The 57,671-nt window shown below is 41.1% G+C and carries 41 protein-coding genes (1 of these 41 running past the window's edge); 34 read left to right on the top strand and 7 right to left on the bottom strand.

Annotated elements, in window-relative coordinates; translation table 11 throughout:
• Nucleotides 1–3,479 carry the 3' portion of a VWA domain-containing protein gene (locus NFR51_RS05120; RefSeq protein WP_251712640.1) on the top strand. The gene continues 1,660 nt to the left of window position 1, outside the view, so only the last 3,479 of its 5,139 coding nucleotides appear in the window; the start codon falls outside the window, past its left edge; its stop codon occupies nt 3,477–3,479.
• Nucleotides 3,480–3,755: 276 nt separating this feature from the next.
• Here the strand turns inward: NFR51_RS05120 and NFR51_RS05115 are convergent, their stop codons facing one another.
• The 3 genes from NFR51_RS05115 to NFR51_RS05105 all read right to left on the bottom strand — a co-directional run bounded on the left by NFR51_RS05115 (nt 3,756) and on the right by NFR51_RS05105 (nt 8,640).
• A complete protein-coding gene (locus NFR51_RS05115; RefSeq protein ID WP_251712639.1) occupies nt 3,756–5,336 on the bottom strand; it encodes a M28 family metallopeptidase in 1,581 nt (526 codons plus the stop codon).
• A gap of 101 nt (nt 5,337–5,437) precedes the next feature.
• On the bottom strand, nt 5,438–5,998 hold the full coding sequence (locus NFR51_RS05110; RefSeq protein WP_251712638.1) for an SHOCT domain-containing protein: 561 nt from the start codon (nt 5,996–5,998) through the stop codon (nt 5,438–5,440).
• Between the two features lie 344 nt (nt 5,999–6,342).
• Nucleotides 6,343–8,640, bottom strand: a complete 2,298-nt coding sequence (locus tag NFR51_RS05105) for a Xaa-Pro dipeptidyl-peptidase (protein ID WP_251712636.1) — start codon at nt 8,638–8,640, stop codon at nt 6,343–6,345.
• Nucleotides 8,641–9,184: 544 nt separating this feature from the next.
• Here NFR51_RS05105 and NFR51_RS05100 point away from each other — a divergent pair.
• From NFR51_RS05100 to NFR51_RS05075, 6 genes are all read left to right on the top strand, one after another.
• Complete coding sequence (locus tag NFR51_RS05100; protein ID WP_251712635.1) at nt 9,185–10,951, top strand: hypothetical protein; 1,767 nt, start codon at nt 9,185–9,187, stop codon at nt 10,949–10,951.
• Between the two features lie 305 nt (nt 10,952–11,256).
• Complete coding sequence (locus NFR51_RS05095; protein ID WP_202229806.1) at nt 11,257–11,460, top strand: hypothetical protein; 204 nt, start codon at nt 11,257–11,259, stop codon at nt 11,458–11,460.
• 340 nt (nt 11,461–11,800) lie between these two features.
• Nucleotides 11,801–12,670, top strand: coding sequence for an aquaglyceroporin Gla (gene gla / locus NFR51_RS05090; protein ID WP_251712634.1), 870 nt, complete (start codon nt 11,801–11,803; stop codon nt 12,668–12,670).
• A 459-nt stretch (nt 12,671–13,129) separates the two neighbouring features.
• Nucleotides 13,130–13,981 (top strand): MetQ/NlpA family ABC transporter substrate-binding protein, encoded by an 852-nt coding sequence (locus tag NFR51_RS05085; RefSeq protein WP_251712633.1) that lies wholly within the window; start codon nt 13,130–13,132, stop codon nt 13,979–13,981.
• Between the two features lie 20 nt (nt 13,982–14,001).
• Nucleotides 14,002–15,078 carry a methionine ABC transporter ATP-binding protein gene (locus tag NFR51_RS05080; protein WP_251712632.1) on the top strand — a complete coding sequence of 359 codons (1,077 nt, stop codon included), beginning with the start codon at nt 14,002–14,004 and terminating at the stop codon, nt 15,076–15,078.
• The gene (locus NFR51_RS05075; RefSeq protein WP_251712631.1) at nt 15,079–15,774 is read left to right on the top strand and encodes a methionine ABC transporter permease; all 696 of its coding nucleotides are present in this window, start codon (nt 15,079–15,081) and stop codon (nt 15,772–15,774) included.
• 207 nt (nt 15,775–15,981) lie between these two features.
• On the opposite strand, the gene NFR51_RS05070 is transcribed toward NFR51_RS05075, so the two are convergent.
• Nucleotides 15,982–17,364, bottom strand: coding sequence for an MFS transporter (locus NFR51_RS05070; protein ID WP_251712630.1), 1,383 nt, complete (start codon nt 17,362–17,364; stop codon nt 15,982–15,984).
• A gap of 503 nt (nt 17,365–17,867) precedes the next feature.
• On the opposite strand from NFR51_RS05070, the gene NFR51_RS05065 reads away from it, so the two are divergent.
• The 4 genes from NFR51_RS05065 (at nt 17,868) to NFR51_RS05050 (ending at nt 22,400) form a co-directional block, all read left to right on the top strand.
• Nucleotides 17,868–18,155 (top strand): helix-turn-helix transcriptional regulator, encoded by a 288-nt coding sequence (locus tag NFR51_RS05065; protein ID WP_202229818.1) that lies wholly within the window; start codon nt 17,868–17,870, stop codon nt 18,153–18,155.
• A gap of 258 nt (nt 18,156–18,413) precedes the next feature.
• Nucleotides 18,414–19,319 carry a LysR family transcriptional regulator gene (locus tag NFR51_RS05060; protein ID WP_251712629.1) on the top strand — a complete coding sequence of 302 codons (906 nt, stop codon included), beginning with the start codon at nt 18,414–18,416 and terminating at the stop codon, nt 19,317–19,319.
• A gap of 97 nt (nt 19,320–19,416) precedes the next feature.
• Nucleotides 19,417–20,118 carry a phosphoglycerate mutase gene (locus tag NFR51_RS05055; protein ID WP_251712628.1) on the top strand — a complete coding sequence of 234 codons (702 nt, stop codon included), beginning with the start codon at nt 19,417–19,419 and terminating at the stop codon, nt 20,116–20,118.
• Nucleotides 20,119–20,243: 125 nt separating this feature from the next.
• Nucleotides 20,244–22,400, top strand: coding sequence for a penicillin-binding transpeptidase domain-containing protein (locus tag NFR51_RS05050; RefSeq protein ID WP_251712627.1), 2,157 nt, complete (start codon nt 20,244–20,246; stop codon nt 22,398–22,400).
• Between the two features lie 47 nt (nt 22,401–22,447).
• Here NFR51_RS05050 and NFR51_RS05045 read toward each other — a convergent pair whose 3' ends face one another.
• Nucleotides 22,448–23,380, bottom strand: a complete 933-nt coding sequence (locus tag NFR51_RS05045) for a TDT family transporter (RefSeq protein WP_251712626.1) — start codon at nt 23,378–23,380, stop codon at nt 22,448–22,450.
• Between the two features lie 160 nt (nt 23,381–23,540).
• Between NFR51_RS05045 and NFR51_RS05040 the strand changes: the two genes are divergently transcribed.
• Nucleotides 23,541–24,359, top strand: a complete 819-nt coding sequence (locus NFR51_RS05040) for a LysR substrate-binding domain-containing protein (RefSeq protein WP_251712625.1) — start codon at nt 23,541–23,543, stop codon at nt 24,357–24,359.
• Here NFR51_RS05040 and NFR51_RS05035 read toward each other — a convergent pair.
• Nucleotides 24,346–25,266, bottom strand: a complete 921-nt coding sequence (locus NFR51_RS05035; RefSeq protein WP_251712624.1) for an alpha/beta fold hydrolase — start codon at nt 25,264–25,266, stop codon at nt 24,346–24,348. The genes NFR51_RS05040 and NFR51_RS05035 overlap by 14 nt on opposite strands.
• A gap of 285 nt (nt 25,267–25,551) precedes the next feature.
• Between NFR51_RS05035 and recR the strand changes: the two genes are divergently transcribed.
• The 12 genes from recR (at nt 25,552) to cshA (ending at nt 40,049) form a co-directional block, all read left to right on the top strand.
• Complete coding sequence (gene recR / locus NFR51_RS05030) at nt 25,552–26,154, top strand: recombination mediator RecR (protein ID WP_251712623.1); 603 nt, start codon at nt 25,552–25,554, stop codon at nt 26,152–26,154.
• A 12-nt stretch (nt 26,155–26,166) separates the two neighbouring features.
• Entirely contained in the window at nt 26,167–27,216 is a 1,050-nt protein-coding gene (locus tag NFR51_RS05025; protein WP_251712622.1) for a D-alanine--D-alanine ligase, read from the top strand.
• A gap of 132 nt (nt 27,217–27,348) precedes the next feature.
• Entirely contained in the window at nt 27,349–27,615 is a 267-nt protein-coding gene (locus tag NFR51_RS05020; protein ID WP_251712621.1) for a metal-sensitive transcriptional regulator, read from the top strand.
• A gap of 237 nt (nt 27,616–27,852) precedes the next feature.
• On the top strand, nt 27,853–29,184 hold the full coding sequence (locus NFR51_RS05015; protein ID WP_251712620.1) for a UDP-N-acetylmuramoyl-tripeptide--D-alanyl-D-alanine ligase: 1,332 nt from the start codon (nt 27,853–27,855) through the stop codon (nt 29,182–29,184).
• A gap of 211 nt (nt 29,185–29,395) precedes the next feature.
• A complete protein-coding gene (locus NFR51_RS05010; protein ID WP_251712618.1) occupies nt 29,396–31,069 on the top strand; it encodes a peptide ABC transporter substrate-binding protein in 1,674 nt (557 codons plus the stop codon).
• A gap of 73 nt (nt 31,070–31,142) precedes the next feature.
• Nucleotides 31,143–32,060: an ABC transporter permease gene (locus NFR51_RS05005; protein WP_202229843.1), complete on the top strand. Its 918-nt coding sequence runs from the start codon at nt 31,143–31,145 to the stop codon at nt 32,058–32,060.
• A gap of 15 nt (nt 32,061–32,075) precedes the next feature.
• Nucleotides 32,076–33,110, top strand: a complete 1,035-nt coding sequence (locus NFR51_RS05000; RefSeq protein WP_251712617.1) for an ABC transporter permease — start codon at nt 32,076–32,078, stop codon at nt 33,108–33,110.
• 16 nt (nt 33,111–33,126) lie between these two features.
• Nucleotides 33,127–34,188 carry an ABC transporter ATP-binding protein gene (locus tag NFR51_RS04995; protein WP_251712615.1) on the top strand — a complete coding sequence of 354 codons (1,062 nt, stop codon included), beginning with the start codon at nt 33,127–33,129 and terminating at the stop codon, nt 34,186–34,188.
• A complete protein-coding gene (locus NFR51_RS04990) occupies nt 34,188–35,123 on the top strand; it encodes an ABC transporter ATP-binding protein (protein ID WP_202229849.1) in 936 nt (311 codons plus the stop codon). The genes NFR51_RS04995 and NFR51_RS04990 overlap by 1 nt, the downstream gene beginning before the upstream one ends.
• Before the next feature lie 158 nt (nt 35,124–35,281).
• Nucleotides 35,282–35,725: a divergent PAP2 family protein gene (locus tag NFR51_RS04985; protein ID WP_251712614.1), complete on the top strand. Its 444-nt coding sequence runs from the start codon at nt 35,282–35,284 to the stop codon at nt 35,723–35,725.
• Between the two features lie 947 nt (nt 35,726–36,672).
• Nucleotides 36,673–38,244, top strand: coding sequence for a peptide chain release factor 3 (locus NFR51_RS04980; protein WP_251712613.1), 1,572 nt, complete (start codon nt 36,673–36,675; stop codon nt 38,242–38,244).
• Between the two features lie 236 nt (nt 38,245–38,480).
• Nucleotides 38,481–40,049, top strand: coding sequence for a degradosome RNA helicase CshA (gene cshA, locus NFR51_RS04975; RefSeq protein ID WP_251712612.1), 1,569 nt, complete (start codon nt 38,481–38,483; stop codon nt 40,047–40,049).
• A gap of 190 nt (nt 40,050–40,239) precedes the next feature.
• Here the strand turns inward: cshA and NFR51_RS04970 are convergent, their stop codons facing one another.
• Nucleotides 40,240–42,447 carry an alpha-galactosidase gene (locus tag NFR51_RS04970; protein ID WP_251712611.1) on the bottom strand — a complete coding sequence of 736 codons (2,208 nt, stop codon included), beginning with the start codon at nt 42,445–42,447 and terminating at the stop codon, nt 40,240–40,242.
• Between the two features lie 601 nt (nt 42,448–43,048).
• Between NFR51_RS04970 and NFR51_RS04965 the strand changes: the two genes are divergently transcribed.
• The 10 genes from NFR51_RS04965 to era all read left to right on the top strand — a co-directional run bounded on the left by NFR51_RS04965 (nt 43,049) and on the right by era (nt 57,399).
• Nucleotides 43,049–43,528, top strand: a complete 480-nt coding sequence (locus NFR51_RS04965) for a PepSY domain-containing protein (protein ID WP_251712610.1) — start codon at nt 43,049–43,051, stop codon at nt 43,526–43,528.
• 232 nt (nt 43,529–43,760) lie between these two features.
• Nucleotides 43,761–44,828, top strand: a complete 1,068-nt coding sequence (locus tag NFR51_RS04960; protein ID WP_251712609.1) for a signal peptidase I — start codon at nt 43,761–43,763, stop codon at nt 44,826–44,828.
• A gap of 39 nt (nt 44,829–44,867) precedes the next feature.
• Nucleotides 44,868–45,878 carry a hypothetical protein gene (locus NFR51_RS04955; RefSeq protein ID WP_251712608.1) on the top strand — a complete coding sequence of 337 codons (1,011 nt, stop codon included), beginning with the start codon at nt 44,868–44,870 and terminating at the stop codon, nt 45,876–45,878.
• 149 nt (nt 45,879–46,027) lie between these two features.
• Entirely contained in the window at nt 46,028–47,107 is a 1,080-nt protein-coding gene (locus NFR51_RS04950) for a SepM family pheromone-processing serine protease (RefSeq protein ID WP_251712607.1), read from the top strand.
• Nucleotides 47,108–47,853: 746 nt separating this feature from the next.
• Nucleotides 47,854–48,705 carry a GNAT family N-acetyltransferase gene (locus tag NFR51_RS04945; RefSeq protein WP_251712606.1) on the top strand — a complete coding sequence of 284 codons (852 nt, stop codon included), beginning with the start codon at nt 47,854–47,856 and terminating at the stop codon, nt 48,703–48,705.
• A gap of 595 nt (nt 48,706–49,300) precedes the next feature.
• Nucleotides 49,301–50,569: a signal peptidase I gene (locus tag NFR51_RS04940; protein WP_251712605.1), complete on the top strand. Its 1,269-nt coding sequence runs from the start codon at nt 49,301–49,303 to the stop codon at nt 50,567–50,569.
• Nucleotides 50,556–51,572: a hypothetical protein gene (locus NFR51_RS04935; protein ID WP_251712604.1), complete on the top strand. Its 1,017-nt coding sequence runs from the start codon at nt 50,556–50,558 to the stop codon at nt 51,570–51,572. Before NFR51_RS04940 ends, NFR51_RS04935 begins: the two co-directional genes overlap by 14 nt.
• Nucleotides 51,573–51,685: 113 nt before the next feature.
• Entirely contained in the window at nt 51,686–52,675 is a 990-nt protein-coding gene (locus tag NFR51_RS04930; protein WP_251712603.1) for a hypothetical protein, read from the top strand.
• Nucleotides 52,676–52,722: 47 nt separating this feature from the next.
• Nucleotides 52,723–55,680 (top strand): DUF7601 domain-containing protein, encoded by a 2,958-nt coding sequence (locus NFR51_RS04925; RefSeq protein WP_251712602.1) that lies wholly within the window; start codon nt 52,723–52,725, stop codon nt 55,678–55,680.
• 807 nt (nt 55,681–56,487) lie between these two features.
• Nucleotides 56,488–57,399, top strand: a complete 912-nt coding sequence (era, locus tag NFR51_RS04920; protein WP_251712601.1) for a GTPase Era — start codon at nt 56,488–56,490, stop codon at nt 57,397–57,399.
• Nucleotides 57,400–57,671 lie beyond the last annotated feature (272 nt).

The raw sequence follows: 57,671 nt of genomic DNA, 5'->3' as shown, positions 1-57,671 counted from the left end.
CTTCATACCTTCCAGGCCCGACTGTAACAGCGCCGTCAATGACAACCCTACTGAATAACTTTACTAACGGAGCTACGGGTAACTTCTTAGCGCAGTATCGCGCTAGCTTTGGCAATTATCAATGGAATGTTGCTGCAAGTACGGTAAATATTGCGAATACAACTGCAAGTCTAGCAGCGCCTGCTGACATAGCCTATGCTGATAACTTTTTTGAAGCGACCAATATTGAAGAGCTGCGAGCAGCCTTTCAACAAATCACGAGCAGCATTCAAGAATCAAGTAATAAACCTATCGTTGATATAGGCAACGAGGGAGATTTAGGTTCTGGCTCTCTTGACTTCTCCGATGTTCTTGGAGATTACATGAGCTTCACTGCCTTGAAGAGTATCAGATTTGCAGATAAAGGAAGCTTTACGCCTTCACAAAGTATACCAAGCGACTTCAGCCAAACATTAGCCAACTATGTCCGTGGGCAGGGTGGCTCTACCGGAGTAGCTCTGCTTCCTACGGGACCCGAAGTTGCTGCTATCCTTGGCAGTTTTGGAAATGGTCGTTTCACTTACTATGCAGACAACTATGGACACTATGTAGGGGCGACAAATCCTGGAGCTGCTGCCTTAAAGGTGGAAGTATATCCTTTCCAGCAGTCAATGATAAATAGTGAAGTAACTGGTAGTCAAGAGAGTATCAGCCGTCTCTTCTTCAGCGTAAGTACAGCTCTGAGAGATGTAAACGTTGAGACAGACTATGGTATTGGAGAGACAGGAACACGAAAACTTCTGAAAGCTGATCAGTTTGTACATTGGGGGATTCCAAGCGAGCTCTTACCTATGCGTACAGTTACCGCAAACAGTGGGAATGTCAGCATATCAGGAGACGAAGCGCCGATACAAGTCAAATTTGATGTAGCTTTAGATGAGCCCCGTCTTCTAGAAGCTTTTACTCAATCTCCAGAAAGTGTTCCAACACAGTTTTGGTCTAATGATTGGTCAACACCCACAGTTGAAAATGATTCTTTTGCGACTTTTGAACCAAGTGCTGATAATCCTTTCTATCAAAACATTGACGGTAACCGTGTCGTGAACAAAACAAAAAATGAAACAGGTTCTGATGCTTGGGTAAGCACACAGAGTATCACTCCAGACCCGACCAGAGCTGCAGGCGATAACATCGTTGTAAACACTCTTGGAAATAACGGAACTTTTGAACTTCAATATAACGGTCAAATTCAGATTCAGAAGGAATTTGTCTTCCAAGATGTAGATGGAACGAACCTCAACCTTTCTGAACTCCAAGAAGTTCTTGAGCAAAACGAACTTGATATTGCACCGCTTCAGTTTATCGTTCGAAGCACCGGTCTGTTGCCAGAAGAGGTTGGAACTGCCACGCTTGATTTGAATGACCCCACTGTACTCGCCCAAGCTCTAACGGACAATGGCAGGATCACTCTTAATATTGTGGCTGAAAATGGTCAGCCCTTGAACTTACAACCGGGCACCTACACAGTTACAGAGTCAGGGGGTGATGTGCTAAGCAACCCTTCAGATTTTGATTATATTCATGTTCCTGGAGCAGCGATGCAGCGCGTTACGGTTCCATCTGGCGGTACAGGGGTTGTGAGCTTTGTCAATATCTATGCGCGTGCAGCTGAAACTGAACTGCTCCGTGTTCAGAAAGTTTTCCATGACTTGGATGCGGCAGCTTTGGCACTTGCAGCAAATACCTTTAAACTTACAATAACAGCGGAGCAAGCTTTTACTGGTAATGACGCGGCGACACTCACTGGCCTTGGATTTACTGAAAATGCTGCTGGTCGTTTTGAAAGAACTCTTAATTATGATGAGGCTGTAGCCGGTATGAACTTCTCTGGAATACCAGAGGGGAATTATAAGATTACTGAAACAGGAACGGATGTTGCAGGCTATCGTCATCGACTTGCCCACTGGCGCTATGTCGATCTTCTTAACCCAGCGAATGCTGGTGATTCTGGTGAAACAAGCAGTACTTCACAAACAGTGACTGTAGGTCAAAACAGTCAGATTGTCTTCCGTTTCGACAACTACTATGAACCTTTAGGCTCCATTGACTTGACTAAGAATTTTGAAGGAGTGACTCTGGATCAGGTTCCAGAAAACTTCTATATCGAGATTACCAAAGCTGATGACCCTAACTTTGAAGCGATTAAGATTGACCGTGAAGACTTGACAGGTTTGAGCACGAATCAGAAAATTTCAGATCTTCTTCCTGGTGAATACACAATCACAGAGTACAACTATGAGATTGGTAACCGAGACTTTGAAGGAAATGCTCAGATAGAAAGAGACTTGCAAACGACGCCGCAAGGTCAACAACCGATTTACAAGGTAACTATTCCGGGTCTTATCGGAAATAACGATGTAACAGTCAATATCTACAATCGTTATCTCCAAGGTGCAGAAATCTTGCCACCAACTCCAGTTTATCCTGTTCAACTGAAAAAAGTAGACCAACATAACCAAGGTGTTGCTGGAGCAATCTTTAGGCTTGAAAAACGCAACCCTCAGACCAATCAATGGCAAACCTATGTTAACAATTTAACTTCTAACAATGAAGGCATAGTTAATACAGCTGTGGGAGAACCAGGAGACTATCGTTTCGTCGAAACTCAGGCACCTCCAGGTTTTGAAATGGCTGAAAATCCTATAAGCGAAGTCAAAACGATTGTTGACGGAGGTGTAGGAACAAATGACAATCCCGTTTATTTTGGTGAGATCGAAAACCATATGAGAACAATCATTCAGCTGAAAAAAGTGGATGAGAGTGGAAATCCACTAGCAGGTGCAGTATTCAAGGTAGAATTCCTCAACAATGGGACTTGGGAAACGCTTGCTACAGGTTTGACTTCTACTGCAGATGGTTTCGTAAGGCTTGATGTAGAAAAGGATGGACGTTACCGCTTTATTGAAACGCAAGCTCCCGCTAACTACGTCCTTGATACAACACCAAAAGAAGTGACAGTAACTGCGGGTGAGCGCCCAATCTTCGAAGCCGGCACTTTGGAGAATAAGCGTGTAGAGGGCCCACATGTGCAGAATAGTGCACTCCAACTTCTGAAAGTTGATGGGCAGGACAAGCCACTTGCGGGTGCGATATTTAGGGTAGAAATCTACAATACAGAAAGCCAAGCTTGGGATATATTGGCTGACCATCTGCAGTCTAATGCTGATGGTCGCGTAACCGTAAGTGTGCCTGGCCCAGGACGTTATCGTTTTATTGAAACCCAGGCTCCAGACAGTTATATTCTAGATGAAACACCAAGGGAGATAACCGTAGGAGAGGACGTATCCGGAGTGATTGATGCAGGAAAACTGGTCAATAAACCAAGACCTCATCTTCCGATTGTCGGAGAAAACCTAGGACTGTGGCTTCTTGGTTTGGGATTGGTCTTTCTTCTAGGTACGAGTCTCCTCCTCCTCAGGAAGAAAAAGAGTAACCACTAAAAAATGTCGATCTTTATAGAAGACAATAACACAGTACACTTTAGAGAAAAACTCTAGAGAAACAGCTCCGAACGTCGGAGCTGTTTTCTTTATCAGATAAGGAAGGGGGACTTGGAGAGGGAACTTTCTTTGCCTTCTCTTAGATGATATAACATTATTTCCAAGATGAGAGTTCATATCAGTAAAACTATCTATTTTCTATGAAAAAAACTCCGATGTTTCATTTAAGAATCGGAGTTTTAATGATGGGCTTCTCTTACCTAAAGCTATACAGGTTCATGAGGGTGTACTTTTAGGATAATTTTTAGCCAACACGTAAAATAGGATGATAAACAAGACATAGTACAAAGCTGGTATTGGTAGAGCCATACCTAAGACGAAAGTCATGATAAACAGTAGCGGAAGATACAGTAGCCCGAGTAAGACGCCAGAAACATAGTACAATATCTTATTTTGTGGAAGTAAAAGTCTTGCAGCTATTAATAGTACAGGTAGGAGTGAGAAGTACTCTGTACCTGGCATTAATACTGCTTGGGCAAGCCCCAAAGCGAGAAAAACTCCAGCTATGCTAACGGCAAATGTTTCATACTGTATAAAACGAGCCAGTCTTTTGAGATAAAAATAGGAGGCAAGAGGGAGAAGAACTGCCAGCAAAAGACCACTAATGATTAAATAGGGGTGATGATCCACTGTCCTAAAGAAGAGCATAAAAGCACCCACGGAAATTCCAGCATAGAGTATCAACAGCAGCACGACCCCAGCAATGGAAGTGAAAATTCCTTTTAGACTGATTTGCAGTTCTTGACGTTTGAGTAGGATTAAGCCGATAAGAGAAACTATCGCGAGGAGAGAAATTAGACTTCTTACAACTCCGCCATATTGGATGAAAACATGGTAAGCCAGCATAAAGTGAGTGGTAGGTGCTTCAGCTTCAAAATCCTCTGCCCACTCTGTTTGCGAAACTTGTTCCATGAGTCTAGACATGACATCTATAGAGTGTGTAACAGTTCCAGGAGAGAGGTTTTCAATAACATCGCTGGGAACGTGGTAGTGCCATGGTCTAGTAAAGTTGACAAGCGACATGGCAGGTATGTCAGCTTTTGCAAAAAATCTTTCATCTAGAGGGTGCGCATCAGCTAGGACAGAAAAACCTGTAGGGTTAGAGACTGCCTTGAAAAATTGATTGGAAAACTCATTGGCACCGCCTATAGGAAGGATTGGCCCATTACCTACGACATCAAAATTTAAAGCAAAAATAGTATTTTCTAACAAATCAGGATGTTCTTTGACAAACTGTCCTGCACCAAAGCCGAACTCATGACCATCAGAGAAAAGGACTTGTATCCCGACTTCAGGTTTTTCTCCCCGCTGATGAAAATCAATAAATGATTCCAAAAGAGCTGCCACAGAGGTAGCGTTGTCAGCCGCTCCTGGACTATCTGGGAAACTGTCATAATGTGCGTTAAAAATCACAAATTTGTCGGAAGTGCCCGGAATGTAAGAATAGATATTCCGCGTAGAGGTTGATTCGATCACGTCAGGGGAAAAACCTAGATTCTCCACCCAAAGTTTTAACCTGTCTGCACCTAAGATACTATCTTCTGGAACCAAGTCATGTTCGGTCACCATTACAGGTAACCCTGCATCTTCCAAGCGCTGAACAATATGATTTTCTGTACGCCTTAGATGTTCTGGCGAAAAAATCATCCGTGGTTCAGTTGACATAAACTCCACAGTGTCCCATGCAGCTGAGGTCAGAGGCGAATCTGGCGCTCTTGGTGTAATAAAAGCTGTGAGAGAAAGCGCTGCAAGAAGCAGCATGAGGGCAGGGCGCAGTATATGTTTTAGTTTTTTCATTTTTACAGTCCTACTTTCGGTTATTTTTTTCTAAAAATGGTGTTTTATGTGTGTACAGTAAAGAGAGGAACAGCTGGTCAAGTTTTAACTAGATAAAAAGTTCAGGTTTCATTTTCGATTTTTTGACATTTCTCCTCAAATTCTTCCTGACTTAAGATTCCTTTATCTAACAAAGCATGTAACATGGCTATACTGTCTTCGGGACGATTAACAGTATCTCGGTCTGCTTTTTCTTTTTTAGACTTGAAGTAGTCCTTGACATTCAAAGCAATCATAATAACAATGTAGCCCAGAGTTCCATCAACAAGTGTTCCCATCCAAAGGCTTCTATCATAGCCTTGCCAAGCAAAAAGCATTAAAAATAGTAAAACAGCAATCATAGAGAGATAGCCCGATACATAGTACATAATGTGTTGTTTCAACGTTTCTTTTTGACTTTTTTTGTTAAAAATAATTTTTTCAAAATAATAAAACAGAATAACACCGATGATAAGTAACAGATCTCGGCTTATAAAGCGCTCCAAAAATTTTTGAGCAGTGCTACTCAAGTCCAGTCCATTCATAGTCGTGATAGTTTCATACCAGTACATGATTTTAGAAATAGCCAGGTAAGTGAATAAGATTTTAGTGATAGGGAGCTGCTTCTTTTTTAACTTTTTCATAAGTACCTCCTACATAATGCAGGTTGCTTTCACTTTTGTTGTTTTTAGTCTCCTCTAATGCAAGAGCTTCAATATAAAAATTTTGAAAAAGTCTGTAGGAGACTGCCTGACATGTGTTTTTCTTCCTACATTCTAGCCATTTTGACTGTCTGAATATTTTCTTGATTGGAGTAAGTGTTTGATTGCAATATGATGATATATTTATAACTATTTTATAACATTTCTGTGACGTTTCAAACTGATATAGACAAGTGACTGTGACATTTATCTTCTTGTCTGGGGTTAAAAATTTTATTCAGATAAAAAAGCCTTGCTTATTTCAGCAAAGGCTTTGTTTTATAGAGTTATTTCGAAGAGACAGGGAAAATAATCTTAGAGGAACCAAGGTCAACTTCATAGGTTACTTCCCGGTTGTCGCGGACAGTATGCTCGAAGTCAGTGCTATAAAGCAAGAGACGAAGTTTGTCCCCTTTTTCGAATTGATAGATTGTTGGCTGTAGCTTAAGGCTGAAAGTTATCCATTCATTTTCGGGTACAGGATTAACAGTGAGGAGGTCTTCCCGGTTTTGAAGATTGAGGAAACCTTTTGTTACAAGTTGATAAGGACTATCTGTCAAAGGAATTTCCATCAGATTTTCCAGCATGAAGTTCCGACCACGGTCTAGGGCTTTCAAGTCCAAGTTTTGGGCTTGGTCGGACAGGCGTTTTTTTGAGCCGAAGTCAAGAAGTTGTGCCGAAAGAATTGCCTTACTGTCGTTAACTTTTACTTTAAGGTCCAGTTGGATCTGTCCGCTAAGCAGCATAGCTTCAGAAAGCTCTAAATCTACAAGAGCAGCTTGGCCCTTGCCTTCAAACAAGTCCTTCTTGAAGTTTTGGAAGTTTTTACTGTAAGCATCGAAAGTCTTTTCATCATAATGATTTTCAAACTTTAGGATAGAAGCAGCTGTTTTCCCCAGTGGCAATGTTACAGTTTCTTTTTCTGTCCAGTCTTGGAGACCAATCCAGCTCTGTGCTTTGCCATTTTCTTGCAAGACAACTGGTGGTAAATCTAGAGTAAGTGCTCTGTTCAGAAGTTTAGCTGTGAAATAACTGTTTATAGTTTCACTAAAGTCAATAGACTGCCAGTTATTCATATAAATATGGGCTCCGCGATGCAAGAAAGCATGTTTAGTTACATCTTTAGGAAGCGCTCGCCAAAAATGGTAGGCGTGATCAGGCGTTACATTCCAATCTTGCAAGCCATGGACGATAAGAACATCTGCCTTGGTTTTTTCAGCATGTGGCAGGTAGTTGCGGTCGTGCCAATATTGGTTATAGTCTCCGGTCGTACGGTCAAGTGCTTCAAGCATCTGTGAAAGCTGCTTTTCATATTGCGCATTGGCAGCAAGAAAGTCAGCGCCCTGAAGATTACGTGAATAAGTAAGGGCCGCTAAGACATCCAGGTCTTCGCCAGGATATCCGCCGGGTGAACGAACTAGACCATTTTCACGATAATAGTTGTACCAAGAGGTGATGCCGGCTTCTGCCACGATGACTTCTAAACCATCAATACCTGTAGTCGCGGCACCGTATGCCATTGTTCCCAGATAAGATTTTCCAGTCATGGCTACCTTGCCATTGGCCCAGTCAGCGGTAACTTCCTGTGCTCTATCACGTGAGATGAAGGCACGAGTGCGGCCGTTTAGCCAGTCGATGACCGCTGTCATGCTATAAATCTGCTGGTAGTCACCAGAAGTTTGAAAGCCATCCGAGTCCATTGTACCAACACCTGCTACATAGATAGAGGCGAAACCGCGTGCTAAGAAATAGTCATTAAGTGAGTAAGTCCAACCATGTGTAAATTTTTGTGTCAAGGCTTCTGTTTGAGCTTTCGGAGTTACTTCTTGTTCATAATCAGGAAGGGTGGGGAGTTGAGTTTCAACACTAATGTTGCCAGAAGGCTTCTCATCCAAGGGGATATTCATGTCATGCAACTGCTTGTCATTAGCAATTTCATTTATTCCTAAGTGATAAGGGCTGGCGGTCATAACAGCGGGAAGCTTGTCTTCAAATGTCGGGCGGATAATTTGAACCTTAATCAAGTCAAATTTTCCCGTATTATAAGTATCAACCTTTGACTCTACCCAAACTGTTTCACGAATCAATTGTGCAGTATCAAAGGTTGCGAGAGACTTGTCATTGAAAAAATGATAAGTGTTACTTAGGGGAAGAAGACCTTCGGACACCCAGTGTTCAACAAGTGTCATACCGTTTTTACAGCGGCTGCACAGAAGAAGGTAAAGTGTTCGGATAAGAGCTTCACTGTCAAGATTCTCCTCGTTCAGCATAGGGATATTTATTGATTTTGCAAATTTTTCTGCTTGGTCTACCTGAAATTCAAAATGAGGAACAAAGCCAAGCAGCTGTAAGCTGATGGTCCAAAAGATATCCCATGTCAGTTCTTGATCAGAAGCAAGAAAATCTTGGAAAGAGTTTGTAGATGTCGCTTGGAGTCCCTCGCTTTCCACAGGAGAAACAGTCAAAAAGTCTTTGAGTATTTTCTTTTCTTCCCAGAAAACAGACCAGGTAAAGCCAAGGTGGTCCAGTTCGAGCAACTGTTCATCAAATGTTTTTTCAACGATAGAAAAGTGATTAAATTTCATGCAGTATCTTCCTTTCGGTACATCATCTACAGCCTATTATAACAGAAAAGCAGCTCGCCTGCTTTTCACCAATCGAATATTGTCTAATAAGAAGCTTGGTCAATCCTTATAGAGGCTGACGTTTATCGTAAGCAGCTTTAGGTGCGATGATGACAATAGCTTTTAATATGCCGTTAATAATGCGTATAGAGAATGGTCAAAGTAGGAAAAGGCTGCTTTTTTATAACCGATTTCTCCAAGAATAGCAATGTAACAAAACATTATGATAACATTTCATAAATATTAAGTAACATGTTAAAATATAATGAGAGATACCATTGTATTTGGAGAAACACCCCCAATGACTTATAATCAGACAACACAACACAACACAACACATAAACATAAACATAAACAGGCGGTAGATTACCCTTCTTTTCTGCATGCACCAAAACGTTCCGGATGACTGGGACGTTTTTTGCCGTGCGCTAGCCTATCATGCACTAAAATGCATAAGAATATTATATTAACCCTTAGAACATAAAAAGAAAAGAGGAAGTGTGACATGCACTCAACAAACAGAAAAAAACTAGGAATTCTTTTGGCCATACTGTCGGTCCTGCTGCTCATCTCAGGAACCTTCGCATGGTTCTCCTTCACACAGCGGGCCATCAATGACCGTAGTGTCAGTGTCAACTTTGAAGAAGTCGGCCGCCTGCACGACTACTTTGACCGCGCCTCAGGCAACAAGGATGTCTTCGCGGAGAACTTTGGTGATGCGCCTATCTTGGTGCGCGTTAAGCTCCTCGAATACATGGAAATCAATGGCGAGTCTCTGGTCCAAGCCGACCCACAAGAGGTGGCAGAGGGCAACGCAGTACAACCCATCAAGGAAGACACGGGCACATGGACCCCTTGGACACCAGAAGCCTCGGGCAACACAGTCGGCCAACGTGTCGGACCGGGTGCCGTCTTCAACGCCCGGGCCCGCTGGACTGTCGGCTGGCAGCCTCGCGCAGCCACAGACGGCTCAGGTCAGCTGAATGCTCCTTACTTCATGCCGACCTTTAACCGTGCCCGCGACAACCATAAGACAGCCGCTGCAGGCGATGGGCGTGACTGGACCCAGTCGGGAGAAGAGGCCGATACCTCTGTCAGCGCCAACGGAACCAATGCCGGAGCAGATGCCACAGGGGTCACTCATCCCGGGAATGGGACAGATGGCTACTGGACCAACGGCAGTACAGCCACTTCTATTTTAGGGACACCGCCTGATACAGAAGACGGGCCACACACGGCTCGTCAAACCGTCCTCCAAGACCAGCCGGTCATGTTGCTCAGCCAGTGGAATGCCTTACCCGTGCAAGACCGTGTGGGGAACTTCTGGGTGGTGGATCCTCAAACAGGTTGGGCTTACTGGGCCAATCTGCTCTTCCCAGAGGAAGCGACATCCTTCCTCCTTGACCAAGCCACTCTTGCCATAGGGGGGCTCAGAGGGGACTTGTATTACGGGATTAAGGCTGTTGCCAATATGGTTGCCAACACAGATGGCGATGTGGCAGCCCTGTGGGAAGGCAGCAACGAGGAGCACAGCGCCCTCGCCAAACAGCTGGTGGATGAAGTCCGCAGCGGTATGCCAATCCTAGGTGAAATGACACCGGGTCAAACATTCTCTATGCGTGGCACGCAGTACCGCTATCTTGAAAACAAGGGCGGTGGGAATCACTTGGTACAAACTGCTGATTTTCAGATTAATAGTGCATGGAATACCAATGCTGGTGTAGACAGCTATAATGGTTCAACTTTAGATAATAACATGAAGAACTGGCATGATAATCTGCCAAGCGTTGTTCGCCGTCAGGTCCAACCCGTGCAAAAAGAATTTACTGGAGTGGGTCCGGATGCACATATTAGTGAGTGGTGGTCTGGTAGTTGGGGTGCTCATCCAGGCGTGGGGATACCAATTGTAGGCGAACCTCGAGCCTTTATTTTAGACTTTGAAAACCCAGCCTTTACGGCTGCTTTGAAAAATGACTTTGCGACAGTTGACCCTAACGGAGAGAAGAAGGCCTTTTCTCTTTCTGTAGCTGAACTCAATAATATTTCGGGCCCAGGCAAAGCTTTTCCAACGATGGCTTCACGAGTAACTGCTGGAGGTGGGACACGTACCCCGTATAACGATAGCTTTCCTTGGGTAGTGAATGGAGGCGTAGATTCACCTGGTTCATTTAACTTCTTTCATCATGCGAACGGACTCAAAACGGTAGTCATGCCTCAATCCCCAGCTATGCTCCTCCGCGACCAAGACGGCGCATGGACATCAAATCTTTAAAAACACTTAGCAAACGAGACATTTTATTTGAGTCGTCGTGCGGAGCTGTGCAAGAAAACATAGCTTATTTTTCCTTTATTTTTAGTTTTAAGTCAATAAGAACATAAGATTCAAGTAAGTTTCTTCCTTTCCTCATTCCTCTCCAGCCTTAAACTTTAGGCCTTTTCCCTCGACTGCTCACTATTAGTATTCTTAGTCATAAGAAGGGAATGTGTGATTTAGAAAAATAACTTTGCTTGAACATCAAACAAAAAGAGTGCTATAATAGAGGGGTTAAGAAGAACAAAGCATAGAGGAGAATGATTATGAAATTCAAATTCAGTGGCCTTTCTTCATATGAGGAAAAAGAAATGCCAAACTTTATGGGAGAAGCAGAGTCACATACTGTCATCAAAGAGTTTGACAGCATGGAACAGGCCGTTCAGCATGTTGCTGCTCACAGCGGTTTTATGGTAACAGACAGTGGCAAGTTTGCTTTCCATGTCCGTACTATCACTCAAGTTGACTAATTAAACTTTACAAAACGTGCTTTGAGCACGTTTTGTATTTTTTTGAAAAGAGAACAGAGAGAGTTGTAACGCGCTCTAAAATTTTGAGGCAGCCCTAAAGCGTCTGCTTGCCTTTTTTTGTAAGACTTATAAGAAATTTGACAGCCGGAAAAATATAAAACGCTTACGCCGAGCTGGTTTTCAAGAAGTTTCTCTCAAAGCAATTTTTCTTTTCAAGTATTTGCATCTTTTTAGCGAAAATGAAAAAAACATGCTATAATGTCTAGGTATAACAAAAGAGCTTAACATGAGTTAATCTCGTTTTTATTTTGTCATTAATTTTTATTATTTGGAGGAATTCATGGACTATTCATGGACAGTGAAATATCTCACTGAATTTATTGGCACTGCACTTTTGCTTATCTTGGGTAATGGTGCAGTTGCTAACGTTGAACTCAAAGGCACAAAAGCCTTTGGCCAATCTTGGCTGATTATCGCTTGGGGTTACGGCCTTGGTGTAATGTTGCCAGCTGTAGCTTTAGGAAATATTACAGCTCAGATCAACCCAGCCTTTACGCTTGGACTTGCAGCATCAAACCTTTTCCCTTGGGAACAAGTACCTTTTTACATCCTCGCTCAACTTCTTGGAGCGATGTTTGGACAATTGATTGTCGTAATGGTTTACCGTCCTTACTATCTTAAAACAGAAAATTCAAATGCTATTTTAGGAACATTCTCAACAATCGATAACGTTGATGATGGGACAATCACTACGCATACAGGTGCCTTGATTAATGGCTTCTTGAATGAGTTCGTTGGGTCATTTGTGCTCTTCTTTGGTGCTATGGGCTTAACAAACCTTTATCGTGGGAGCGAATCAATCAAATGGATGACCGAATATGCAGCTAAACAAGGTGCAGATACAACAAGTGCTGATGTTACAGGACAAATCGCAGCATCAGTCTCAGGAGCAGCTTCATCCTCAGCAATCAGCCACGTTGTTCTTGGCTTCCTTGTTCTTGTGTTGGTTGCTTCACTTGGTGGTCCTACAGGTCCTGGTTTGAACCCAGCACGTGACCTTGGTCCACGTATATTGCACTCACTCTTGCCAAAATCAATTTTGGGTGAACATAAAGGGGAGAGCAAATGGTGGTATTCATGGGTACCTGTTACAGCACCTATCCTTGCAGCTCTTGCAGCTGTCGCTTTGTTCAAGATTATCTACCTCTAATGTTGGACTTTGACCTTCATCTTCGGATGAAGGTTTTATTATTTCAAATGCGGTGATTAAAAATTTGTAATTCTAAATCGAAAATAATTTGCTAAAATAAAACCATAGTCAAAAACAAAGAAATAAAAGCGACTAGGAGAGTAGGAGTGAAAGTTAGCACAGGGAGCTTGCGGATAGTGAGAGCAAGACTAACGGAAACTTTGAAAATGGCCTAGAAATCGCGTGGCAGTGAGTTCAGTTTTTGAATAAACTGTCAACGGAGTGGTTCTCGTTATTGAACACATTATTTTTGGAACAATCTTGTTTGTTACCAAAGATAGTTAGCAAGGTGTAGAAGGTTTTTTGTCATCTTTTACATGAATTAGAATGGTACCACGGCAGTTCGTTTCTATTATTTAGAGGCGGATTATTTTTTTGTTTTTGATTATTTATTGCACTTTATAAAAGGGAGAGGTCATTATGAAAAAGAAAACAAGAAACAGAGTTATTGCAGTTGTAGCAGTAGTAGTTGTCGCCCTTATCGGTTATTTCTCATTTTTCAAAAAAGAAGCTGTGGCAGATAAAACGGTTAAAGTCGGAATTATGTCAGGTTCGAAAGAAAGTACAGAAATTTGGAATTCTGTTGCCAAGAAAGCGAAAGATCAGTATGGAATCAACTTAGAGTTTGTCCGTTTTACCGATTATAATCAGCCTAATACTGCCTTAGTCAACGGTGATGTAGACATCAACGCTTTCCAGCACTATGCTTTCCTTAATGAGTGGAATCAAGCCAACAAGGCTGACTTACAACCTATTGGTGATATCCTGATTTCACCTATCCGTCTTTACTCTAAAAAATATACGAATGTTCAAGATATCCCTAATAAGGGAACAATCGCTGTACCCAACGATACTTCTAATGAAAGCCGTGCCCTTCATGTTTTGGAAGGTGCAGGTCTGATTAAGTTGAGTACAAAGGCAGGTGCTTTAGCGACAATCAAAGACATTACAGAAAATCCGAAAGACTTGACCATTAAAGAGTTGGACGGTTCGCAAACTGCTTCAGCATTGTCTTCAGTTGATGCTGCTGTTGTAAACAATGACTTTTCCGTTCCGGCAGGTCTAACAAGCAAAGAAGTTATTGCTACAGAGCCACTGAATAAGGATTCCAAACAGTGGATCAACATCATTGTAGCCAAGAAAGAAGACAAGGATAACAAACTTTATCAAGATGTAGTCAAAGCTTATCAAACAAAAGAAACAGAAGATTTGTTTGCAAAACTCTATCCTGAAAAAGGTACAATTCCTGCTTGGGACTTGAACTTGAAATAATCACAGTAATGGAGAATGAGATGGCAATTATTGAACTGAATAATATCAGTGTTTCCTACGAAACCAAGAAAAACAAGGTGGATGCTGTAAAAAATACGACAATCCATATCGAAAGAGGCGATATTTTTGGCATTATTGGCTATTCAGGCGCTGGAAAATCGACGATTGTTCGTACGATTAATCTCTTGCAAAAACCAAGCTCTGGCGAAGTTAAAATCAATGGTAAAGTTCTTTTCAAGGCTGGGGCAGACGGTAAAGATCAAGCAAAAATCAAAGCAGCTGAGTTAAGAAAAGAACGGCAAAAAATTGGTATGATTTTCCAGCACTTCAACTTGCTTAATGAAAAGACAGTCTTTGAAAACATTGAGTTTGCTCTTTTACATAGTCCCTTGAAAGACAAAGAAAAGGAAGAAAAGATTCGTGAACTGCTCAAGTTAGTGAGCTTGGAAGAATTTGAAGATAAATATCCAGCACAACTTTCAGGAGGGCAGAAACAGCGTGTTGCTATTGCGCGTGCCTTGGCCAATGACCCAGAAATCTTGATTTCTGATGAGGGAACCTCAGCTCTGGACCCCAAAACGACCAATCAGATTTTAGATCTGTTGAAAGATCTACAGAAACGTCTGGGACTTACTATTGTCCTCATCACCCACGAAATGAATGTTGTGAAAGAAATCGCCAATAAGGTAGCAGTGATGCAAAATGGTGAAGTTATAGAGCAAAACAATCTCTTGGAAATCTTTGCCCATCCAAAAGAAGCCTTAACACAGCAATTTATCGATACAACCTCTAATGTGTCACGTTTCATCCATTCTCTGACTGAGAATGACACATTTAGCGCCCTTGCAGAAGATGAAGAGTTGATCTATCTGAGCTACTATGGCAATCAATCTGGTGAACCAGCCATGTCTGAAATCACCCGTCAATTTGGTGTTGCGACTAATATTTTCTATGGTAATGTTGAGGTCTTACAAAATACACGTTTTGGTTCCTTGGTTGTCGCTCTGAAAGGAAGAGAAGAAGATCGCTTGGCTGCTAAGGCGTACTTGGCACAACAAAACATTGAATTTACAGTATTGAAAGAGCAGGTGAAGTAGATGACAGAATGGTTTACAGAACATTTTCCTAATGTCGTAGCACTCGGTTTACATGGTGATACAGGTTGGATAACCTCAATCACTGAGACACTTTTTATGGTCTTTTGGTCAGGTCTTTTTGGTGGCATATTAGGATTGATTTTTGGCGTAGCACTTGTTGTGACAAATGAGGAAGGAATAACACCCAACCGGGCACTTTATTCATTTTTAGATAAATTTACTTCTATTTTCCGTGCTGTGCCCTTTATTGTTTTACTTGCGATTATTGCACCCGTTACTCAAAAAATTGTGGGGACACAGATTGGGACCACAGCAGCGCTAGTTCCACTAACTTTGGGTGTCTTTCCCTTTTATGCCCGTCAAGTTCAAGTCGCTCTTGAAGGTGTGAACAAAGGTACAGTGGAAGCGGCACAGACTGTGGGTGCAAATTTTTGGGACATTGTATTTACTGTCTATCTACGTGAAGAACTTGGAAGCCTGATTCGTGTATCCACAGTGACAATCATCTCTCTGATTGGTTTGACTGCCATGGCTGGAGCCATTGGTGCAGGAGGTTTAGGAAATACAGCTATTGCCTATGGTTACAATCGTTTCTCTAATGATGTGACCTTCCTCGCAACCTTGCTTATCCTCCTTCTGGTCCTCTTGGTGCAAGTCATCGGAGACATCTGGGCGAAAAGTGTAACGCACAAATAATATGATTAAGGGGGAAATCCCCTTGCTGTCAGAAATTCTGCAGCCGTTTGGATTGTAGACAGAGAAATCCCAGAGAGAAACTGCTGGATGGCGGAGCTTTGTCCAGCTATGCGCATTAAGCCAGTAGAAACTCTTCAATTCTGGTACATACCTGTACAGCAAAACAAATACTCAAGCAATCACACTGCTTGAGTATTTTATTGTGGCTTATTTCATACTATGGCTTTCTTTTTTATCAATTTTTTTGTAATTGCGATTTTGATGGATTAAAATATAGATTGAAGCAAGTATAGCGACAGTAGCAAAGAAATAAACAACTATATTTCCAGCATACCAGCCATAAGCTTCAACAAGCCAACCAATAACTAATGTTGCGATAACCTCTCCAATGATGTACTGACAAAATCCCATTGTACCTGTAGACATCCCGTTAGCGAACTTTGGTACAGCTTCGTTGACCATTAAGCCAACGATTGTCGCAGGAGCATATATAAATGTTCCCATGATGAGTAAAATAACAATAATGAGTGTGTGATCAGTTGCTGCAAAATAAGTAACCAGACACACTAACATCGCGATTAATGAAATTAATACCATGATTGCTCGCCGTCCCTTAAGCAAGTCTGTGATGAAACCGATGATTATGACACCAGGAACAGCTGCTAGTTCAAAGATTCCCGTCAGCCATTTTGCCGTAGAATTTTCAAAACCTTTGACGTGGACTAAATAGTTTGGCATCCAGCTCATAATCCCGTAGCGGACAACATAAATGGAAAGTGAGGCCAAAATAACAGCCCAAATCAGTTTGTTTTTGACAATATACTCAAAGAAGATTTTAAAAACGCTCTCTGTTGAAACTTCACCTTCAACAACTTCTCCGTCTTTGACTACAACTTTATCATCAGTATAATCTTCAATAGTAGGCAGCCCTCTAGTACTTGGGCGATCACTCCCAAGGATAAGAACAAGAACTGCGATAGCGATAGAGACAATGGAAGCAGTCCAAAAACTCCAGCGAAGTGAGGCGCCAAAAAGCAAGGCGGACAAGTTGATGACAGCAACACACATGAATGCTCCTGCATTATGGGCAGACGACCAGATTGAAAACGCTGTTCCCCGAGCCATGATAGACCCAATACCCTTACGGCCAAACCAGAGACTGATTAAACGTTGACAAGCCGCAGCGCCCATTCCCTGCATAATAGAATTTAGGAACATTAGAAAGAGAATCATCCTAAAACTTTCTGTTGCGCCATACAATGCGTTTAGGATTGAGGAAACAATTAATCCTGTTGCGACATAGCGATTAGGATTCGCGCGGTCTGCAAGTGTTCCCATGATGAGTTTAGAAATGCCGTAACCAATTCCAAACATGGAGAGGATTGTCCCGATTTGTCCCATGGAAAAACCATAGACTTTTGAAATATCATTTTGTTGAATGGTGAAAATGAGTCGAATAATGTAATAGCCGATATAAACAATAGATGTTGATATAAGCACACGCACTTGCCATATTTTATACAAACGCGTTACATTTTCTGCGGGGATCTTTTCTTCTGCATCTGGTGCCGGTTTTAAAAAATCTATCAATATGAAACCTCTTTCATTCTTTTGCATTCATTATACTTTACATTTGAATAGAACAAAAGAGGTAATATTTTTTGTTTCTTTAATGATAAGAAACTTTATTTTGGAAAAAAGAGGAAAACTTTTATTGCTTAAAGCACCTGTTTGGCGTGTGATGCTGAAGAATGTAAACATCAATCAATACTAAAAGTAAAAAGAAGACCTGATTGAAGAAAAAAGAAATCCGATATAGTTTCAAAAATTAGAAGAAAAAACAGCTCTTTTTTGATAATTTAAAGGGCAAGTCAGTGAAACAGCTGAGTGAAAAGCAGAGGGTGATTAACTCTGAAACGGAAACAGGAAACACTTTTAAAGGATTTATTGAGTTGAGCTACCGGGTCGGGATTGAAAAGTAGAGTACTGGTCTTTGACCAAGAGTTTTCTCGGAAAAATGTATTGCAAAAAGTTGCAAAAGATGATTAAATAGTAAAAGTAAAACAGATTTGACAAAATCATCAGGAGGAAGCATGCAAAATAAGATTCGTGAATTTAGACAGGCACAAAAACTTTCTCAGGAAGATTTAGCACGCATCGCGCATGTTAGTCGACAAACCATCAATGCAATTGAAAATGATAAATATGATCCTGAACTTCTGTTAGCTTTTAAGCTGGCCGAGATTTTAGGGACTAAAGTTGACGAGCTTTTTATTTTTCAGCTTGGAAACGTGAAGAAAAAAGAAGAAGATGTTTTCTGGTGTGAAAAATATCAATGTGTACTTTGGAAACGTGCAGGTGTTGAAAAAAGAGCAAACTAAACAGTAAAATAAAATGAAAAGCCTATGTAATAGTGTATAATTTATTTATAGGCTTTTTTAATACACTGCCAGCAGTGTACCGAAGGGCATCAATGCTGGCTGTCAAGACCCATAGCCTCTTATGAGACGGAAGGCCAAAACTATCATTTTTGCCTTTCAGCATCATGCACTAGTGCCATTGTGACGAGAAGCATTGAGGGGAGTGGCTCATCTCTATGAAATTACTTATACTGCTTAAAGAAGGAACAAGGAGTTATCATGAATATAAAACAGCTTCGCTATGTTGTAGCTATCGCTAATACTGGAACTTTTCGAGAGGCGAGTGAGCAGCTCTTTGTGAGTCAGCCGTCGATGTCCATCGCTGTTAAAGACTTAGAACAAGAACTTAATTTCCAAATTTTTGAGCGTACAAATACAGGAGCAAGCTTGACGATTGAGGGTGAACGCTTCTATGAGCAGGCGCAGGAAATTTTACGTAATTTTGAAGCTTTTGAGGCAAAGTATGCCAAGCCAAAAGAAACAGAGCGTCATTTTTCTGTTGCGAGTCAGCACTATGACTTCCTTGCGCCTGTCGGTGTCGAGTTTTCCAAGAAAAATCCAGAAATCAAAAATTTCCGAGTTTTTGAGTCAACAACCTATAACATTTTACAAGAGGTTGCTCAGGGGCATAGCGAGCTTGGTGTTGTTTACCTAAACAAGCATAACCGTTCAGGTATCTTACGTATGCTGGACAAGCTTGAATTAGATTACGAAGAACTTTTCATTTCGCAGACCCATATTTATTTAAGAAAGAATCATCCGTTGACACGTAAAAAGACTATCAAAACAAGTGATTTGAAAACTTTGGATCGTGTACGTTTTACTCAAGAAAACGAACAGTTTCTTTACTATTCTGAGGATTTAGTAGAAACCTTCGAAAACACTTTTATTTATAATGTTACTGACCGTGCGACCTTAAATGGTATACTGGAACGTACGGATGCTTATGCTACTGGTCTAGGCTTTATTGATAAGGCAAGTGTTCATAATGTTACAGTTGTTCCTATGGATGGGGATAATGTTAACAGCTTAATTTTGGTGAAGAAAAAAAGTCAACTTCTGACAGATGCGGCTAGATCCTATAAGCGAAGTTTAGAAGTTTATTTTGAGAAGTATAAGTTTTAATCGTGCTTGAGTCTAGGCTAGAAAAAATATGAAAATTAGTGTAAAATAGAGCAGTACACAAATTTTGTAAAACATTTAACATAGGAGAATGCACATAATGGTAAAATTAGTTTTTGCACGTCATGGTGAATCAGAATGGAACTTGGCTAACCTTTTCACAGGTTGGGCTGATGTAGACCTTTCAGAAAACGGAACACAGCAAGCAATTGATGCAGGTAAGCTCATCAAAGAAGCAGGCATCGAATTTGATATTGCCTATACATCTGTGTTGAAACGTGCAATTAAAACTACAAACTATGCACTTGAATACTCTGACCAACTTTGGGTACCAGTTGTTAAAACTTGGCGCTTGAACGAGCGTCACTATGGTGGCTTGACTGGCTTGAACAAAGCTGATGCTGCTGCTAAACACGGCGATGAACAAGTTCATATCTGGCGCCGTTCATATGACGTATTGCCACCAGCAATGCCACATGATGACGAATACTCAGCACATGCTGACCGTCGTTATGCTAACCTTGAAGACAGCCTCATCCCTGATGCTGAAAATCTCAAAGTTACACTCGAACGCGCGTTGCCTTTCTGGGAAGATCAAATTGCTCCAGCCTTGAAAGATGGCAAAAACGTGTTTGTTGGTGCACATGGCAACTCGATTCGTGCCTTAGTCAAACATATTAAACAACTTTCGGATGAAGAAATTATGGATGTTGAAATCCCTAACTTCCCACCACTTGTTTTTGAATTTGACGATGATTTGAACCTTGTAAAAGAGTACTATCTTGCGCCAAAACAAGCATAAGTAACACGATAAAATCTGCCTTTGGCGGTTTTTTTCTTTTCTTCAAAAAATGTAAGGTAAAATACAGTTTAATATGATAAAATGTGTAGGTATGAAAACGACGAGTGAAAATTAGGATAGGTCCCATGTCTGAGAAAAGAAAAACACGAAACGAATTAAGCGGAAAAAAAGATAAAACACGGAAAGTGTTGAAAAACCCAACCATGTTGGCATCAGGGCGAGTAAAACTCCTCTTTTTTGTCATCACGGTTCTCTTTTTAGTTCTCATTGGCAAACTTTACCATATGCAAGTAATGAACCAAAGTTTTTATGAGAGCAAACAGTCTGGTGGAGCGGGCTCTTTACAGATAGTTCAGGGATCGCCACGAGGAAATATCTATGATGCAAAGGGAGTTCCTCTGGCAACAACGGAGCCGGTGGAAGCTATCGAGTATACACGCGGTCAGAACACTACAGCAGATGACATGCGTAAGATTGCTGACCGTTTGGTAGGTATCTTATCCTTGGACAATGATTTTGACCAGATAACTGAACGTGATAAAAAAGACTATTTCCTAGCTGATGCTGGTAACTTGAATAAAATCAATCAGCAGCTGACAAAGGGAGAAAAAACGGATAAAAGAGGAAATCTACTCACTGGTGCAGAGCTTTACAATGTTCAACTTAGCAAAGTGACGGCTGAGGATATAAATTTTAATGAACAACAGATGTTTGCAGTCAAGCTCTTTAAAGAGATGAACGCCACTGCAGTTTTTAACACGACAGTTATTACCACAGGTAACCTCACTGCGGAGCAGCAGGCCTACATTGGCGAGCATGAAGGAGAACTTCAAGGGGTTTCTGTGGGGAACAGTTGGAACCGAAAATATGCAGACACAGTTCTTAAGCCACTTTTAGGTACAGTAACCACTCAGAAACAAGGGATTCCATCAAACTTGCTGGATGAGTATCTTAAAGAAGGTTTCCAGCGCAATGACCGAGTAGGAACAGCTTTTTTAGAGAAAGGTTACGAAAAGTATCTACAAGGCACTCCTAAGATAAGTAAGGTACTTACGGATAAGCAAGGGAATGTTACGGGAACAGAAGTAGAACAAAAGGGAAGTAAAGGGGACAACCTCAAGCTTACCATTGATTTACAATTTCAAAATGCTGTGGATAGGATTTTAGAAGAACAGGTGAATGCGATGATTGCCGACGGCTTCGGAACTTATTCGCAAGGGGCTTACGCTGTTGTGCTGGACTCTAAGACCGGTGCTGTTCTGGCTTTGTCAGGGCTCAAGCGTGATGAAACAACAGGTGCTCTTCAAAAAGATACAAATGGCACTTTCCAGTCTGCTTTTGTACCAGGATCAGTGGTTAAGCCAGCTACTCTAACAGCAGGATGGAATGCAAACGTGATAGCCAATAACCAGATGCTTTATGATATGCCTATTCAGCTGGCCGGTTCAAGTGCGATCACATCTTGGTTTACCAACGGCAGTCTTCCTATCAATGCTGTTCAAGCCTTAGAATATTCATCAAATACCTACATGGTCCAGATTGCTCTCAAGATGCTGGGACAGCCTTATGTTCCGAATATGTCCGTGGATGATTCTAAAAGTGTTGAAGCCTTTAAGAAATTACGCGAAACATTTGCTTCTTACGGTTTGGGAACATCAACTGGTTTTGATATCCCGGGTGAGGAAATAGGATATTTGCCAGATGCAAATAAGACAAACGTCTCCAACCTGCTTATGGAATCTTTTGGACAGTTTGATACCTATACACCTCTCCAGCTTGCCACATATGGTATGACTTTGGCGAATAATGGGGAACGTCTGTCTCCTCATATTGTAGACGGAATCTATGAAACTGACTCTCAAGGGGGGATGGGTAATCTTGTTAAAAATATAACACCTAAGATTATGGATAAAGTCAATATCACGCCAGAAAACATGGATGTCCTGCATTACGGAATGTATAAAGTAGTGCATGGGAACGAATTGGTTAACGGTCAGATTGGGGCAACGGGTTACTACATGCGCCCGTCACAAGGGGCTGAAGTTTCAATTTCTGCGAAAACAGGAACTGCCGAAGTTCCTTATAAAGCACCAGATGGGACAACGATTCCAGTAACGGTTAATAATGTTGTTGCTTTTGCGCCGACTGAAAACCCACAAATTTCTATCGGTGTTATGGTGCCACAAACGACCGTTAAAGAAGGAGGTGTAACCTCTAAGATAGGTCAAAACATTACACGTGAGATTACAAACCTCTATAATTCAATGTACCACTTCAAATAGAAAAATAAGAACCCTCAGCTTGGTGACAAACTGAGGGTTCTATTGGTTTAAGCCTTTTTAAATAGGAAATAAGCATAGCGAACTAAAACGTAGCTGACTGCTAAAAAGGCTATGAAAAGCTCTATTGCCGTTAAAGGCGTTAAGAGAAAGTTTAAGTCAGGATAGTTTTTGCTCAACAAGCTAACCGCAGTCGCCGAGATAACCAGAGGGAATGTAAAAGCTGCATAACTAGGATAAAAAGGCAACCGTAATAAAGGAATGATGAGCACAACGGTGATAAGGTAGATGAGTTGCGAAAGCACAAACAAGCTGAAAACAAAGAGATGAGACTTGTCATCCATCACAGTCAAGTAAGCTGCTAGACAAAGAGAACCAGGAGCTGTAAGTATAGTAATGAGAGGAAGGGTGGATTCGTGCATTTTTTTGAAAATGAATATGCGATGCCCAATGATTGGAAGCAGTATAAAGTAGAAGAGAAGTGCAGGCCATAGGACAATACGGCCAATTTCTAAGTTAAAAGCTGTTGCGGTATTTGGGATAACACCAAGACCAACAAAGGTAATAAACCAGCTGGGATAAACATGTTGCATTCCGACTTTTTGAGGAATAATATGAAGACCGATAAAGTATGCCATTAACAAGAAATGAAGAATGACGGCGGCTAACCAGATAAGATAAACAAGAGGAGAGTGTGGAAAGACCCTGTTAAGAAAGACACAAATGACCATCCAAGCCATTGTAAAAGTCGGAGAAACTGAACCAATGATAGGATCTTTGAGCGACTCTATGAGATGACGCATGGTAAATATGAGTTTCATAAGTATCAAGGCCATAAAAAAGAGGCCAGCCAGATCAAAAAAGTTACCTAAGACAGGGTAACCCTTGGAGTAGAGAAGGTTGCCCAAAGATACCATACCTAAGATTAAACCACAAATGGGAATAGGAATTTTTTTCAAAAAATCTAAAAATACTTGTTTCATAAAGAACTCCTAACAGATTGATTTGAGTATGAGCTGTGAAGATAACTTCCTACAGTTCATTTACTATTTTAAGTATAAAACACTTGATTTAATTTGTAAAATGAATTATTGTAATTACAAGGATAGAAAAAAATAATAAAAATAATGAAGGAGAGCGACTATGTTTTCACTACTTGAAACATTTATTGCCATATATGAGACAAGGAGCTTTACCAAAGCGGGGCAATACTTATTTATCTCACAGCCCACAGTGACTGTACGGATAAAGAAACTAGAGGAAGAACTAGGGAATTCTCTCTTTATTCGAGGGAAAAATCGAGAAGTGATTCCGACAGAGGCAGCTAAACTTTTGTACAGTAAAGCTGTCAAGTATGTGCAAGATTGGGAGCAGTTGCAGTCGGAGCTCAACCAAAAAAGTCTAGCAAAGAAACCTTTTAAAATAGGAATCTCGCAAAGTGCAGCAATTAGTATTATGCCTCTGCTCTATCCAAAACTGATGCCCTATTTGAATCAGATAGACTTGAAAATATCTATGTATGATTCAGAAGAAGTTTTCAAGCTAATAGAGAACCATGAGCTGCATTTTGGTATTATCGAAAAAACTTTAGCCAGTGAGCAAGTGGAGACTTTTCCTCTGTGTAAAGACGAGCTTGTCTTAGCAGGAGATTTGGGTAGCGAGACATTTTTTACAAGAGAAGTTGGTTCAGGTGTGGGACATTATATTAAAAAATATCTGCAAGAAGAAAATTTCGAACCGCGTTATCTGGTGAGAATGAACAATAATGACATGATTATTGCCCATGTCCAAGCAGGTTTAGGCGTTTCTCTGATTTCTAAACGCTTTGTTTCAGAAGGGCTACCTTATCAGAGCTTGGGCAGCAACTATCATCGTACATTTTTAGGCCTTACTTATGCAGAAGAAAAAGACCCTCTGACGCTTGAAATCATTCAGAACATAAGAGAGTCTATTGATGATTGAGGTGTTTCTTAAGCCATTGCCCGATAGTATGATAGACCTCCTCGCATTCATCTTCAAAGAGAATTTCGTGCCGGAGTCCAGAAAAAAGTTGGAGGTCTAAGTGGTGAAAACCTGCTTTTTCCAGTTCTTGATATACTTTTTGAGGTCCTTTGCCAAAGTTTCCCACGGGATCATCTGTGCCGCTTAAGATTAAGAGGGGTAAGTCAGCAGGTATATTTTGCATCCAGTTTTTTTGGTTGGCTCTTTTGACGAGAGAAAAAAGTGTGACAAAGCCGTTGTGTGTGAAAGTAAAACCTAATAAAGGATTTTTTTCATAGCTAGCGACATTTTTTTGATTTTTCGAGAGCCAATTGAAATTTCCCTTTTTGGGGAATTTTTTACTGTAGTTACCGAAAGCAAGTTTATCGATGGTATTGGCAACATTTTTAGCTCTTTTTTGACTGATTTTTTCTATAAATGGTAAAAGCAGATTCAAGTGTATAGGGCTAGTTCCAGTACCCATAAAAACCGCCCCCTGAATATCTACAGGATAATCCTGGAGAAAATTACGTAGAGCAAAAGAGCCCATACTGTGTCCCAGCATAAAATAAGGCAACTCTGGGTATTTTTTCTGTGCCCATGTTTTTACCAAGTGAATATCGGTAACAACATTTTTTAAGCCCTCTTCGCCAAAGTAACCATAAAGTGGCTCTTGCTTATTTACAGAATCCCCATGACCTAAATGGTCATGCCCGACAACCACAAAGCCTAAGCTATTGAGATAAAGTGCAAAATCATTGTAGCGCTCGATATTTTCTGCCATGCCGTGGATGAGTTGGATAACCGCTTTGGGCTTTTCGAGTGACCAATGAAGCAGATTAAGTTCAGTTTGCTTGTCACTTGATGTTAATGTACATTGTTCAATCATAGAGGTGACTCTCCTTTCAGTAGATAGGTATCAGATTTCAAGTTTATTATAGCAAAAAGTGGCGCCTGCTTTTAGAGTATTTCTTTATATCTTAAAATGTATAGAAATCTAAGTTGTGTTATAATACTCAATGCCCCTAGCTCACTAAAGTAAGAAGCATTTATTGCTCTCCTCATACTAAGTATTGCCATTTTTGTCCTGTTGAGAAATGATTGAGAATTTTCATAGAAAGAGGTATGGTATAATAGTTATGACTTTATCTTACTAGAAAGAAGAAAGGAAAACATGGTTTATTATCCAGAACCAATCGCTAAACTTATAGAAAGCTTTAGCAAGCTGCCCGGCATTGGGCAAAAAACAGCGACACGTCTGGCCTTTCATACGATTGGAATGGATGATCAAGACGTTAATGAATTTGCCCGAAACCTTATATCAGCAAAGCGTGATTTACGCTTTTGCTCAATCTGTGGAAACTTAACAGAAAGTGATCCCTGTGCCATTTGTGAAGACCCCCTTCGTGATCGTACAACGATACTGGTTGTAGAAGAGAGTAAAGATGTTTTGGCTATGGAAAAAATTCGTGAGTACAGAGGGCTTTATCATGTCTTACATGGAACGATTAGCCCAATGAACGGTATCGGACCTGATGAAATTAATGTCAAGAGTCTCTTGACAAGGCTCATGGGAGACAGCCAGATAGAAGAAGTTATCCTTGCTACCAATGCAACATCTGATGGCGAAGCTACAGCTATGTATCTCTCCCGTATGATTAAACCTGCAGGGATCAAGGTGACACGTTTAGCACGCGGTCTTGCAGTTGGGTCAGATATTGAGTATGCTGATGAGGTTACATTATCAAAAGCAGTTGAAAATCGTATGGAAATTTAAGTGGAGAAAATTATGTCAAAAGAAACATTGATTTTATTATATGGCGGTCGTAGCGCTGAACGAGAAGTATCCGTTCTTTCGGCTGAAAGCGTGATGCGTGCAGTGAACTATGACAAGTTTAAGGTGAAGACTTATTTTATCAGTCAAGCTGGTGATTTTATCAAAACACAAGAATTCACTGAAACACCTGCAGAAAATGAAAAATTAATGACGAATGAAACGGTCAAGACAGAACAAAAAGTTGCTCCATCTGACATTTATGAAAAAGATGCGGTTGTTTTTCCTGTCTTACATGGTCCTATGGGTGAAGACGGCTCAATTCAAGGCTTCTTGGAAATTCTGCGCCTTGCTTATGTGGGGCCAAATATCCTATCAGCCAGTGCAACCATGGATAAGCTGTTGGCCAAGCACGTTTTCTCTGCAGTGAACATACCACAAGTGCCTTATGTTGCGGCTTATGCGGATGAAAACCAAGCCAAAATTCATGCAGAAGTCCAAGAAAAACTGACTTTCCCAGTTTTTGTAAAACCGGCTAATATGGGATCAAGTGTCGGTATTTCTAAAGTAAGTAGCCTAGAGGGGTTAGAAGCAGGTCTAGCAGAAGCCTACAAATATGACAATCGTGTCGTTGTTGAACAGGGCGTCGTAGCGCGTGAAATAGAGTGCGCAGTACTGGGCAATGGTGGGGAGGTCCGCTCGACTCTTCCAGGTGAAGTTGTTAAGGACGTGGATTTTTACGACTACCGTTCAAAATATATTGACAATAAGATTGAAATGGCAATTCCCGCCGATATTCCAAACGAGATAGCGGAAAAAATACGCGATTATGCTGAAAAGGCTTATCAAGCAATGAATGGTGCTGGTTTATCACGGTGTGATTTCTTCTATGATGAAAAGGGGAACATTTATCTCAATGAAGTTAATGCAATACCAGGGTTCACACAATGGTCAATGTATCCGTTACTCTGGGAAAATATGGGATTGTCATACAGTGAGCTGATTGAAGAGTTAGTTTCCCTTGCTCAAGAAGCTTTTAAAAATCGCGAAAGTCATCTCCTATAGTATGCAGTAGAAAAGTTTATAGTAGAGCCTATCAGAAACTTAAAGAAACTTCTTTAGGTTTTTTTGGATAAGATTTTTATTTTTGATGTATTATCGTGAGGGAGCAGCATAAAGGGAAAGGAAGATATTTTAATGGAAATAAATTATGATAGTAAGGTCAAAAACAGGCTGAAGAGAGCAGACGGTCAGCTACAGGGTATTCTACGCATGATAGAAGAAGAAAAAGACTGTGAGGCAGTAGTAACACAGCTCAAAGCGGTTCGCTCTAGTCTAGATAGCTTGATAGGACTTATCGTTGCTGAAAATTTACAAAACTGTCTTCTGCTATTAGAAGAAACTGATGAAAAGGAGCGTGAGAGAAAAATAAATCAAGCGATTAAAATGGTTATTAAAAAGTAAATGCTGGCGAGAGGAGAGCGACTTCTTTTCTGATACAATAGCCCTATAAAGTTCCCGTATAAAAGGCAATTTCATAGTGTCTGTTTCAGCCGATGAAATGGGAACAAAAGTTCAAAATTTATCTAAGGTTAGGCAAGACATAAACTCAAAACGCTCACTCTTGGCATACTTTTATGCCAAGAACGAGCGTTTTTCTGTTTTTAGGACTTTTGTCCTAGCCTCTGGTATAATGGAACTATGAAGCTTACATTACACGAAATTGCCCGCATTGTCGGTGCGACAAACAACTGGTCAGAACTGGCAGATACAGAAGTTCATCATATTGAATTTGACAGCCGTAAAGTCAAAGAAGGGGATATCTTCTTGCCTCTTAAGGGAACAAGAGATGGTCACACGTTCATTGAAACAGCTTTTGCACAAGGTGCAATTGCGACATTTTCAGAAAAAGATATTCAAGCCCCACATTTACGTGTCAAAGATTGCTTGACTGCTTTCCAAAGACTGGCCCAGTATTATCTAGAAAAAATGGCAGTTGAAGTAGTTGCCGTCACAGGGTCAAATGGTAAAACCACCACAAAGGACATGATTCATGCGGTACTTTCTGAAAAATATAAGACCTATAAGACACAAGGGAATTATAACAATGAGATAGGCATGCCTTACACCGTTTTACACATGCCGGATGATACTGAAAAAATTGTTCTGGAAATGGGAATGGACCGCCTTGGCGATATTGATTTTCTCTCAGAAATGGCCAAACCTAAGATAGCAATCGTAACTCTCATCGGCGAATCGCATCTGGAATTTTTCGGGACACGTGACAAGATTGCGGAGGGAAAATTGGGCATTAAGGCGGGCTTACGGCCAGATGGTGAACTTATTGTCCCAGCAGATAAAATTATCAACAAATATTTGCCAGCAGATACAAAAATTACGCGCTTTGGTCCAGATGAGGATATTTTTGTGACACAACTTATCGAACATAAGGACAAACTTAGCTTCACTACAAATTTCCTGAATAGGGAGATTACTATTCCTGTTCCGGGAAAATTTAATGCGACCAATGCGATGCTTGCTGCCTATGTGGGAACCTTATTTGACATTGAGGAAGATAAGATCGCACATGCGCTTTCCAGTGTAGCATTAACCCGAAACCGTACGGAGTGGAAAAAAGCAAGCAATGGTGCCGATATCCTCAGTGATGTTTATAATGCCAATCCTACAGCCATGAAACTTATCTTGGAAACCTTCCAGGCTATACCTAAAAACGAGGGAGGACGTAAATTTGCGGTTCTTGCGGATATGCTTGAGCTAGGAGAGCAAGCACCAGAACTTCATGGGGACATTGCTCAATCCCTTGATTTTTCTGTCATGGATTATGTCTATCTACATGGTGAATTAATGAAAAATCTTCTGGTGGAACTTCCACAAGATAGAGTTTCTTACTTCACAGACCTCACAGAGCTTGCAGAAAATATTAAAGAAATTTTGCGCCCGCAAGACCAGCTTCTCCTTAAAGGATCGAACAGCATGAAATTAGGAACAATTGTTGAGGAATTACAAAAATAAGCATGTAAAATGCTTTTTTAACACTTGAAATAGGCAACAATGTTCGGAAATGGTCCATAAAAATTTTTAATGTCAAAAATTTACAAAAAATATGTAGAAAAGTCTTTACAATTTAGGTTGAATTAAGTATAATAGAGAACATAATAAATTTTCAGACAATACTAAACAAATAAGGTGTTGTCGAATAAATCAAATAGAAAGAGGATGTTACATGGATAATTGGAAAAAAGTATCATTAGGAACAGTTGCCCTGGCTTCGGTAGGGCTCCTAGCAGCTTGTGGAAATGGCGGGGGGGACTCAAAAACAGCCAATCCCCAACTCTCAGTTCCTACGAACATTGCGACATTGGATTCAGGTTTGGCGACAGATGCGTATTCAAATCTCTTTATCGGAAATGTACAAGAAGGTTTGACACGTGTTGACGACAAAGGTGTTGCTCAAAACGCTTTGGCATCAGATATTAAAGTATCAGATGACGGTTTGACATACACGATTACTTTGCGTGACGGTCTCAAATGGTCAAACGGTGATTCATTGACAGCAAAGGATTTCCTTTATTCATGGCAGCGTGCTGTAAACCCAGAAACAGGTTCACAATATGCTTACTTGTTGGGGAACATCAAAAATGCGAATGAAATCAACACAGGTAAGATTAAAGATCTCAATGAGTTGGGCGTAAAAGCAAATGGTGATCATGAGCTTGTAGTTACTTTGACACAGCCAACGCCTTACTTCAAATTCCTTCTTGCTAATGGCGTTTACAAACCTGTAAACAAATCTGCAGTTGAAGAATTTGGTAAACAGTACGGTACTTCATCTGATAAAGTTGTTTACTCTGGACCATTCATGTTCAAGAAAGATGCAGGATGGACAGGAACAAACAACAGCTACTCACTTGTGAAAAACCCTGACTACTATGACAAAGACAATGTAAAATCAGAGGAAATCGACTACACTGTTCAATCAAATCCAAACACAGCTGTTCAGCTCTTTAAACAAGGTAAGTTAGACCAAGCGGCCTTGGGTACTATGGATTTGTATAATGCCAACAAAGGTTACAACGACGGTAAGGACCTTGTTGTTCTAAAAGAAGCAACAACTGCTTATCTTCAATATAATCAATCTGGTGGCGGTACAACAAGTCCAGAAGTAGCCAAAGCACTTCAAAATAAAAATATCCGTGAAGCTCTTAACTTAGCAACTGACCGTAAAGCTATTGTTGATCAATTCATCCCAGCAGGTACAGTGGCACAAACCTTTACACCAGCAGGCATGTCAGTAACAGCAGATGGTAAAGACTTCGCTGAATTTGCTAAACAAGATTACAACTACGATGCTGCGAAAGCAAAAGAACTTTGGGAAAAAGGTTTGAAAGAAGTCGGTGTAACATCACTGAATCTCCAGTATACAACTGATGCTGATGCGCCAGTTTCAAAATCTATCGCTGATTTCTTGCAAGCTTCACTTTCTAAAACATTGCCAGGTTTGACACTTACTCAAAAAATCGTACCTTTCCAACAACGTTTGAAAGATTCGAAGAACCAAAACTTTGATGTGGTTCTCTCACTTTGGGGCGGTGACTATGCTGAACCATCAACATTCTTGCAACTCTTTGCAGATGGCTCAGGTTATAACGATGGTAAGTTTGTTAATCCTGCCTACCAAGCAGCTTGGACAAAAGCATCAACAGTGCCAGTAGTATTGGACGATAAAGCTCGTGATCAAGCTTACAAAGATGCAGAAGCAGCGCTCTTTGATGAGTCAAGCATCAACCCAATGTACTTCCGTTCAACACCAGTCCTTCGTAACCCACACCTTAAAGGTTTGCAATTTAACTCAACAGGTTTGACTTACGATCTCAAAGGTGTTTACATCGAAAAATAGTAGGCACTAACATCAAACGAACAAGTAGGGCTTATTAGGCCTACTTTTCGTGTTTTTATTAAGGAATTATTATATGTTAGCTAAATATCTTGTAAAACGTATCTTATTGATGCTCTTGACATTATTTGTGGTTATTACGGCAACTTTCTTCCTGATGCAGGTTATGCCGGGAACGCCTTTTAATAACCCTAAATTAACACCAGAGCAAATTCAACAGTTGAATGCCGCATATGGTTTAGATAAACCGTTGATTGTTCAGTATTTTATCTACCTGCAAAATGCCTTCACAGGTAATTTTGGAACTTCATTTACCTTTGCGAATCAACCAGTAAGCACAATGATTGCACAGCGCTTACCTGTTTCAGCCCAGCTTGGTTTTGAAGCGCTTCTTATCGGTGTTGTTGCGGGAGTGTTCTTTGGTGTTGTTGCAGCACGTTTTAAAAACACTTGGATTGACGGTCTTTTGAGTATTATCTCAACAGTGTTCTTCTCTGTTCCTTCTTTCATCGTAGGTACTTTGCTCCTTCTTTACTTTGGTTACACTTGGCAGCTCTTACCTGTATCAGGTTGGGGGACATTTGCCCAAACAATATTGCCAGCGTTAGCCCTATCCTTTGCTCCAATGTCTCAGGTGATGAGCTTCGTCCGTGCCCAAATGATTGAATCTCTTTCATCAGATTATATCTTGCTGGCTCGGGCTAAAGGTTTATCCGATCGTGAAGTACTTTGGAAACATGCAATTCGTAACTCTTTGATTCCGATGTTGACACTTATTGGACCGATGAGTGCAGGACTTTTGACAGGATCAGTTCTGATTGAGACTATTTTCTCAATCCCAGGTATCGGTCAACAGTTTGTTCAGTCTATTCCTTCAAAGGATTTCCCTGTCATCATGGGGACGACAATCGTCTATGCTGTGATGCTGATGGCGATGATTTTAATCACAGATATTATTACAGCCTTTGTTGATCCACGTGTGCGTTTAGACTAGGAAGGAGGGGAGAAAATGGAAAATATTAACAGTAAATTTAAACTTGTAACACAGCGTGATTTTGAAGCGAGTGAAATGATTGCGAAACCTGCCCTCACTTTCTGGCAAGATGCTTGGCGCCGTTTCAAGAAAAATAAGGTAGCGATGGTAGCGATGATTCTCGTTGTTTTCACGCTCCTGTTCTCTGCAGTTTCGACAGTTTTGGTCCCTCAATCAGAGGCAAATCATTTTGACCCTAATGAGGTGCAAATTTATAAGAACTTGCCACCTAAACTCGGAAATCTTAATATTCCTGGGTGGAATGGTAATTTTGCAGCACCAGGAAGTACGATTGCGGAAGACATGTACAAGGTTCAAAATGTCCCAGAAGGCAAATCATTCATCTTTGGTACAGATGCTTTGGGACGCTCGATTGCCAAACGTACAATCGTTGGTTTACGTATTTCTTTGATTATCGCCTTCGCCTCTATCGTCTTTGATGTGCTCATAGGGATCACTTATGGATTAATCTCAGGATGGGTTGGTGGAAAAGTTGATACAGTGATGCAACGTATCATCGAAATCATTAGCTCTATTCCAAGTTTAGTTATTGTAACCATGTTCGGGCTTTTGCTAGGTCAAGGGATAATTTCAATTGTCTTGGCTATTGGTCTCTTTATCTGGACAGGGATTGCCCGGCAGGTAAGAAACATGACCCTGTCGCTGAAAGAACGTGAGTTTGTACTTGCAGCGAAAACTCTAGGTGCAAGCCCATTCAAGATTATGGTAAAACACCTTATTCCAAATATGCTGGGTGTTATTATCGTACAAATTATGTTCGATATTCCGTCAGTCATCTTCTTTGAAGCTGTTCTTTCTGCGATTAACTTAGGTGTTAAACCGCCAACAGCATCATTGGGTTCATTGATTTCTGACGGTATTCAAAGTTTGCAATTCTATCCATTCCAAGTTGCAGTACCTGCAGTAGTCTTGTCACTCTTGTCACTTGCCTTCTTCCTCTTTGGTTATGGCTTACGTGACGCTTTTGATCCAAAATCAGGCCAAGACTAAGAAATGAGGAAGTAAAATGACTGAAAAAGAAGAAAAAGTACTTGAAGTAAAAAATCTGCATGTCAATTTCAAAACATATGCTGGAAAGGTGAAAGCCATCCGTGATGTTTCCTTTGACTTGAAAAAAGGTGAAACCTTAGCTATTGTTGGTGAATCAGGTTCAGGTAAATCTGTAACAAACAAAACCTTGATGGGATTAAATGCAGCCAACGCTGAAATACCTAAAGGCGAAATCCTTTTTAAAGGTCGTAATCTGCTTGACATCAAAGAAGAAGATTGGCAAAAAATCCGAGGCAATGAGATTTCAATGATTTTCCAAGATCCGATGACTTCATTGGACCCAACCATGCGTATTGGAAATCAAATTGCGGAACCTTTAATTAAGCATAAAGGGATGAAGAAAAAAGATGCTTTGGCGAAAGCCTTAGAGTTGATGAAAGCCGTAGGGATTCCTCAAAGTGAGCAGCACATCAACGACTATCCTCACCAATGGTCTGGTGGGATGCGTCAACGTGCGGTAATCGCGATTGCTCTTGCTGCTGATCCAGAAATTCTTATTGCAGATGAGCCAACAACAGCCTTGGATGTAACGATTCAAGCACAGATTATGCACATGATGGCAGAGCTGCAACAGCGTATCGAATCCTCAATCATCTTTATCACTCATGATTTGGGTGTCGTTGCAGGTTTTGCTGACCGTGTTGCCGTTATGTATGCCGGAGAGATTGTGGAATACGGGACTGTGGAGGAAATTTTCTACAACCCACAACATCCTTATACATGGGGACTCTTAGACTCAATGCCAACTGTTGACACAGATGTTGAACGACTTGTATCAATTCCGGGAACACCTCCTGATCTGCTCCATCCGCCAAAAGGTGATGCTTTTGCTGTCCGTAACCAATATGCTTTGGAAATTGACTTTGAAGAAGCACCGCCATACTTTGAAATTTCACCTACACATCAAGTGAAATCATGGCTCTTAGATGAGCGTTCACCAAAGGTAACACCATCTGAAAATATCCAACAGCGTTGGGCGCGTTGGGAAGAAATGAAAATGAAGGGAAATGCTGAATAATGACTGAAGAAAGAAAAAAGCTTGTCGAATTCAAGGGTGTTGACCTGGTTTTCAACAAGGGTAAAAAGAATGTCAATAAAGCCATCAACGACGTTTCTTTTCATATCTATGAGGGAGAAACATTTGGTCTTGTAGGTGAATCAGGTTCTGGTAAAACGACAATTGGTCGTGCAATTCTAAAGCTTTATGACATTCATAAAGGTGAAATTCATTTCAATGGCAAGGATGTCAGCAAGATTAAAGGAACTGAGCTGAAAAAATTCCGTGAAAAGGTACAGATGATTTTCCAAGATCCGCAAGCATCATTGAATGGCAGAATGCGTGTTAAGGACATCATTGCTGAAGGGATTGACGTTAATGGGTTAGCTAAAACCCCAGAAGAACGCACAGAAAAAGTTAAAGAATTGCTCCAATTGGTAGGACTTAATCAAGATCATATGACACGTTATCCTCATGAGTTTTCTGGTGGACAACGTCAACGTATCGGTATTGCCCGCGCTTTGGCAGTGAATCCTAAATTTATTGTAGCTGATGAGCCAATTTCGGCATTGGACGTCTCTATTCAAGCTCAGGTTGTCAACTTGATGCGTGACATCCAAGAAAAAGAAGGACTCACCTATCTTTTTATCGCCCACGACTTATCAATGGTTAAATATATTTCGGACCGCATCGGTGTTATGCACTGGGGGAAAATTCTTGAAGTGGGGACTTCAGATCAAGTGTATAACCATGCCCTACACCCTTATACAAAATCATTATTGAGTGCGATTCCTGCACCAGATCCAATCTCAGAGCGCAGTCGTGTACCTCAGTCTTACGATCCAACAGCTGAGCTGGATGGACAGCCGCGTGAGCTTCGCGAAATCACTCCAGGACACTTTGTTTTATCAACTGAAGAAGAAGCTGCTGAATACAGAAAAATTGCAACAGCTTAAGAAATAAACTGCACCAAATGGTGTGGTTTTTTAGATAGAAGCAGAGAAATAGCGAAGATATACTGTTTTACTTTTGAAATCTCTATAAATGATATAAAATGAAGTTAAGGATTTATAGTTTATTTTGAAAATTTTTATGGCAAGAGAAGGGGGATACGATGAATTTTTTTAAAGAAATTATAAGTAACCAGATATTACTAACGGCTTTAGTAGGGTGGTTTGCTGCACAAACAATTAAAATTATCGTTGATGTATTTCGTTATAAAAAGCTGGATTGGAGCTTGCTTTTTGCGACAGGAGGTATGCCGAGTTCCCACAGTGCTTTAGTTGTTTCGATGACAACAGCAACGGGCTTATCGCAAGGCTTTGACTCGCCTATTTTTGCGGTAGCAACAGTTTTTGCTTTTGTGGTGATGTATGATGCGCAGGGGATTCGACGTCAAGCAGGAACGCATGCTTATATCCTGAATATCATTATCAAAACGATTGAGAGCCCCAAGATCAATGCAGAAAAAGCGCTGAAGGAATTACTGGGACATACGCCAGTACAGGTGCTTGGCGGTGCTATTTTAGGAATCCTTGTTGCACTTTTGATGAATTGAAGCAGGCTGTACTGTTATTGTACATAGGATAACACGCTATCAGAGTCGTATAAGCTATTTCTCAGCAAGTTTTCTCTTGAATATTTATATATAAACACACATACAAAACAAAGAGTTGCATCAAAATCATGCAGCTCTTTATTTTATATATACACTTTTTATTGCTTGGTGAACGCTTCTTACTAATTTCATGCGAGCCATTATTCCGTAAGGCTACACGCTTTTGAATTTCACAAAAGATTATACACGGGTAAGACATATTTTACATGAATAAGTATCAATTTATAATATTGGATTAAATCTTTGCTGAATGGGGATTTTTAAGCCTTGTAACTGCCAGCTAAAAGTATGTTATAAGCATTGTTTTATTTTTACTTTATGATCTAGTATTACCTAATTTTGGAAAATATGATTTTAAAAATGGAATGATGAATGTTTTTTCGAATGTTGGAAAAAATGTTATTACTCAACCCGTACCTATGTTGCAGATACCTTCTTTAGAAGCGTGGGGAATTTTAACAGTCTATGTTCTACTTGCTTTAGGAATTGGATGGGGAATTTTTTGTACAAAAACGCGATTCACTCTTTGAAAAAAATTCTTAAGAAATATTAAGTCACAGTTGAAATTCTTTTGGATAAGAATCATTTGAAGATAGAGAGGACATGAAAGAAGGAGGTGTGATGTTTAAAGTGGTAAAGAAGGGTGATGAAAAATGGATTTTACACAATTTCACAAACGGAATTTTCCGTTTTTTTATTTTAATTTTTTTTTATAGTACGCGTCAATTGCAAAGGGTTTTAAGACTTTTAGGATAGTATGAGAGAACCCCTCTCTTTCTTATAATTTTTTTGTGTTTATCGTAGTCTCATGGAGATCAATCTAGAGTCAAGACGATAATTCTGTTATAATTAAGAAGCATATAATTTGATAAGAATAGGTTTGAAAAATGAATAGAGCAGAAGAAATAAAAAAACGACGTACCTTTGCCATCATCAGTCACCCGGATGCTGGTAAAACAACAATAACAGAACAACTCCTTAAATTTGGTGGAGCCATCCGCGAGGCCGGAACGGTCAAAGCACGTAAAACAGGTAACTTTGCTAAGTCCGACTGGATGGATATTGAAAAAGAACGTGGGATTTCCGTGACTTCATCTGTTATGCAGTTTGACTATGCGGGCAAGCGCGTGAATATCTTGGATACACCAGGGCACGAGGACTTCTCAGAAGATACTTATCGTACCTTGATGGCCGTTGATGCTGCTGTCATGGTTATTGACAGCGCCAAGGGTATCGAGGCTCAGACCAAAAAGCTTTTCCAAGTTGTAAAACGCCGTGGTATTCCTGTATTTACCTTTATTAATAAATTGGACCGTGATGGGCGTGAACCGCTTGACTTGCTGAGCGAATTGGAAGATATTTTAGGTATCGCTTCCGTGCCAATGAACTGGCCAATCGGTATGGGGAAAAATTTCCAAGGACTTTATGATTTCTACAACAAACGTATCGAGGTTTATCAGCCTGAAAACGGCGAACGTTTCATTGAGTTTGATGAAAACGGCGAGATTGATGCCAGCCATCCTTTGACAAATAACCCTTTCTATGCACAGGCTATGGAAGATGCAGAGCTTTTACTTGATGCAGGTAATGAATTTGATGAGAAGAAAGTTCTTGCAGGTCAGCTCACGCCAGTATTTTTTGGCTCAGCTTTGACCGACTTTGGTGTTGAAACTTTCCTAGATACTTTCTTGACCTATGCACCTGAGCCAAATGGTCATAAAACAGTAGAGGGTGAGCTTATCGATCCTCTGCGTGAGGAGTTCTCAGGCTTTGTCTTCAAAATTCAAGCCAACATGGATATTCGCCATCGTGACCGTATCGCTTTTGTTCGTATCGTTTCTGGCGAATTTGAACGTGGAATGGGCGTGAAGCTCCTCCGTACAGGCAAACAAGTCAAACTTTCAAACGTGACTCAGTTTATGGCAGAATCCCGTGAAAATGTCGAAAATGCTGTAGCGGGTGATATCATTGGGGTTTACGATACAGGGACCTACCAAGTTGGGGATACACTGACAACAGGGAAACTCAAAACGCCTTTCGAACCTCTGCCAACTTTCACACCAGAGCTCTTTATGCGTGTGACCGCAAAAAACGTCATGAAGCAAAAATCTTTCCAAAAAGGAATTGAACAGCTGGTGCAAGAAGGGGCCATTCAGCTCTATAAAACCTACACAACAGGAGAAATCATGCTTGGTGCGGTCGGTCAGTTGCAGTTTGAAGTCTTCAAGCACCGTATGGAAAATGAATACAATTCGGAAATCATTATGACACCGCTGGGGAGTAAAACAGTACGTTGGATTAGGCCAGAAGACTTGGATGAGAAGATGTCGTCAAGTCGAAATATCTTGGCTAAAGACCGTTTTGATCATCCACTCTTCCTCTTTGAAAATGACTTTGCCATGCGCTGGTTCAAAGATAAATACCCCGATGTGGAATTGATGGAGCAGTTTTCTGTTTAATACTTTTCTGATACAGGACAAGCCCCTTGTGGGCTTTTTTTGGTTTTTTCCTTTGTGTTCAAAAAAATTTAAAAAAAGAAAAGGTGGTAAGCATTTACATTTTTAAAAGTATGATATAATAGTCAAGTTATATATTCAGGCGAGTTAAGACAAATATTTTTTCGCCTGTAACTGAGCTTTCGAGCTTGGTCGTCATATTTGCCAAGGGCAAATTTAGAAAATTATAGGTGAAACAATTGAAATTCAACGAACTAGGCCTTTCAGAAGGCATTGTCGAAACTCTTACAGCTATCGGTTATAAACAGCCAACGCCCATCCAAGAGCAAACTATCCAGTTAGCGCTCTCAGGACGTGACGTTCTTGGACAAGCCCAGACAGGGACAGGGAAAACAGCCGCTTTTGGTCTCCCAACTATCGAAAAAATTAATCCAGAAAATAAAGCCATTCAAGCGCTTGTTGTTGCACCAACACGCGAACTTGCTGTGCAAGGTCAGGAAGAGCTCTTCCGTTTTGGTAAATCTAAAGGGCTTAAAGTACGTACAGTGTTTGGCGGTTCAAGCATTGAAAAACAAATCAAGGCCTTGCGCTCAGGTGCCCATATCGTTGTTGGTACACCAGGACGTATGGTTGATTTGCTTAAGCGTAAAGCACTTGACCTTTCACATCTTGAAACATTGATTCTTGATGAAGCAGACGAGATGCTCAACATGGGCTTCCTTGATGATATTGAGTTCATCATTGGGAAAACGCCAGTAGAACGTCAAACATTGCTCTTTTCAGCAACAATGCCAAATGACATCAAAAAAATTGGTGTGAAATTCATGAAAAATCCTGAACATGTCAAGGTGGCTGCTAAAGAAATGACCGCGGATCGCATTGACCAATACTTTATCAAGACAAAAGAGTTTGAAAAATTTGATGTCTTGACACGTTTACTTGATGTTGAACGTCCAGAACTTGCAATTGTATTTGGACGTACAAAACGCCGTGTAGATGAAATCACACGTGGCTTGAAATTACGTGGCTATCGTGCAGAAGGCATTCATGGGGACCTAGATCAAAATAAACGTTTACGTGTTTTACGTGACTTTAAAGGTGGACATTTGGATATTTTGGTTGCAACTGACGTTGCAGCGCGTGGTCTTGATATTTCAGGAGTTACTCACGTTTACAACTATGACATCACTCAGGACCAGGAAAGCTATGTCCACCGTATTGGGCGTACAGGTCGTGCAGGCAAATCTGGTCGCTCTGTAACCTTTGTTAGCTACAATGAAATGGGCTATCTTCGTGCTATTGAAAAGTTGACGAAAAAAGAAATGAAAGCTATGCGTCCACCAACAAAAGAGGATGCTTATCAAGCGAGCCTTTCTGTAGCTATGGATGAGATTAAACGCGACCTGCAAGAGGAAAAGCTCAAAAGTAAGTTGGCTAAGTTTGATGCAGATGCAGAGCAACTGATGGCAGACTATGATGTGAAAGAACTCGTTGCGATGCTTATCCAAAGCCGTGTGAAGGATCCAGACACAATGCCAGAAGTCCAAATCACAGCAGAACGTCCACTGCCATTTAACGGTGAAAACAAGGGCTTTAAAGGTAAGTCTAAAGGAAGCAAAGGGAGTGGCCGTTACGGGCGTGAGCGTAGTGGCAAAGGTGGCTACCGTGGTAAAGCTGACGATAAGAAACGTAACTGGCGCGATCGTGACGATAAAAAACGTGAATATTACAAAAAAGACCGCAAACCTAAAACACAGGGGAGTGAAAAGCAAACCGGCTTTGTAATGCGAAACCGTGGTGATAAATAATCAGAGAAGCGTTTTATCGAATTTCAGTTTTTACATTCTGGAACCGGTGAAAAGAGCTTTAAGTATCAGATGTTCCCTTGAGTAATTAGAGGGGACATTTTCTATATAGAAAGAAAGCTGAAACCAGTAAAAGCGTTAGGTTGAAGAGTTTAAAAAATGGGGAAGAAACTGGTGGTATTGCATTTCTTCTTTACAACTGTTTTTTTCCAGCTCTTTTAGATTTTTTAATATAATATTGGACAGAGGGGTAAACACCTGTTAGCTTAGGGAGCTTGATACCGATATTCATCAAAACTGAACCATAATATTCTTGCCCTTCAACGAGATAAAGAGCGGATTTATCAAGTCCCTTGGCTTTTAAATAAAAAGCAGGTGGGTATCCGGTTACATTTGTCGCTACAAAGGTCAAAAGACTTTCTGACTTATCCTTGGAAACAATCTGCCAAGAAGAGCATTCCGTGTCAAATGGATTTTCAAGACGGTAATAATCACCAGAAAAAATTAGTTTTTGATAGGCTTTATAAGCCTTTGTGTAATCTAAAGCTTCAGCTTTCTCATCATTAGTCATTTTTGTGAGGTCTAGCTCATATCCGAAAGTTCCCACTGCAGCTGTTAAGGCCCGTGTTTTCAGTGTTGTTATCCGTCCGTTACTATGACTTGGTGAAACTGCAACATGTGCGCCCATGGATGATATAGGGTAGAAAAAGCTCATCCCATATTGGATTTTTAAGCGATTGATGGCATCTGTGTTATCAGACGTCCAGATTTGTGGCTGATAATAAAGCATTCCCAAGTCGAAACGCGCACCACCACTTGCACATCTCTCAAAACAGACGTTAGGATAACGCGAGGTTAAACGTTCCAATAAGTCATAAAGCCCCAAAATATAACGGTGCTGTAGCTCGCCTTGGCGACCATTAACTAAATCTTTGGAAAACCAATCGGTAATCGGTCTATTCATGTCCCACTTCACATATTCAATATTTGCCTGATCAAAAATAGAAGTTAGACAATCAAAGAGATATTCAATAACTTCTGGCTTAGACATATCTAAAACAAGCTGATTACGGCCCATGAGAGGTTTTCGATGTGGAAAATTTAGTGCCCATTCGGGATGTGCGCGATAAAGTTCACTTTCTTCGCTAACCATTTCAGGTTCTATCCAGAGGCCGAATTTTAGTCCCAAATCATTAATCTTATGCACAAAATCTTTGAGTGGCATCCCAAGCTTTTCTTCATTAACATACCAATCTCCAAGGGAACGGTTGTCGTCAAAGCGGTTAGCAAACCAGCCGTCATCCATGACCAGCAAGTCCACACCGATTTCTGTTGCACTTTGAGCAATATCGAGTAGCTTTTCACCTGTGAAGTCAAAGTAGGTTGCTTCCCAGTTGTTGATAAGTACTGGACGACTGGTATTCGTAAATTTACTTCGGCTGAGATTTTGTCTGATGACATCGTGAAAGTTCTGAGAGATTCTCTCGAAGCCCTGAGAGGAGTAAGACAAGATAGCTTCGGGTGTTCCAAAAGCTTCACCTGTAACCAAGCGCCATGAGAAAGTAGAATCGCCCAAACCTAGGGTTATACGGCTTAGCTCCAGACTTGATTGTTCAGCTGTTGCTGTAAAATTCCCGCTGTAAACCAAGTTGAAACCATAGCAAGCCCCGGACGTTTCAGTGGTGTTCTTGTCTGCGATTATAAAACCAGGATTTTGACGGTTGCTTGAAACGCCATGATTTGATCCAAAGCTGTGTGTACTGTGACGAATGGGAAGACGTTCGAACTGACGCTCCATCGTCCATTTACCATGAAAATGAATCAAATCAAACTGGCCTGTATGAAAATCTAAAGTTAGAGACTGTGCTTTTCTGATAGTGATAGATGCTGTCCCTAAATTTGTGATACGGCTTGCCCGTGTAATCACGTCCCTATCTTCAAAGACACCGTAGTATAATTCAACTTCGATATTAGAAATCTTGTCAAAGAGAATAATTTTTAAAGTTTCGACTTTTTCGTCAGCTTTAGCAAAAAAACTTGGCAAACTTTCCAGTCTATATTTTCCTGACATCAACTCAAAAGTCTTAAAACGTAAATCCACCACATGTGTACCGTCTTCATTTTCAATGTCTAGAGCAACACTGCGTAAATCACCTGTGCCTGAAGTGGGATATTCTTGAGGCAGAAAGTCCAGTGAATCTGAACGATTGTTTGACTCATAGGGGTAGGGAGTGAAGTTGGCTTGCCCGTCAAATAATAAGTATGACAAGTCTTGCGGGACCATTTTTTCTCCATAGTACATATGGAACAGATGACCAAATTTGCCAATCTGCATTTGATAAAGGCTGTTTTGCGTTTCAAGGGCAAAAATGCCCTTTTCTTCATTGACGATAATAGCCATGTTGCTTCTCCTGTTCTTAGGTTTTCTATTACTAGCGCTGTGGTTCCAACTATACAAGCGCAAGAAAGGCTTAAAAAAGCAAGAGAACTAAGCAATGTGATTAGTTCTCTTTTAAGTTTAGGCAATGACAGCAGATAGGTTAGCTTAAGTAAAGCTTTCTTACTTTAAGGGGAAGTAACATGCAAAACATCAAAAGCTATATCTGCCGTAGGGAATTGTAGGAGTATAATCTTCTTTTAAAGATTTATACTAGGGACTTCATTTGACACCACACTCCACCAGGAACACACCCACCAACGATGAGCGGGAAGAGTTTAGCTTCTTTCATCCTTTCTCCTTTCTATTAAAAACAAATATTGCCTATGCAAGAACATTATCATGTTTTTGAATGAAAGTTTCAAGGGAGAAAAAGTTCTTTTTAAGTAATAATTTTTTTAAATGTTAAGGAATATCAAGCTATTCCTTTCTATTTTTATTTCTTAAATAAAAATTTTTTGTGCGGATTTGCATCTCTTTTTTCTTAATTGTAACATTTTGTTACAATATGAGTAAGAAGAGATTTATTTTTTTCTAATCAAAAGCAATAAGAAGGGATATAGGAATGGATAGGGATAAACGTAGATTTTGGATTATAATTGCATCTATTGCTGCTGCCGTAGTCTTACTACTGGGAAGCTTGTATATAGCGCTTGACTTTATTGAGGAGTGGCGAGAGCGACAACAGTTTACCCATCAGCGGGAACTCCCGCGACAGGTAGAGGATAGGGATAGGGAGAGGAATAGCCCGCCAACACAAGGGCAACCCTCGGAGGAAGAACGAACACCAGCGCCAGAACAACGTCCAGAAGGTAATCAGCAGAGAAGACAGCTCAGTCTAGATGAGGCGCGCGAAATTGCCGAGAAGTATCTGCAGTCCCGCAACATTGACGCAAGCTTCCGTAATCATTCTGGTATAGATCGCGAAGCAGGCATACGTGTTTGGGAACTTGAATACCGTGGAAGAGACGGTCTCACTCATGAGTTTTACATTGATGTCTATACAGGAGATATCGTGAAGTTTGAAACAGGGGACTGGGATTAAGGTCTAAGTAGTCTTAGGGACTACTTTTTTCTTGTTTTTACTTTAGAAAATTCATGAAATCCACATGAATTTCTTATTAAGGTTTTGTTTCTTACAAATTTCTGGTATAATGTTTTTATAAAGAAAATGTAACATATAGAAATTATAGAAATCTATTTTATGTTTTCGTAATTTTAACATCATGAATTTAATGCTGTCTACTCTATTAGGCGCAAAAAGAGGAAACTTTATAATGACGCAAATGAAAAATACGATTGAGGCACTAAAAAATAAGCCGGCTGAACGGGGGAAGTTTTCAGAGCCAGCAGTTACTCAGTTGGCGCATGAAGCGGCGGCTGAACCGCCAAGAACCCACAGCTTTTCTTTTACTCAAGAAACAATTGATGACCTCAAAAAAGAGGCTGAAGCTGCAGCTCAACGGGCCGCGGAGCTCACGCAGAGACGGGCACCGCCGCCTGAGGAGTATACTCAACCCTTGCCACAAACTTCAGAGCTCCCTCAAGAAGAAACGCTACTCATGATGCAGAATACTCTGCAACTGCAGATGCAAGCCTTTCAAGAGCAGTTGGAAGCGCACAAAGAGGAGCAAGAAAGACAAAGGATTGCTCAGCCTCTTGTGGCCTCCCAAGAAACCAAATCCGGCAAAGGAAAGTGGGTGGGGAATATTATCTTCTATATCGTCCTAACAGCGCTTTTCATCTTCATCGAGTCTGCTGTTATCGCACAGTCCGAAGATACGACACCCCGAAACATTGCAGGCTTTTCTCCCATGATTGTTCTTTCGGACAGTATGCGAGATGTTTATGCTCGTGGTGACTTTCTGATGACACGAGATGTGGAACATCAATCTCTGGAAGTTGGTGATGATATCACCTTCATCACAGAGCAGGGGCGGACGGTCACTCACCGTATCGTAGGTATCCGAGAGAATCATCTATCGACAGGTCAACGTGGATTTGAAACCAAAGGTGTGAACAATAGGCAGATTGACAGTGAGATTGTTCATGCGCGAAATGTGATAGGTAAGGTTATCTTCTCTAGTGCACTGATTGGTCATATATTGAGCTTTATCCGTGAGAACATGCTGTTGGCTTTTGCAACCTTTGTTCTCTTCCTTGTTTTCCTAGATGTTCTGATCAAGTATATCCTATCTTTCTTCTATGTACAGCGTGAGAAAAAGCAAGGGAACCACGAAGCACTGGGGGAAAGAGAGGAGAAGAAACCAGCCAAGGGCAGGAAAAAGAAAAGACGTTTTGCTAAAAACGAAACGCCGAGCATGTCTGACGAAGTCAGACCATAAAAAAATAAAGTAAAAAATTACTAAACATAAGGAGTGTTTATGAAAAACAAAACATCGAAAAGAAAACTGTGGCCTGTTGTAGCCGCAGGTGCAGCCCTACTCTTGGCAGGTACATTTGCCTGGACATCATTTAGCCAACGTGCCTTGAATGATATTGAGGGTCAACGTGTCCCTGAACATGGTGGACGTATCCACGACCAGTTCGACCGTGACTCTGGTAACAAGGATATCTTTGCTGAAAACTACGGGCAAGATACACTATTTGTCCGTATCAAGTTGAAAGAGTATATGGAAGTTGCAGGGCAGCCTGTTGACGATGACCCATCGGTTGATCCTGATGACTCGAACACTTGGACAACATTTATCCCAGGTCCAGATACAGGTGGGGATTATGCGACTGACGACCGCCAAGGTCCTCGCAGTTCACTTTTCAATGATTACTGGAACTGGAACTTAGGTATGGCACGTGTACCGGGAACAACCATGTACTTTATGCCAACCTTTAACTTGGATCCAAATAACTTCCAAACTGCTGCCGCAGGTGATGCGCGTGACTTCCTCATCGATGATGTGACACACCCAGGAGAGGGAACAGAAGGTTTTTGGCAGGAAGATGATACAGCAGTGTCTATCAGACCACAAGATGAAACTGGAGACACACATACAGCAGCACCAGTCTTGAATCAAGACCGTGGACCGGTTACAGCAGCACAATGGTTGGCTCTTTCTTCAGCTGCACAGGCTGGTATTGGTCAAACATGGATTATCGACCAAGAAAGTGGCTGGGCTTACTTTGCAATGCCTCTAGAGTCTGGTGAGGCAACACCTTACCTTCTTGATGATATTTCACAGACAGATGACTTTGAAGACAACTTGAGAACGAACTTCCCAAGTGCATCAGCACATGACTGGAGATACAGCATCCATGTCATCGGTGAGTTTGTTTCCTTTGATGATTTGGATCAATTCCTTGATGCTCCGGAAGATAACACTGTGGCAGCACAAGAAATTGTTGAACATCTTGAAGCTCGTCATACACCGCAACCATAAGCAGTATGAAAGACAGATAAAAAAGAAGAGAGGAAGCGCACTGAAAAATATTTTTCTGGGCAATTTCTCTTTTTTAGCTTTTTTGTCTTTTACATATGAGTAGGAACAAGTGAAAAATGACCTACTAAGACAAGAGAAGGAAAGGCCCTATGAAAAAGAAGTTGCCTAAAAAGTTAAAGACTTCTATTAAGATAATCGCCTTAATACTCCTAGCAGTATTCCTCATCTTTCCACTCCCCTATCGTATCGAAATTCCGGGCGGTGTTAAGTCTTTGAACGAAAGTATTGAGGTTTCGGGACACAAGGCACCTGTAAAAGCTGACGGAGGCTTCTATCTTCCTACAGTAAAAACTGCGCCTGCCAATGTCAGTCTGCTTATTTACAATATCTTTGACCGATATGCGGACATTCATCCTTCCTATTCAAGAGAGCAAGCATTATCAAAAAGACAGCAAGATGAGATTATCAGCCAGATGCAGATGCGTGTGTCAGAGAACATCGCGATATGGGAAGCGTTTCGTCTTGCAAGAAAACCGATAGATTTTGAGTATGGTGGAGCCTATGTTACAGACCTAGCAAGCCGTTCAAGCTTCCGTAATGTCTTACGACCTTTAGACTTGATTACTCATGTGGATGGGCAAGGTTTTGAAAGTAGTGAGGAAATGTATGAGTACATTAAAAAGCAGGAAGTGGGTGCGCCAGTCAAACTCCAGTATCAACGTGAGGTAAATGGAGAAAAAGTGGAGCAGACAGCAGAAGGGAATTACATCAAGCTGGATAATGGTGCAACAGGTATAGGTGTGACCCTAGTGGAGAAAACGCGGCTTCTCAGTGAACCACATGTCAGTATAAATGTTGGCGAAGTTAGTGGTCCTTCTGGCGGTTTGCTCTTTACCTTGGATATTTATAGCAAACTGGCAGGAAGAGACCTGACTCAGGGACGTAAAGTTACAGGAAGTGCGTCAATAGCACTTGGTGGAGCAGTCTGGCCTGTTGGAGGCATTAGACAAAAGGTTATCGCTGCTGAACGTCAGGAGATGGATGTGTTTTTTGTTTACGATGATGGAACGACCCAGAATAGTAACAACTACATTCAGGCAAAGAATACAGCAGAATGGCTGCACTCAGACATGTCCATCGTACCTATAAATACCGTTCGCGATGCAGTGGAGTACCTCGAGGGGCAGGGGACAGCTTGGCTAGAAGGTAGTGATAAAAAAAGTTTGTAGAAACAGTGGGGGATGATAACTTGGGCTGAGAAAAGTACAGAAAAGAGACGGGCTACAAGTCAAAATAAGTAGGAAAGCCAGTCAAGAATGCTCTTTGGAGTAAAAGTCCCCAAAATGAAAAAGTGCTTAACCCTATATAAGAATACGGTGGTTAAGCGCTTTTTGTTTAGGGACTTTAGATAAAGTGATCTTCTTTTACTTTCTCCCAGTGATCAAAGTTAAGGGAAATCTAGAAAAAGAGCTGATACTGTGAAAACGGTCATCGAATCACATAGGTTACTCCTCATCTCATACCTACACAAATTCTTTGGACGTTTTTTTACACGGATTTGAAGATACTGAATAACTTTTGGCTTGAAATCAGACGAATGTATTGATATCAAAAATGGTTTTCGAAATGACAGATTTCTGCGCTCACTCCGTTACTACATTTATCAAGTATAACATTTGTTTAAATCATTAGAAATGTTTTATGTTATACGATAAAGTTCCTTGATGTATCACTGAAAAATTTTAAATGTTTAAGAAAAATAGAGCAATTGACAAAAAATACTGAAATTCTTATAATAGTTACAAGGGACAGCAGTGAGAGCCTTATCTCACAAGGAGCTGGGCACGTCGAAAAGGTCCCAGTTTTTTTGTATAGAAAACACTTACTTCATTGAACGGTTAGGGAAGTGTAAAAAATAGTTTTAGGTGTAGATAAAAGCATTGAATTTCTTTATCAGAAATTAGGGGGAGGAATCATGTTTGTAGAAACAAAAACGATCTTAACGGAAGAGGAAAAGCAAGCAGTTAGAGAGTTGGAGAGCATTGTCCATCAATATGACGGAACATTTCGGTCGGTTTATTTGTCCAATCGGTTTAATGTCTATCCGGATATGGAGGCTTTTTACCTAGCGTACAAAGATGAGCAGTTGGTTGGCTTTATTTTTATCGATGCAGATAATCCAGATGAAGCGACATTGTTCATTTTTGTTCATCCTGAGCATCGGCAAAAGAGAGTTGCATCAGCTTTAATCGCCCAAGCAAAACAACAGTTGGAAAAATATCATATCCAATCTTGCCTTTATAAAACTGAACATGCTTTTCTTGAAAAAAATACTTGGCTACTGGATAAATTCTCGATTGATGACGAAAGAGAATTATTGATGAAAGCGGAAAATCAACCCGGTAAGGCAATAAATCATCAGTCCTTGGAAGTAAAAGAAGCGACATATCAAGATGTTGAGGAAATTGCCTTATTTCAGGCAAAGGTATTTGATGAAAGATTAGAAGAAGCACGGCGCTATGCTGAAGAAAGTATCAAAGACCCTCAGATTATTCAATACATCTTTAGAATGAACGAGCAAATAGTCGGTTCAGCTGCCATTAGTTATGAGGAACTGTCTAATTATTTTTTTGGTTTAGCTGTACGCCCTGAAAATCAAAACCAAGGTATCGGCACAGCTGCTATCAGTTTAATGATGACAGATTTAAATCAGCGTAACACATTGCCTTTTCAGCTGAGTGTGGTCAAAGATAATCACCGTGCCATCGCTGTTTATGAAAAAAATGGCTTTGAGATTATGAGTGAGATTTTATACCTGAAAAACTAGGAAAGATATTTCTGGCAGTAAAACAATTGAAGAACAAAACACTCCTGTTATAGCATATAGCGCAGACTGACTGGGAGTGTTTTTTTCATCCTGCAGTTTTGTAGCGTCACAATTTGCCTAGTTATTGTACATTTTAAATATTACTGCAATATAAAGGGCGCAGACAAATGAAGGGCCAGTACTTGAACATAGCAAGTAATTCCTGTCAAAGGAAAATTTTCTTACTGGTGAAAGTGGTCCCAGATTTTGCCTAAAGCGAGTCTGTGAAAGAAAAATCCCCAGCGATGAGTTATTTTGTGATTTGACGACTCCGAAAGAGCTTCGCTGAGCACTCTTTTAGCAGTAAAACTTCAGACAGATTTGCTCCCACAGTCCGTAATATATTCAGCATAGCTACAAATAATCTTTTCGTTGCAAGTTTAGAATAAGAAAATCGCGGGAAATACTTATTATTTTTTAATGTAAAGCTTTTTTGGTATAATGAGTTCATAAACTATATGTAATAAAAGTAAAGTAAAGAAATGAAAAATACGCATTAGTAATTTTTGCTTATAAAGGGTCTAAAGTGGTCCATTTTGACTAGAAAGGAGGGGGTATGAACAAAACTCAGAAAGGAAAAGAGTCGGTAGAAAAGGTTATCTATCATGATCTTAGTGGTGGCGAGGACTTTGCGACTGCAGCTTGTGACTTTCCAGAAGATATTCAGGCTATTCAAGATAAGATAAGGGCAAGAATACTTGCTACTGAGTCACGCCTTGAAGCATCTAAACAGGAAGTTTCTCGAGCTACAGGGTCTTTTGAAAAGCAAATAGATGTTCGGTACCCTTCTTCGCGAACCGCTGAACCAGCGATTGTTCTTCCGCCAAAGTCTAAAGAAAAAGCACAGCCCATAATTTCTGCCCAGTCTGTGCTGCAAGAACCAAGTAGACCAGTAAAAAAAGTCAAGAAAGAAGTGCTTTCTCATGAAGTTGAGAAAGAGGCTTCCCTTTCTCAAAAACAGAAAGTGAGCCACGAAGTACAGGCTGAGGAAGTTTCAAGGCAAGAGGGAACCTACAAATACTACTATGCACAGCCTAAGGAAGCCAAGCACTATCCGACAATCGTTGTAAATAAGTTGACTGTCTCTACAGCGCCACGATCGGAATTCTATGGCGAGAATAAGTCGACTTTGAATCATGAAGAGCCTAAAAAAGATCGCCAGCCTTCTAAGGGCAGATTTAAACTTAAACCCCAGTCCAAGGCTGCGGGACTTTTAGGCAACACGATTTTCTATTTGGTTATCATTGTGCTTCTAGTCTTTTTAGAGTCTCAAGTTATTTTGCAGAATGAGAACGATAGGCCGGTAAATCTTGCGGGATTTTCACCAATGACAGTCCTTTCTAACTCGATGCAGAGCGTTTATCCTAAAGGAACTTTTCTCCTGACACGTCAGACAGATCCCAACAGCCTGAACATAGGTGATGATATCACTTTTGTTACCGAAGCTAATCGTACGGTTACCCACCGAGTTGTTGGCATTGAAGAAGATTATTTGCGCACACGTGAACGTGGTTTTGTCACAAAAGGAGTGGATAATGAACGTGCAGATACTGAGGTAGTCCATGCCAGTAATGTTGTTGGCAGGGTGATTTTTTCGAGTTATCCACTTGGACGGATTGTACAATTTGTGCGTGAGCATTTAATCGTTTCGGTTATCCTGATGCTTGTCTTTATGCTTGTGCTTCATGAAATGCTCACTTTCCTCATCTCAAGACGGAGACATGGCAGCGGCGGCAGAAGTACACCTCGAAGAACCAAACCAAAGCGCAGGACCAAGCGGCGCAAGTCAAATGAAAGAAAGGTGCTGTCCCATGAAGCAATTTAACTTTCTTTCAAAAATAACTTTTAAAAAAAGATATATTATTCCTATCTTGCTGCTGAGCGTTTTAAGCATCACTTCGGCAGGTACTTTTACGTGGACATCAATCAGTCAACGGGCGGTCAATGAAACGCGCTTTGAGGAACTCCCTGGCGGACGTCTGCATGATGACTTTGAAGGTTTGAATCACCTTACGCGCCAACAGGGACGTACCAACAAGGATATCTATGTGGAAAATTACTCCTCGGAAAATATTTTGGCACGTGTTCGCCTCAGTGAATATATGGAGGTAGGAGCTGGTGCTGGAGCGGCAGAAAACAATCAGGCAACCCCTTTGAGTGGTGCAGGATTGGAAAATGCCACCCTTGCTGATCATAACTCATGGGCTGTTGTTCGACCGGGTGGTTATCTTTCAGATGCAACGACTCTCTCACGCTTGCGTGATTATGTTACGCTCCATCTTGGAGATGATAACAGTCGACCAAAAATTTTTATGCCGACCTTTAATCAAAACAATCAAAGTCAAGAGTCAAACACAACTGGTCGCGGTCTTGAAACATTGACAGGAGCCTATAACACCAACCTAGGTATTTCCATGCCAGGGACACATGACCAGTGGAGCTTGGGACAAGCTCACACCTCGACTTTACGCACTTGGGATGCGAGAAATGGAGCAGAAGTCCTGACTTCTGATGTGACCCATACTGCTCAGGCGACGGTCCAATCGCAACATGGTGGCTATATGACGATGAATGACTGGATTGCTTTGGGGCGTCCAACGGGTAATTTCTGGGTGCATGATAATGACGGCTGGTTCTATTGGGCAACATGGGTACCAGCAAATTCGGCGACCAGCCTTTTACTGGATGCTTTGGAGGTTAACTTTTCCGATGGAGAAAGTTTTTATGGCATGCATGTAGAGTCGGACTTGGCCACAGCAGAAGATATATCAACTTGGCAAGGCGTGACAGCTTCTGCGAGTGACTTGATGAACAATATTATCAACTGAGGGAAACGGAGTGGTTAAGTTTGTTCAGCAAGCTATTGCCAAGGTGTACAGGACTGCTTGGAAAAGTTCTCCTTACTTACCCCCAGAGAACTAAAGAATAGAGAAGCAAACTTATGAAAAAAAGCACCAAAACTTTTATTGCATTTTGTGTTTTAGTTGTGAGCTTAGTCTTGATTGGAGGGACTTTTGCCTACACAAATATCGCTCAACGTGCGTTGAATATGCTTGAAGGTGAGCCCTCTCTTGAATATGAGGGACGGGTTCATGATTATTTTGATGATGTATCAGGGAACAAAGACGTTTTTGCGGAAAATTTTGGAAGTGAGGCACTCCTTACTCGAGTGAAATTTACTGAACTGTTTACTCAGAACGGCGTTTCTCTGGTTCCAGGGGGAGATATTGATATCAATGACCCAATGACTTGGCCCACATGGATTCCTGGACCTGAGACAGGTGCATCACCATCAGGGACAGAAGCGCTGGGTACACGCATAGGCAGCAATGCGCCGATTAATGCTTATTTCCACTTGCAGTTGGGTCAAGCTACTCATGGAACAAATCGTCCGTGGTTCTTGCCGACCTTTAATTTGGATTCGAACTCGATACGGACGGCAACTGCTGGTGCAGGTGTTGATGTAGAAACTGGCGGAGCAACTCATCCCGGTGAGGGGACGGCTAATTACTGGACAGAGGGTATGTTTGATGCATCCATCATGGGCCCACCAGAGTCACCTGAACAGCATGAGACACGTCAAGTGCTGGAACAGGAACGCCCACCAATGACTTTTACTCAATGGCAAGCCTTGGGAGAAAGTGATCGCGTGGGACATTTCTGGGTAATTGATCAAGAAACGGGCTGGGCTTATTGGGCAGACCTTTTACTTAGCGGACAAGCGACGAGCTTCCTCTTGGACAGTAAGATTGCTCAGCCTGCGCTCAGTACGTTGAAAGGTGACGGCTCTTACCAAATTCATGCCATAGGACAATTTTCAGTTAATGATTCAACCTATCTGGAAGAGTTTTGGAGAGAAGATATGGACTCAAATCTTAATACGGCTAATGGTCAAAGTATCATTCAAACCATTCAGGATATGTACAGGTAGAAAAATGTTTAGAAGTCAAGCCAACCATGTAGAAAGGAGCACTCGACTTGAATAGAGTTAAACGTATTTTAAGCAAATTAACAGTGAGAAGTCGTGTTCTCCTTTCTGCGCTTTTATTGACAATGCTGGTGACAGGGATTACGGGTACTTTGGCTTGGAACAGTGGCAGGCAAAGTGCGCTAAATCTCGGCCAAGCAAGAAGTGCGGAACGTCCTGTCCATTTACTTAAGCTAGAGATTGATGTAGAGGGAAATCGAACAGAAGTTCCTGTACCCGGTGCGGATTTCCTGTTATTTAGAATTCCAGATCAAAATCCAGAAAATCCAGAGCAAATTCATACAACATTCACTACGAATCAAGAAGGGCGAATCACAGTATCTTTGCCACCGGGGCGCTACTTTTTCCAAGAGGTTCGTCTACCTTATGGCTTTGCACCAGAACTAGATGGAGAGCAACAGCCGATTCGTCGTTATGACTTTACCGTTGACACTGAAAGCAATAATGAAGCCCCTATCGTTACAGCCTACAACCGGCGTTTAGCTGGTGATTTGATTATCGAAAAGACCTTGGTTAATGATGACGGTCGTGAGTTAACGGAGGAGCAACGGGCACAGCTTTTTGAGTTTCGTGTCACTTTCTCCGATGGCGGGACTTACAGCTATCAAATTGATGGTCAAGGCGACCACCACGAGCTTGCTTCAGGAGAAACTTTACAACTTCGTCATGGTCAACGTGCGGTGTTTACAGGTATTCCTGTCGGTGTTCATTACATTGTGGAAGAAATTGACTTCCAGCATGGTCAAGCAAATAACTCATCAGGGAACATCCACTCTGAACCATCGATTGCAGCCTTTACTAACCGTGATATGACACGGTTAGGGAATCTGATTTTGGAAAAAGAAGTTGTGAATTCAGACGGTTCAGCTGTTACAGCTGAACAAAGAGCCATTGACTTTAGATTTGAACTTCAATTTTCAAATGTACCAGAGGATGCGGCCTTCCGTTATACGACGAACCGCTATCAGATTGATGAAGACCCAACAAATGACGATGATGTACGTGAAGGTACAGTGTCTAATGGCGATACAGTCACACTCCGTCATGGTGAAATTCTTACCATTCATAACTTGCCAGTAGGAGCTTCTTACCAGATTCGTGAGTTGGAAACTGCAGGCTTTGTTTCAGGAACGGAAGTTGTCCAAGGAAGTATCGTTCAAGATGCGCCAAATAGACATCATTTTGTCAACAGTTATCAGGTAGGGGGTGTTGAACCAATACCAGCAGTTCTCTCTTTTGAAAAGCAAGTTCTTTCATCAGATGATGAAATATTACGTGAACGAGAATTTGAGTTTGAGGTGACTTTTGAACCGAGCGAAGCCCAAGTTTTTCAGTATCGTATCATCGAAGACGGTGTAGAGGGGGAGTTGCAAAACTTTGTATCTGGTGACACCATTCGCCTAAGACATGGTCAAAAAGTTGCTTTTGCAGACTTGTCTCCGGGCCTATCCTATACTATCCGTGAAATACCTAGTGATGACTTCTTCGAAATGCTTGAAGAGGTGAGAGGAACAACGATAAACGGTGGTACTTCGCATTATGTTTTCGTCAACCGCGAGGTGCCCCACGGTTCAGCTCAGCTGATTATCGAAAAAAACGTTTTGGGCGTGGGATATGACAGCAATCACGAGTTTCTGTTTGATCTCTATATTAATGGGGTCAGACAAGACGAGGTCATCCGCTTGCGTAGTGGGCAAAGCTCAGCACCTATCGCTCTTGAATTAGGCGACCATTGGCGAGTTGTCGAACAGGATAGTTTTGGTTCTGGCTTTGTTCAAGAAGGCATCAGTAACGGAACAGGAAGTGTTGAACTGGAGCACATTGGGCAAAATATTCATGTGCGGCAAACCAACCGTTATGTTCATGAAACCATTCAGTTATCGGGAGTCAAAACTTGGGAAATGCCTGAAGGTGTTCAAACACCTCGTCATATCACCGTCCAGCTCTTGCAAGGCGATTTTGTTGTTCGACAGTTGAACGTTGAAGGGCCAGACTGGACCTATACTTTTGAAGGTTTACCAAAGTTTGACGACAATGGCAATGAAATTCAGTACCGTATTCGTGAACTGCCGATTCCAGGATGGGATGCACAAACCACCCCTGATAACATCAACCTTCATAACGTCTGGGTGGATCCTGTTCAAGTAAGCCTAGAGGTTGAAAAACAGATTACTGGGGATACTAGCCCGGATGACGAGACCTTTGAATTTGTCATGAATCCAGGCAGTCATGTGGTGCGTATCACTAATAGTGGTCGTGTACATTTTCCAGAAGTTTCTTTTGACCGCCCCGGAACCTTTGAATTTACCGTTCATGAAACACGAGGAAGTTCTCTAGGTTGGACTTATGACAATGCGGAGTACAAATGGTTTGTTAAGATCGAACAGGGTCAAGATGGTTTACTTGTTTTGGCGGAGCAATGGTTAACTAAAAACGGTGATCGGGTTGAAGGACTTCTTCCTGTCTTTGTCAATAGTTTTGACAAGTCAGCCCTACTCACTGAAACGATTAACATTCCAGTGAAAAAGCTCTGGGATCATAAAGAACTGACAGCAGATTTGCAACCTGATGCCATTATCGTTCAACTTATGGTGGAAGACAGAGAGATTAGCCGGAGACAGCTTACAGCCAGCACGGAATGGCAAACACTCTTCCAGAACTTACCTCGCTATGATTCAGAAGGAAGAGAGATTGATTATCAAGTAAGAGAACTCCCTGTTAATGGTTACACAGCTGAAATAACAGGTAATGCTCAAGAAGGCTTTGCTGTTCAAAATACCTATGTTGGTATGACTGAACCACCGAGCGAAACGCCGGATGCACCAAGTACGAACAATCGCTTGCCTGATGTTGGAGATACACTGACTATCACGGCTGTTGTTTTAGGACTTGTGAGCTTGCGTATCGCCTATCTTCTCTATAGAGAAAACAGAAGAAGCAGGTCTTAAAGAGCAAGAAGATGAGTTACCTGATTAAATGATAAATCCTGTGAGAAATTTCAATTCTCACAGGATTTATTACATGCCCTTAAAATCTGGACACCAAACATAGCCAAGAGGACAACCGACTCTAGCAAGACCAATAAATTTTGCTTCTTTCATATTATTCCTTTCCTACTTTAGTTATACTTGCAGACAGACTATCTGATTTAAACAGCTCCAGAAAGGAGTGTTTGGGCAGTATGGAGTTTCTAGTTGTTCATCCACATTTATTCGAGTGCGTGCGTTGTCAGACAGTGCACGCAGGTAGAACTATGGTTTTTAATTTAAGAAAACTAGAAACTGTAAGAATTAGAGGAGGGACACCAGCTCCAGCGGTCAGAGCAGTTGGCCCCGATAAGGTTAAAGAGTTTTGCTTTTTCCATATTTCTCCTTTAAATTCCAAGACACTATAGTCCGATAAGGCCCAGTAGAATCACATGTTTGGTCTTGTAGACACAAGCGTACACCAAAGCCATACAGGGTCACATATTGGACCAGCACTAAAAAATTTTGCTTTTTCCATGTTTTTTCTCCTTTATAAAAAAAACTATTCCTAGTGATATTATCATATTTTTAGCTGAAAGTTACAAGAGTTAAAAATCCCTGTTTAGCAAAGATTTAATCCAATATTCTAGAGTAATGCTTATGCATTTGAAATATGCATTGCGCGGCTATAATCTTTTTTTCAAAAAAAGATTAATATTTTTACCAATTGCTGCATGGTGAATAAGGTACAAGGGAGAATAAATGGGAGAATTATGATAGAATAACTCTATGACAAATAATACATTTAAATCAGGATTTGTAGCGATTTTAGGTCGGCCAAATGTCGGAAAATCGACATTTTTAAATCATGTAATGGGGCAAAAAATTGCCATCATGAGTGACAAGCCACAAACAACACGTAATAAAATTCAAGGCATTTATACGACAAACAAGGAACAAATTGTTTTCATCGACACGCCAGGTATTCATAAGCCACATAATGCCTTGGGTGATTTTATGGTGCAGTCTGCCTATTCAACCTTGCGTGAATGCGATGTGGTGCTTTTCATGGTCGCAGCGGACGAACCACGTTCTACAGGTGAAAACATGATTATTGAACGCTTGAAGAAAGCAGAAGTTCCAGTCATCTTGGTGGTTAATAAAATTGATAAAGTTCATCCAGATGCTCTTTTTGAAACTGTTGCGGACTATACGTCACAAATGGATTTTGCAGAAGTTATTCCGATTTCTGCGCTTCAAGGAAATAATACAGAGCGATTACTAGAGGTACTAAGTGCCAAGCTTGAGGAAGGCCCACAGTACTTTCCAGAAGATATGGTAACTGATCATCCGGAACGTTTCTTAGTCAGCGAAATGATTCGTGAAAAAATCTTGCTCCTAACGCGTGAAGAAGTCCCGCACAGTATTGCAGTAACGACAGATTCAATGAAGCGTGACGAAGAAACTGGAAAAATTCATATCATGGCGACGATTATTGTTGAGCGTAAGAGCCAAAAAGGAATTATCCTTGGAAAAGGCGGGGACATGATTCGTAAAATCGGGAAACTGGCACGTCGTGATATCGAGTTGATGCTGGGAGATAAGGTTTACCTCGAAACTTGGGTTAAGGTAAAGAATGACTGGCGCGACCGTAAGATGGATTTGTCTGACTTTGGTTATAAAAAAGAAGATTATATGTAAAAGGTGGTTCTTAGGAGCTGCTTTTTAATGCGCTACCAGTATTGCTCCTAAAGGAGCTAATCCTGGTCGGCAAGTCCTGTAGGACCTTGCCTAAGCGCCTTATTAGTTCAAAATCAAAAAAATATCGTTTTTGATTTTGACCGTCATAATGCCAGCCTCCGTCTTCCTCCTAAAAGGAGCTAATCCTGGTCGGCAAGTCCTGTAGGACCTTGCCTAAGCGCCTTATTAGTTCAAAATCAAAAAAATATCGTTTTTGATTTTGACCGTCATAA

This window comes from Lactococcus ileimucosae (assembly GCF_943193185.1).
Classification (GTDB): Bacteria; Bacillota; Bacilli; order Lactobacillales; family Streptococcaceae; genus Lactococcus; species Lactococcus ileimucosae.
The sequence above is the reverse complement of the archived record's forward strand: the minus strand, read 5'-3'. Positions and strand labels throughout refer to the sequence as shown.

Bases quoted from the DNA above. Each gene is read 5' to 3' on its own strand.
- NFR51_RS05010 (WP_251712618.1), top strand. From the start codon at position 29,396: ATGGATAATTGGAAAAAAGTATCATTAGGAACAGTTGCCCTGGCTTCG.
- NFR51_RS05100 (WP_251712635.1), top strand. From the start codon at position 9,185: ATGCACTCAACAAACAGAAAAAAACTAGGAATTCTTTTGGCCATACTG.
- era (WP_251712601.1), top strand. From the start codon at position 56,488: ATGACAAATAATACATTTAAATCAGGATTTGTAGCGATTTTAGGTCGG.
- NFR51_RS05095 (WP_202229806.1), top strand. From the start codon at position 11,257: ATGAAATTCAAATTCAGTGGCCTTTCTTCATATGAGGAAAAAGAAATG.
- NFR51_RS05020 (WP_251712621.1), top strand. From the start codon at position 27,349: ATGGAAATAAATTATGATAGTAAGGTCAAAAACAGGCTGAAGAGAGCA.
- NFR51_RS04965 (WP_251712610.1), top strand. From the start codon at position 43,049: ATGGATAGGGATAAACGTAGATTTTGGATTATAATTGCATCTATTGCT.
- NFR51_RS04955 (WP_251712608.1), top strand. From the start codon at position 44,868: ATGAAAAACAAAACATCGAAAAGAAAACTGTGGCCTGTTGTAGCCGCA.
- NFR51_RS05085 (WP_251712633.1), top strand. From the start codon at position 13,130: ATGAAAAAGAAAACAAGAAACAGAGTTATTGCAGTTGTAGCAGTAGTA.
- NFR51_RS05105 (WP_251712636.1), bottom strand. From the start codon at position 8,640: ATGAAATTTAATCACTTTTCTATCGTTGAAAAAACATTTGATGAACAG.
- NFR51_RS05080 (WP_251712632.1), top strand. From the start codon at position 14,002: ATGGCAATTATTGAACTGAATAATATCAGTGTTTCCTACGAAACCAAG.
- NFR51_RS05035 (WP_251712624.1), bottom strand. From the start codon at position 25,266: ATGATTGAACAATGTACATTAACATCAAGTGACAAGCAAACTGAACTT.
- NFR51_RS04940 (WP_251712605.1), top strand. From the start codon at position 49,301: ATGAACAAAACTCAGAAAGGAAAAGAGTCGGTAGAAAAGGTTATCTAT.
- NFR51_RS04930 (WP_251712603.1), top strand. From the start codon at position 51,686: ATGAAAAAAAGCACCAAAACTTTTATTGCATTTTGTGTTTTAGTTGTG.
- NFR51_RS04950 (WP_251712607.1), top strand. From the start codon at position 46,028: ATGAAAAAGAAGTTGCCTAAAAAGTTAAAGACTTCTATTAAGATAATC.
- NFR51_RS04935 (WP_251712604.1), top strand. From the start codon at position 50,556: ATGAAGCAATTTAACTTTCTTTCAAAAATAACTTTTAAAAAAAGATAT.
- NFR51_RS05050 (WP_251712627.1), top strand. From the start codon at position 20,244: ATGTCTGAGAAAAGAAAAACACGAAACGAATTAAGCGGAAAAAAAGAT.
- NFR51_RS05045 (WP_251712626.1), bottom strand. From the start codon at position 23,380: ATGAAACAAGTATTTTTAGATTTTTTGAAAAAAATTCCTATTCCCATT.
- NFR51_RS05115 (WP_251712639.1), bottom strand. From the start codon at position 5,336: ATGAAAAAACTAAAACATATACTGCGCCCTGCCCTCATGCTGCTTCTT.
- NFR51_RS05000 (WP_251712617.1), top strand. From the start codon at position 32,076: ATGGAAAATATTAACAGTAAATTTAAACTTGTAACACAGCGTGATTTT.
- NFR51_RS04995 (WP_251712615.1), top strand. From the start codon at position 33,127: ATGACTGAAAAAGAAGAAAAAGTACTTGAAGTAAAAAATCTGCATGTC.
- NFR51_RS05040 (WP_251712625.1), top strand. From the start codon at position 23,541: ATGTTTTCACTACTTGAAACATTTATTGCCATATATGAGACAAGGAGC.
- NFR51_RS05005 (WP_202229843.1), top strand. From the start codon at position 31,143: ATGTTAGCTAAATATCTTGTAAAACGTATCTTATTGATGCTCTTGACA.
- NFR51_RS05065 (WP_202229818.1), top strand. From the start codon at position 17,868: ATGCAAAATAAGATTCGTGAATTTAGACAGGCACAAAAACTTTCTCAG.
- NFR51_RS04985 (WP_251712614.1), top strand. From the start codon at position 35,282: ATGAATTTTTTTAAAGAAATTATAAGTAACCAGATATTACTAACGGCT.
- NFR51_RS04970 (WP_251712611.1), bottom strand. From the start codon at position 42,447: ATGGCTATTATCGTCAATGAAGAAAAGGGCATTTTTGCCCTTGAAACG.
- NFR51_RS04980 (WP_251712613.1), top strand. From the start codon at position 36,673: ATGAATAGAGCAGAAGAAATAAAAAAACGACGTACCTTTGCCATCATC.
- NFR51_RS04960 (WP_251712609.1), top strand. From the start codon at position 43,761: ATGACGCAAATGAAAAATACGATTGAGGCACTAAAAAATAAGCCGGCT.
- NFR51_RS05075 (WP_251712631.1), top strand. From the start codon at position 15,079: ATGACAGAATGGTTTACAGAACATTTTCCTAATGTCGTAGCACTCGGT.
- recR (WP_251712623.1), top strand. From the start codon at position 25,552: ATGGTTTATTATCCAGAACCAATCGCTAAACTTATAGAAAGCTTTAGC.
- NFR51_RS04990 (WP_202229849.1), top strand. From the start codon at position 34,188: ATGACTGAAGAAAGAAAAAAGCTTGTCGAATTCAAGGGTGTTGACCTG.
- NFR51_RS05110 (WP_251712638.1), bottom strand. From the start codon at position 5,998: ATGAAAAAGTTAAAAAAGAAGCAGCTCCCTATCACTAAAATCTTATTC.
- NFR51_RS05015 (WP_251712620.1), top strand. From the start codon at position 27,853: ATGAAGCTTACATTACACGAAATTGCCCGCATTGTCGGTGCGACAAAC.
- NFR51_RS05060 (WP_251712629.1), top strand. From the start codon at position 18,414: ATGAATATAAAACAGCTTCGCTATGTTGTAGCTATCGCTAATACTGGA.
- NFR51_RS05055 (WP_251712628.1), top strand. From the start codon at position 19,417: ATGGTAAAATTAGTTTTTGCACGTCATGGTGAATCAGAATGGAACTTG.
- gla (WP_251712634.1), top strand. From the start codon at position 11,801: ATGGACTATTCATGGACAGTGAAATATCTCACTGAATTTATTGGCACT.
- NFR51_RS05025 (WP_251712622.1), top strand. From the start codon at position 26,167: ATGTCAAAAGAAACATTGATTTTATTATATGGCGGTCGTAGCGCTGAA.
- NFR51_RS04945 (WP_251712606.1), top strand. From the start codon at position 47,854: ATGTTTGTAGAAACAAAAACGATCTTAACGGAAGAGGAAAAGCAAGCA.